This window comes from Coprococcus sp. TF11-13 (genome assembly GCF_003481085.1).
GTDB classification, from domain to species: Bacteria; Bacillota; Clostridia; order Lachnospirales; family Lachnospiraceae; genus Coprococcus; species Coprococcus aceti.
Window position 1 is genome coordinate 230,687 of the sequence record NZ_QUKK01000002.1, and the last position, 57,671, is coordinate 288,357.

Sequence of the window (57,671 nt, forward strand, 5' to 3'; positions counted from 1 at the left end):
CGTGGTATAGCAGGTGTGCTGATAATTGGAGCGGTGAGTCTTGGGGTGAAATCTTACAATAACTATATTGTATGGATATGGTTGTTGCAGATTATAGAAGTGATGATATTAAAATTATCATCTCTGATAAAAAGAAATAAAAAGGGGGTGACAATGCGTGACGCAGAAGAGGGTTAGAAATATGCTGTCGGACATACTTGAGAATATGGCAGAAGATGTGATTAGACTGACAGGATGTTTCGGTGCATGGGGAGAGATAGAACTCCCAGAGTGTCTCAGGAATATCGATTCACAGAAAGAGACAAAGTAAAATATCCTGAAGAGTTGAGCTTCAGGATATTAGAAATATCAAGACAATCATTTGCTGGAAAAATCTTGATAAACGGATTGTACTATCAGACACAGAAAAGTACAATAGCAAAATTGTTAAAAGTGGCAAAATTGGAGTAAAGACCGCAGATAATTAATTAGGAGGGACAAAAGGTTATGAAGAAGTCAATGAAATCAAAGCTTGCGATGTTCGCTGTTGCAGGAGCGATGGCAGTGTCAGGAGCAGCGGGAATTGCTGCACCTGCTAAGGCTGAGAATGTACATACAAATAATGCAGGTACAGTGGTTACATGCAAAGAATCATATTCTAATACAGATAACGAGCTGTTTACTTTTAGCAACAATAACAGCGGATATGGTTATAGTTCGTACAGACGTAAATATAATAAGACAAAGGTTTATGTATATCCAACAGTAGGACCAAAGCTCAGTTACACAGTAATGGGCTCGCATTCATCAAAAGGGACAAACCCAATAGTAAAATCTGATACGCATATTATTCCGCTTGGAATTGAGGCGAGTATCACAAACATGGTAAACGAGAAAGGCTATGCCTATGCAGGCTTGAGGATGCACAGGACAGTCAAAGCACAGACTGATTCAAAGGGCTGGTGGAGTCCGGATTCCACAAGAAATTACACTATTTATGACTGATTAAAGCAGTGACATAAGACGGATGGCAAAGGCAGAGTTGGGAGGAGTAGAAGTGAAGAAGAAAAGATATCTTGTGATGACAGTGGCAGCAGTGCTGATCATGGCAGCAGTGGCAGCTTCGGCGTATGTGCTCCAGAAAAAACGGGAAACCCCAGAGGACAGAGCGTTAAGGAAGTCGTCTGAGGCGGCATCTGAAGAGACAGACAGCGAAGCTTCGGGAAACAAGACCGGAGAGAAAATAAGTGAAAAAGAAGGTGTGGGTGATAACGTGCTGATGTCAGGAGCGGTGAAGATAGAGCTGCTGTCGGCTGATGTATACACAGGTGACGAGATAACAACAGAGGATAAATATCCGGTTGAATATTTTCGCAGTGAGACTCTGCCGGAGCCTGAGTCGGAGGAGGAGATAACAGACTGGGATGCTCTGTATGAGGAGGCTCCGGGATACAAGGAATTTCAGGAGTCGGCAGGGGATGCGTATACTCCTGAGGAGTGTGAGGAGATAACTGCACAGTATCAGGATGTGATAGATAAGCATACGCAGACTGTGGTAAAGACCAATAAGCTGTATTTTATTAAGTGCAGACTGACGAATACCGGGGATGCGGTTGTGAAGAATGTGTTCCCATACGACATTGTGGAGAGGATTCCCGGTGAGAGTGAGGTTTCGTTCGTAGAAGGAATGGTATACTTTGACAAATCAGTCCACACAGAGGGCGATGACAGAGCCAGTTGGTACTATCTATACAGACTGGAAGGACACGAGACAATGGAATGTACGATTGGACTTGTTGTGCCACAGGAGCCGGAGGATGGCGTGAAATATTATTATGGACAGGTGATCACAGGATATTTTACGTACAATCCGGCGGATCTTCCGGATTTTGTGGATCTGGATGCACTCCCAAAGCCGGAAGCGGATGACAAGCCATGAGGTGGGAATCAGATTTTGTGGAGGTATATGCATGAGGAGAGGTGTTCTGATGGCATTGGGTGTTGTGAGCTTGTGTGCAGTCACCTTGTGGTGCGGAAGAATATTCAGCGTTAACAGGGCGTACAGTGATGACACCAGAGTTGTAGAAGCGGCTGAGAATGTATCGGTGGATGGATTGCTTATAAAATGCAGGGAGACCCGCATATACAGTATAGATGAGTATAAAGCACGTTTTAATGTGGACAGTGTGGATGTGCTGAGCCCGGAGGATCGGTTTATCTGTACACGCCTGAATGTAGATAATACAACTGAAGAACCGATCGATTGGGATACTGTGATGGCGGCGACTGAGTGTGGCTTTGAGTCACAGACATGGTGCAGTTCGGTGAATTTGTATTCTGGCCGGGAACTGAATACGTTTACAAGTAATGATCTGGAGCCCGGAATGAATCAGGATATATGGTATGTGACAAGTCTGGCGCGGGTGTCATTTAGCAGGGATACGTGGGATAACCTGGAGCGGGAGAGCTTCTATTATGTACTCACCCTTGAACCTGATAAGCTGATGATCAGACTGGATATTGAATGAAGTGGTGTTGAGATATGAGAGTATTAAGATTTGAAATGACCAGAGCGTTCAGAAATAAGTGGCTTGCAGTAAGCGTAGCTCTGGGAACGTTGATTGGGCTGGCGGACATATGGCTTAATGTCAGCCAGTATGGATTTAACAGAGGCAGGGCTTTGATCCAGACATGGATCGGGACAGACTATCAGTTTGCATACAACAGCTTGTTTTACGTACTGCTGCCACTGATTGCGTGTTTTCCGTATGCGGGGTCGTGTTATCAGGATCAAAAAACCGGATATGAAAGCAGTATATGTATTAAGACGTCCCGCTTAAGCTATATGATTGCAAAGGAAGCGGCTGTGGCGGCTTCGGGAGCGGCAGCCGTGGCGTGCCCGCTGCTCATAGCCATGTTCATTGCTGCGGGGATATATCCGGATAAAAGACCGGAAAAACTGACATTTTTGTATGCAGGAATTATAGACTGCCACATGTTCCCGAGAATATTTGCAGAGCATCCTGTGTGCTATGCGCTGCTGTTTACGCTGCTCGATGCAGTGTTTGGAGGGATAACAGGTCTTGTGGCTATGTGCTTTGCGAGGTGGTGCGGGAGCAGATTTTCAACGATAATGGCTCCGTTCGCATTGTATGTATTTACCGGTGTGATGTTTGAGGGACGTGGGATTGGAACCTGGTCAGCCATGCAGATGGTCAATCCACTGCAGAATGTGGTTACATACAGGTACCAGATGGTGACGATGTATGCTGCGGTGAGTGCAGCGGCACTCGTTCTTATATACATATGGCACAGAAGAAGGGATATTCTATGAAAGAAGGAAATACAGATAAAAAAGGAATGTATGTGGTGGACAGATATGAGGTGATGCGGGAATGAGGACTCTGAGACTTCTCGGAAGAGATATGGAAAATGGAATATTAAGGAGATGTGTTCTTTTTATACTGCCGTTACTGTTTGCGGTGTCGCAGACACGTGAGCTCCACGCATATCTTATCGAGCTTGCAGATGGGAATATCCTGTTGACCAACGGAACATTTGCGGACTATCTTCTGTTTGCGATGAAGGGGATGGAGGTGTATTACTTTGATCCAAGGAGCGTATTTTACATACCGATATACTGGTTTGCGTTCCAGATAGGCCTGGCCTATTTCCTGGCATATTATTCCAGTGATGATTTCGCCGCAAATGCGAGAGTGGTGTGCCTTGCGTCCGGAAGCAGAAGAAGCTGGTGGGTCAGCAAGCTCATATACTGTACGGTGGCTGTGGTAATGTATTTTGCTGTATGTGTGCTGACGATATATTTAATGGCGGCGGCATATGGGGCAGATATGACCATGGATATGACGGCGGCGCTGACAACACGGCTGTATCCTCCGCAGACATACAATCTTAGTGCCGCAGATCTGCTTCTGATAACATTATTTATACCGATGCTGGTAACGCTGGGGATAAGCCAGCTTCAGGTACTGGCGGGTTTTATAATCACGCCGGTCATCAGCTTTGCAGCGGTGTGTGGAGTGTATGTTCTGTCGGCATACTATACTGTATGGTATCTGTCGGGAAATTATACGATGTGGCAGAGAGTGTCATATGTAGTGGCAGATGGGGTTAATCCCATGAGTGGAGTGGTGCTTGCGGCTGGTATGCTGATCACTGCATTTGCAGGAGGAATCGTGTATTTTGATAATAAGGATATAATCTGATAGGAGAATACATATGAGCGAGATAAGGATAGAAAATCTGAATAAGAAGATAAAGGGTTCAGTCATACTTGATGATATCAGTCTGACCATGACTCCGGGCAGGATATATGGACTCCGTGGAAAGAATGGCTGTGGCAAGACAATGCTTATGAGAGCTATATGTGGTCTGCTCATACCTGATGGAGGACACATATATATAGATGATGAGGAGCTCCACAGGGACATAAAGTTTCCACGGAGTATAGGTGCTCTGATAGAGAATCCGTCATTTCTGCCTCAGTACACAGGCTTCAGGAACCTCAGGCTTCTGGCAAAGCTCATGGGAGGGATCAGTGATGACGATGTCAGATATGCCATAGAGAGGACAGGTCTTGATCCGGATGATAAGAGGGTATACAGAAAGTATTCCCTTGGAATGAAGCAGAAGCTTGGCATAGCAAATGCAATCATGGGAGAGCCGGATGTCATAGTGCTGGATGAACCTATCAACGCACTTGATGAAGAGTCTGTAGAGAACATAAAGAAGGAGCTGCTGAAGCTGCGTGATGGAGGAAGTCTTATAATCACTGCCTGCCACGACAGGGAGGAGCTGGAATATCTGTGCGATGAGATATATGAGATGAAGGATGGAAGGATAGTACAATAAATGAACATAAAAAAACATCTGCTGCGAACTCCTGTATACCTGGGATCGCAGGGCAGATGTTTATTTTTTTGTAAGAAGAATTATAAGTGTTTTCAAAAACTGCTATATGGGTTATAATACTTTCGATTAAGCCTTTACAGGTTCAGGATAATCAACACCGAAGGTCTCGACTGTTACAGTCTTCATCTTCTGTTCCTGACGAGGCTTGTCATTGTAGTCAGTTGGCACATTTGCAATCTTGTCTACGATGTCAAGTCCCTCGATAACCTTACCGAAGGCAGCGTAAGCACCGTCCAGATGAGGAGATGTCTTATGCATGATAAAGAACTGTGAACCTGCTGAGTCAGGCATCATGGAACGGGCCATTGACAGCACTCCGGGAGTGTGGGCCAGATCGTTCTTGAATCCGTTCTGTGAGAATTCACCTTTGATTGAGTATCCAGGACCGCCGATGCCGATTCCCTGAGGGTCTCCACCCTGTATCATGAAGCCTTTTATTACACGATGGAAGATTATTCCGTCATAGAAGCCTTTCTTGATCAGTGAGATGAAGTTGTTTACAGTGTTTGGAGCAATGTCAGGATAGAGTTCTGCTTTCATGACATCGCCATTTTCCATAGTGATAGTAACTATTGGATTTGCCATGTATATCATTCCTTTCTTGGTATAAGATAGGGTAATGATAACATCAGTTAACAGAACAGGCAAATGAAATTTGCAGATACAGAAGGAGAAAGAGATGGATTGGAGAAACATAGCAAGACCCGTTATTATAATAGCGCTGGCGGTATGTCTGGTGCTGTTCGGGGTATACAAGGTTAAGGAGACGTATACCGGATTTATGCAGGAATATGAGGGCACCTACAGTGCCGGCGGCGGAGAGAAGATCGAGGTTACCATACCTGAGGATACATCTGTCAAGGAGGCAGCATCTATACTTAAAGATGCGGGGCTTATAAAGTATAAGCTTGCATTCCAGCTCAGAATGACCGGCTCGCAGTACAGCCACAGTCTTCAGCCGGGTACTTACACACTCACAACAGGTATGTCGACATTGGATATGATAAAGACTCTGTGTTACGTGGAGTCGACCAGAGAGGTAAAATATACACTGACAGTTCCTGAGGGATTTACGGTTGAACAGATCGCTGACAGATGCGAGGAGCTGGGCTTCTGCTCTGCAAAGGAGTTTCTTGAGGCGTGCAAGTCGGGAGAGTTTGAGTATCCGTTTGAGATACCTTCATCGGAAGTCAAGTACGCATTACAGGGCTTCCTGTTCCCTGCTACTTACGACATATATGCAGATATGACTCCAAAGGAGCTCATACAGGACATGATAGACAAGTTTAACAGCATTTACACAGATGACTTCAGGAAGAAGGCAGAGGAGCTTGGATATACAGATTTTGAGGTTCTCACCATGGCTTCCATAGTTGAGAAGGAGTGTAAGCTGGATTCAGACAGAGCGATGGTTGCGGGAGTATTTATCAACAGATTGAATGATGACATGCCTCTTCAGGTAGATCCATCTGTTCTCTATGTTGTGACTGACGGTCAGTACAATCAGGCAGAACTGTCATATGATGATCTGGAGGTTGATTCACCGTACAATACCTACAAGTACACAGGACTTCCTGTCGGCCCTATATGTAATCCGGGCGAGGCATCCATAGAGGGTGTCCTGAATGCGGTTAAGCATGATTACTACTACTACCTGACATCAGATGAGAGCCAGGGAGCATGTATCTTTAATAAGACATACGAGGGACATCTTGCTGACATAGAAAAGGCTGATGCAGCCAAGGCGGAAAAGGAAGCTGCAGAGGGTGATGGATCAGAAGATGGCTCCGATGAAAGCACTGATTCAGAGTAAAAAAATATAGACAAAATTATATAGCGAAAATTATCTAAAAGGGTATAAACTGCTTGCGATATATAGACTTTTTATATATAATAAAGGAGTATGTACCCTTTTGGGTTTTTATGCATCTAGTTATGCGCTTATGGAGGTGCGATAGGAGGAATATTTGATGAGGAAAATAAGTTTCAAGGTAAGAAATATCGGCTCTGAGAAATATTTGTCATATATTCTGAATGATGATTGTGAGTTTGACGAGGAGTTATTGGATTATCTGGAGGAGAACCGGATTCCTGAGCTCATTGATATCATTTATGAAGAGGATGATGAGAACGATTATCTTACATATAACGTTACAGGCAGGACAACGGTTGACGCACTCCTTTCGAATACGGTAAATGCTGAGAAGATATTGGGGATAATCAGAGGGGTAGCTTCTGGTATAGTTAATTTACGTGATCTTGGAATACCGGCATCATATGTGGTTCTTCACAAGGAGTTTACATATGTTAATCCGGTTACATACGATGTTGGAATGTTATGTGTTCCAGTTGAGTCAGAAGCCAATATCAATGCCGAATTCAGGATGTTCGCAAAGGACTTGCTGACGAGCGTTATTTATGATGACAGTGAGGATTGCAACTATGTGGCAAAGCTTCTCAATCTGTTGAATGCGGATAAGTTCACAGTGAGAAACTTCTATGCACAGCTCACAGAGCTTATGGAGTCTGCAGGAATGCAGGTGGAGGAGAACTTCGTTGATATAGGCTCAGATATGTCGGTTTCACAGTCTTCGGTTGACACGGCGGCATCTGATACAAGTATGGATGATCTGCCTGAGTTTGAGGACGTGTCATTTGGCGATGATGAGGAAGACGAGCTTGATGAGGTAGAGGAGATCAGTGACGAGGCGGCCGCAGCGAATGCGATATTCAAGGATCTTGATCTTGATTCGGATGAGACGAAGAAAGAGAATGTATCAAGCGAGATAGATATGTCGGTATTTGATGACAGCGTTCTTGAGGAGCTCGAGTTAGATGAGAGCCTTGATGAGGAAGAAGAGGATGACGAGGAGGGCATGACAGAGGCTCTCACATCAGATATGGCAGTACATGAGCCATCAGGACTTACAGAGGTTGCAAAGGCTGCCGATGGAGTTACGGAGGTTGAGCTTGACAAGAAGGATGAGCAGAAGCCGGTTCTGATATCTACGGACGAGCTTATGGATAATCCACCTGTTGTTAAGAATATCAAGATCAACCGTGCGAAGATCATACAGAAGGCGGTTGCTGAGACAGAGGAAGCTCAGATAGATAACCCTACAGAACAGATAGTTGCACCACAGTTCATGGACGGTGACCAGCCGGAGCCTGAGACGAATATGGATCCGGTGAAGGAGAAGGCAGAGGAGCCTGAGCAGAAGGGCACAGGAAGCACTGTTGAGCTGACCGGAGGAATGAACGTAGTTAAGGATACCGAACCTGAGAAGGCAGCGGTTAACAGGAACGCTCCAAAGGCTATGCCATATATAGTCCGTGTCAACACAGGCGAGCGAGTTATGGTCAACAAGGCTGTGTTCAAGATAGGAAAGGCGGCAAGAGGTGTTGATTACCATGTCGGTGGTAATGGTGCCATCAGCAAGGTACATGTCATCATCTACCAGAGAGAGGATGGATGTTATCTGAAGGATAACAAGGCGACAAATGGCACATATCTCAACGGAGCGCGCCTGGATGAGAATGCAGAGCAGAAGCTTTCAAACGATGCCATGATAAGCATCGGTGGAGAGGACTTTATCTTCAAATTAAGTTAATATACACCACCCACGATGTGGGACAAGAGCAGGTAGCAATACCTGCTTTTGGTGTTTGAATGAAGAAATAATTTTTGACGGAAAATATGCGGATTTAGACGAAAGGGATTGAAAAAATGAACAGAGAAAAGGTTGTTGTAGTTCCGGCGGGGGAAACTTACAGAGTGAGTTACAGTCTGGATATCAGTGATGTGATAGATGCTAAAGTGTATGATATGAGCAGAAGCGGATCTATGCCTGAGATGGCACCGTGTGACATGCAGGAGAATGCCGGAGTCAGGGTGTTCAATTATCAGATCGATGACAAGAAGCCTCTTGCGGAGATACTGAGACAGGAGATGAACAAGAAGGAGATACTCACACTTCTGTACAACATTCTGCATGCACTGGAGATGTTTGGTAAGAATATGGTTTCGCTCAGCTATGTTGCAAGGGACGAGCAGTGTGTATTTGTATCGCCTGAGACATACGATGTCTGCTTTATTGTCGCTCCGGTACAGAAGGAAGTGACAGATCTCAATGAGGTCAGAGCATTTGTGAAGTCGGTGATAGTTGATGCGAGATACTCAGAGAATGACAATGACAATTACGTAGCACGCCTTATAAACTGTGCGAATATGAGAGGTACATTTTCAAACTCGGACATGAAGAACGAGGTTAAGGCGATGCTTGCAGAAGCAGGCATAGACGCTGCTGAGATAGACAGAATGAAGGAGCTTTCCACAAATACTCCAAAGGGTGGCAACAGCCACATACTTCGAGGTGAGTCACCTAAGGTGAGCAGACTCGAGGTTATGAGAAATAATGCGAGAATGAATGGATATGCACAGCCGATGGGACCAAACGGCCAGATGCCAAACGGAATGCCATCGATGGGCATGCCACCGATGGGACCGAACGGCCCGATGGGATCAAACGGCCAGATGCCAAACGGAATGCCACCGATGGGAATGCCACCGATGGGACCGAACGGCCCGATGGGATCAAATGGTCAGATGCCGAATGGCCAGGTTCCGAACGGAATGCCACCGATGGGCATGCCGCCAATGGGACCGAATGGCCAGGCACCGAACGGAATGCCACCGATGGGCATGTCACCAATGGGACCGAATGGCCAGGTGCCAAACGGAATGCCACCGATGGGCATGCCGCCAATGGGACCGAATGGCCAGGCACCAAACGGAATGCCACCGATGGGCATGCCGCCAATGGGACCGAATGGCCCAATACCAAACGGTCCAATGGGATCAAATGGAATGCCACCGGTAGGCGTGCCGCCGATGGAGGAGCCGGTTAAGCCTGAGATGGCTGGAGCACAGCCGCAGGGGGATAAACCGGAGAATGTTGAGACGGTTGAAGCAGAAGCACAGGATGCCAAGCCGGAGATTGTAGAGCCTCCTGTTGAGGCAGAGCCGCAGGATGTCAAGCCAGAGGCAGTAGAGCCGGCTGAGACAGAAGCACAGGATGTCAAGCCTGAGCCAGCAGAGCCGGTTGAAACACAGCCACAGGAGATAAAGCCAATACCTCCAATGCAGGGCAACCCATTTGGAGGAAGACCGATTCCGCCAATGCCACCAATGCCACAGGCACACCAGATGCCAGAGATGCCGCAGAACCCACAGATGCAGCCGGTACCGCCAATGCCACAGATGCAGCCGGTACCACCAATGCCACAGACACCGCCGATGCCACAGGCACAGCCAGTGCAGGGCAATCCATTTGATGGAGCACCGGCACCATATTTCCTTAGGGTGAAGACGGGCGAGAGAATAAGCTTGGACAAGGCAGAGTTCAAGATCGGACATAAGGCAAGACTTGTGGACTATGCGATTACTGACAATTCAGCTATAAGCAGAGTTCATTGTGTTATCACCAAGAGAAATGGCGTGTGCTTCATCAGCGATAACAAGTCTACAAATGGTACATTTGTGAACGGAGAGGAATTGAAGGCGGGCGAAGAAAAGTTCCTGACGAACAATGCGATCGTTATACTCGGGGACGAGGAGCTTGTCTATCACATTAGATAGAATATCCGCAACGAGAGTTGAGACATAAATATTGGGAGGAATGTATATGGGGTTTAGCGCAGTATACAATACAGACGTAGGAATAAAGAAAAAGACAAATCAGGATTCGCTGGCGATCAAGATAGCGGATACTCCAAATGGACAGGTCGTGTTCTCCCTCGTATGTGATGGCATGGGAGGTCTGGCAAAGGGAGAGGTTGCCAGCAAGGAAGTCATAACAGCTTTCTGCAACTGGTTTGACACACAGTTTGTTGAGATGGTTGACAACAACAGCTTTAGTGAAGAGCTGCTGAGATACCAGTGGATAAGACTTGCCGTGGAGCAGAATGAGAAGATTAAGGCGTATGGCGAGCAGAATGGATTTATGCTTGGTACGACCATTTCTGCGATCCTCATATACAGAGAAATGTACTACATTCTCCATGTTGGAGACAGCCGAGTGTATGAGATCACTTCAGGGATAAGGCAGCTCACCGCAGATCAGACGCTTGTTGCAAGGGAGATCGCAGCGGGAAGACTTACACCGGAGCAGGCGGAGACGGACAGCAGACGAAGCGTGCTTCTCCAGTGTATCGGAGCTTCACCTGTGGTGGAACCGGATTTCGTAGTTGGGCAGGCAGCTCCCGGAGCGCATTACATGCTGTGTTCTGATGGATTCAGACATAAGATAACGCCTCAGGAGATGATAGAGAGACTTGGCCCGGGAACATGCGTCGACGAGGCGAAGATGAAGGAGGGCTGTGAGTTCCTCACAGAGCTTGTGAAGTACAGAAAAGAAACGGATAATGTAACAGTAGTGCTTATTAAATCGGAGTAATGGGGATCGATATATGACAGAGTTAGGAACGGTATTAGACGGAAAATACGAAATACTTAAAAAAGTCGGTCAGGGTGGTATGTCAATAGTTTATCTTGCCATGGATAACCGACTTAATAAACAGTGGGCTGTAAAGGAGATCAAGAATGATGGCTCCAAGAGTACAGCCACACTCTTAAAGGGATTGGAGCGAGAAGCAAATATCCTCAAGGATGTGGATCATCCGGTACTGCCACGAATCGTTGATATCATCAATGAGAATGGCACGATCTACGTTGTCATGGACTTCGTAGAAGGACGTCCACTCAGCGATGTGCTCAAGGCGGAGGGAGCACAGCCACAGGAAAAGGTAATCGAATGGGGCAGGGCGCTTGCCAGTGCACTTGACTACCTGCATTCCATGAATCCGCCGATCATATACAGAGATATGAAGCCTTCAAATGTCATGCTGAAGCCGGATGGCTCGGTAAAGCTTATCGACTTTGGAACGGCTAAGGAATACATAGTGGAGAACAATGCGGATACCACGGCTCTTGGAACAAGAGGCTATGCGGCACCGGAGCAGTTCGGTGATGCGCAGGGACATGGAATCTACAACACGGATGCAAGAACAGATATTTACAATCTGGGAGCAACGCTCTATCACCTTGTTACCGGCAAGAATCCATGTGAGCCTCCTTACGAGATAAAGCCTATCAGACAGTGGAATCCGATGCTCTCATCAGGATTTGAGAGAATTATACAGACGTGCTGTCAGCCGAGTCCTGAGGACAGATATCAGTCTTGTTCAGAACTGCTGTATGCGCTGGATCACTACAACGAGCTCGACGATGCATACAAGGCAAAGGCAAAGCATAAGATAGCAGCGTTCTCAGTGGTTGCGGGATTATCGATACTCTCAGCGTGCTGTGCTGTGATAGGCGGAGTAAAGAAAGGCCAGCTCAAGGATCTTGATTACAACAACAAGGTCAACGAGGCGAGGGATGCAGTCGACGAGGGCGATTACAACAAGGCATTTGAGTGCTATAAGGCGGCTGTCGACATAGACCCAACCGCATCGGATGCCTATATAGGCTATATGGAGACATATGCTTACTATTATACAGAGGACGATGGAAACACTTCGGCCAACACCGAGACGGCGGCAGAAAAGGGAATAAGACTTGCGCTTAAGAACAAGGACGAGATAAAGGACGACGTAAAGTTCAAGATAGCCATGTTGTATTACGACGAGGTCAAGGACTACAGTGCGGCCAAGAAATATTTCAATATGGTTGATGAGAGCAAGAACTTCCCGGATCAGGCAAAGCAGGCAAAGTATTACGCTGCGATATGTGACAGTAAGATAAACAAGTCAGCAAGCTTTGATACGAACAAGGAAAATATATTTGCATTCCAGGATTACAACAGTGACAACATAGATGACACCAATCCTGACAAATACACCAATTACCTCAACATAGCTTACATATATCTTGGCGAGATATCCAATGATCCGGAGCTTGCGAACAGAATAGAGGTGCTGATGGATGAGGCGATGAAGAACCTGGACGACAACGCAGAGGTGCTGAACAGCCAGTTCCCGGCGGATAGAGGCGTAAAATACTACAATGGCCAGTATTCAGGAGTTATGTACTCGGTATATACAGAACTTGCCGAGAATGCGGATGATGCGGGCCAGCAGTTACATTATTACAACTCTGCGGCGAACAGTGCAGCGCTTTATCTGAACAGTCTGGATATAGAGGGCGAGAATGCGACAGAGACATCCAAGAAAGCATATTCAGAATACTCGGTGAACGAGGCTGAGACTTATATCAAGATGGCAGAGAACAGCGGCGATGACAGCTACTATGATGAGGCAGAGAGAATATATGGCAACGCTGAGACTACACTTGGAACCGATGACAACGCAGCGGTCGTGTACGTAAGCCATCTGAGTTATCTGGTCGATAGATATTCGAATAAATTTGGAAGCGATTCGGCAGCATGGAATGCCAGTGCCACAAGGGCTGTGAGGAAAGTGTACGAGAACGGTAACAAAGTTCCGGCACTTGCAAATGGTCTTAAGCAGGGATGGCAGTCGTTATCCAATGACCTGACAGTTAAGAGCATAGTAAATGGCAGTTCAAGGTCAACGAGCGAGTAAGGGAGGAGTGAAAGGTTATGGCAACAGTTTATAATGTAATGTTATATGGCGGCCTGGCACTTGCGATCGTATTCGCTATTGTGGCGGTGGTACTGTTCTTTGTGTTAAAGATACCGAAGGCGGTGGGAATTGCCACAGGCTCAACAGCCCGTAAGAAGATCGATGAGATCAAGGAGAAGGGCTATGAGAGTGTACAGGGAGGCGGTGCCTCCAAACAGGAGGCGATCAAGAACCATACATCCAGAATTTCGGTAAGGGATGTAAAGTCAACTGCAGCCGAAAAACATTCTGAGAAGGGAATGGCAAATTACGAGAAAGCGATAGCTGATCTCGGGAAAAAGAGACTGGAGGATGAAGGCGAGACTGCAACTGATATTCTCCGCGATGATGCCGAGGAGGCAACAGATATTCTGAGGGAAGACGAAGAGAATCTTGACATCAATGGCAGCAGCTTTGAGGAGGCGACAGACATCCTCAGAGAAGATGCGGATGAGGAAGCAACGGATGTACTCAGAAATGACGAGGCAGACGAGGAAGCAACGGACATACTCAGAAGCGATGACGCAGACGAGGAAGCAACGGACGTACTCAGAAGTGATGAGGCAGACGAGGAAGCAACGGACATACTCAGAAGCGATGACGCAGACGAGGAAGCAACGGACGTACTTAGAAGCGATGACGCAGATGATTCCACAGCCGTTCTTCAGGGAGGACGCGCAGCGAGCTCGGTAAGAATGATAAAGAATGTAATTATAGTACATTCCGATGAAGAGATATAGGAGGAGAGGGACATGAAAAAGGTTATGCAGAATAAATCACTTTTGCATCGACTGATCGCGCTTACGATGGCGGTAGTTATGACACTCACTCTTGTGGCGATCGATTCACATTTTCATTTGTTTGCGGAGGAGGAAGATACACAGACCATAGATGTAACGGCCATTGTAAAGGGCGATAAGGCGGATATGGTGTATGGCTTCAAGGATTTTGACAAGGCAATAAAGTTCAAGATCAAGTCCGACAAAGTTGACGGAATCGACAGCAGCAAGTTGGGAGTGGCTGTTTACAAAGGAGCTACAGCGGACGATAAGATCGCTACAGCCACAGATGCAGCAGGAAAGCTTGTCACATTTGATAATGTGTATGAGCTGAAGAATGACACAGCAGTACAGAAGATAGCTATTTACTATTATACAGGTACTGATGAGAGCGGTGATTTCGAGCTGCTTGGAACCATAAAGGTTGCCGTGGATAAGCAGGCACCTACAATATCGGTTGAGGCTGATGATAACTACAATCTTCACAACAAGGTGAGCGATGGCTATTATCTCCTGAACCTCACAAGCAGTGATGCCGACAGAACATTTGTGATAGACGCCAAGGATACCACAGATGCAGCAGAGGAAAATGCCACAGGAATAGACTATGTGGAGTATTCATCAGACAATGGAAAGACCTGGAGCAAGACTGAGAGCACATCCCAGTTTGTTGCACCTGATAAGAGTGGAACATACAAGTTCAGAGCGGTCGATGTTGCAGGAAACAAGTCAGAGGAGACCAGTGTTATCGTCAAGAAGCTCAACGAAGCTCCTGTCATAACAAGTGTTACCCCTGAGATCATACAGAAGAACGGAGTGGATTACAGATTCCCTCAGCTCAAGGTAGATGATGCTTATAAGTTCACTGTACAGGTGAAGAAGGTTACAGCCGGCAGTGATAACACTGAGATAGATGACGTGAGCCTGTACTACAAGCTTACGGGTGCAGCTTCAGCAGTGGAGTGCACAGGCAAAAAGGCTGTGTCCGGCGGATATGAATATGAATTCGAGATAAGTGCACAGTGGTTCAAGAAGGACAATGCAGACAATGCAAAGAAGCTTGTCATTTACGCCAAGGAGAACGAGTTTGGCAATAACTCAGTCGGCGCAGATGAGGATGGCGACATTGTATTTGTAAAGGAAGGAAAGCCTGAACTCACAGTTACAGGCGGTTCCACAAGCTATGTGAAATCCACAAAGCTGACAGTGAAGGCAACTGGAGAGTATTCTTACATAGACACCGTGTCATACAGCGTGGATGGCAAGAAGGAAACGATCCTTGAAAAAGGAAACAGGTTCACATACAGCAGCGATGTCCGTGTGAGCGGTGGAGATGTACAGGATTCAACAAAGTCAGACATATATCTGGCTGATGGAGAGCATACCATCACATTTGCGGCAAAGGACTTCGCCGGAATAGATGGCAGGATAGAGACTGTAGTCAAGGTGGATAATACAGCACCTGTTGTAAAGGTTACGGACAACGCCGGAACAGACAGGACAAACAATGATCAGCAGTACACGGTCACAGACGCAAAGGAAGCTGTTCTTAATATAAAGTACAGCGATGCCACATCAGGTGTTGCATCGGCGGTCGCTTCACTCAAGAAGGCAGATGCAAATGGATCATATACATCAGTCAAGAACTGGTATTCAACATCTACAGGTGACAATGGCCTGCAGAGCGGAAAAGAGATAAGCATAGATGGTTCAGGAAGTTATGTCCTGACAGTTGTGGTAACTGACGAGGCTGGAAATAAGACAGAGACGAACACATATGTGTATGTCAATGTGGATGGCCTTTCAGGAGAGAAGTTATCTGCGAACGGTACAGATGCTGACAACGGCGCTATATTCTGGAGGAATGATGATACTCTGACTGTAGAGGGTGCAGTATCAGGCTTCCAGCTTGCAGCAGATGACGCAAAGCTGGTGATCACCAGAACATCATTTGCAGGAAAGAAGGATAAGGCAGTTGAGGTAAAGGGTACAGTTGCCGCTGCATATGACAAGAATACGGTCAACATATCCTACGAGCTTCCAGATGAGGGTGTGTACGAGATCTCACTCATGGCGAGAATACACGATCCGAACAATGCTGACACGAAGTTCAAAGAAGTACAGAGCATAAAGGTTTACTATGATAAGACTGCACCGGCAAATGTGAAGCTGGAGTGTGCAAACCAGAAATACAAATCAGGATCGACATTCTATTACAGATCAAAGAGTGACGTGAAGATCAAGGTCTCTGGTTCCGATAACGATGACAGCAATGGCAAGGTTACATATACAGTAGGCAGAAGCAGCACAGCCGGATCACAGGACATTACAGGAAGCATTAATGTATCAGGAAATGATATAGAAAAGACACTGGATGCAAAGGCCCTTGGCATAACAGATGAAAATACAGAGTACACGATGACTGTTAAGCTGAAGGACAGAGCAGGAAACGAGAGCAAGGCCAGTCAGGAGATACACCTGATAGTTGATACCGTCAAGCCATCAGTGTCAATAGATGGAACTGCCGGCGGAAAGCTGATAAATTACTGGAATAACAGCAATGTGACCATAACAGCAAGGGGAACTGACAATTACTTCGTGGAGAAGTTCGTTGTGACAGGAACACGCGATGGCAAGAGCATAAGCAAGTATGAGCTGGATGCGGATTACACTGCAAATGCAGAAAAGACCACAATATTCAGAGAGCCTGGACTTTATAATATCACGATCGTTGCTGTCGATGAGGTTGGCAATGAGTCGGGTAAGGCAACAACTTCATTTGTAATAGATAAGAAGAGCCCTGAGATATCAGTTGTGTCCGGTGGAAGCAGCAGATTCCTTAACAGGAGCAGAACTATTACATTTGGCATAGAAGACGATTATGGAATGGATACACAGAATGCGACGCTTAAGGTGTACTACAAGACCTACAGTGATTCAAACTGGTCAGAGACCACAGTTCCGTTCCAGACAGCAGATGGCAAGACCACTGCAGCATATAAGATGACAGCCAAGGGCGGCAAGGCAACTGTATATTATTTCACAGTTGAGGGAGCCGATAATTCCGGCAATGCACTGAAGCCGGCAGCAGACGAGGCGTTCGGTGTTCAGGAGGGCACAAGTGCTCTCAAGACAAAGAATTATTACGTCGACACCACAGAGCCACTTGTGTATGTGGACGATGATCCTGAGTACAGACTGGATAATAACAATTACTTCAAGACTTCAATATCATTCAGAGTTGGTGTGGAGGAACAGTTCAAGTCGCTTCAGAACACTATTATCACAGAGAATGATGGAAATGTAGCAGTGGATGAGAATCCGCAATACTTCTATATAAAGAGTAACGGCGGAACATGGGGCAAGAAGTACACATATGATAAGGAAGGTGAGTATGATCTCACCATGACCGTTACCGACAAGTGTGGAAATGAAGGAACAACAGGAACCCATTTCTACATAGACAAGCACAAGCCTGAGATACAGCTTGGAAATGTCAACACTATAAACAACAGCGATGTGACAGTCCCTGTAACACTTACAGATAACATGAGAGGTGGAAAGTACACCATTCATGTAGTCAGAGCAAATGAGGGTGGATCTGTTGTAGAGAACAGAGATATCAGAAAGAATGTTACCTGGGGAACAAAGGGCGATGGAGTCAGCACAGTCAGAGAGGTACTCAGCGGTGTGACATTTGACGCCCAGGGTGATTACACAGTCACCGTGTCCGCAGAGGATAAGGCGGGCAACAAGGCTGTGACCAGAACAGTGAAGTTCAGAATCGATAAGACTGCACCGGTTATATCGATTTCAGGAATGAACGACAGACAGACAACGGCGGTAAATGCAACCATCAGCATAGATGAGGCATTCTCATTTGCATATGAGAACAACAATCTTGCCGCAGATGCATTTAACGTGACAATAACCAGAAAGACGGACGGAACAGCGGCATCGAATATCGCTACGCTGGGAACAAGCAGCTTCTCAGGAAGCAATCCACATACCGCAACTTACAACTTTACAGAGGATGGCGAGTACACGATCACAGCAAATGCAAGAGATCTTGCAGGAAATGTGGCAGCCAGCCAGACCAAGACCTTCAAGGTTGACTCAAAGGCACCTGTTGTAAAGGTGAGCGCAGTGGATAAGAACAACAAGGAAGTAAAGAATTACGACCCAATAGGAAGTATGGATTCTTCCGCACCGAACTATGTTGATATGTCACTGAGCGTTCAGGAGTCATTCTTCTCGACAGATGATGTGAAGATAACCGTGAAGAAGGACAGCAAGGATGTGTCATCATCATACTTTACAAATTACAGCAATTCTTCAGAACTCAGCACAGGAAGCCAGAGATTCTCTGAGGATGGTGTATACGAGGTGTCAATAACAGCGCAGGATGAACTGGGAAATAAGGCTGATGATTACAGCCTGGTATTCACAGTCGATAACACACCACCTGAGCTCAAGGCTACATCGACACTTGCCGGATTCATGAGCAAGAGCATTGCAAGCGATGACGGAACACTGCTTCTCAATGCATCAGATTTTGCTGATATACGAGACAAGGGCTACGAAGCACTGTGGGATGTAAGTGATACTTCAGACTTCTCGGTTGACGCCAAGATAGACGGAGTAAATCTTATCGATTTCTCAGATATGACAGACGGATATCACAAGATAACACTTACAGTAACTGACAAGGTTGGACACACGGCAACACAGGAATTTGATTATACGTATGATGGTACTGCACCACGAATCATCATAACAGGTGTTGAGGATGGAGAGACTCTCAGAGAGCCATTCAACATGACGATAGGTCTTGAGAATGAGGAAGACGAGATCACATCCATCGTTATAAATGGCAATACCATAGATCCTGCAAGCTATCAGGCAGATAACAAGTATGAGATGCAGGTAGACCAGTATGATACATACACGGTTGAGGTAACAGCCCAGGATAAGGCCGGTAATATAGCGACAACATATGACAGAGAGACCGGAGAGGTATTCACCTTCAAGCTCAGCGAAAAGATGTCACCGGTTGTGCTGATCATAATAATAATCGCAGCGATCCTGCTTCTTGCACTGCTTGCATTCATCATCATAGCTGGCAGAAGAAGAAAGAAAAACGCCGCTGCTTAATGTAGGAGAAAGTGCTATGTACAGGGCAGTTGTATTTGATATGGACGGCGTGTTGGTAGACACGGAGAAGATATACAGGAAGTGCTGGAAGGAAAACGGCATGAGCATAGGGATTCCTGAGGCACAGATGGAAAATGTATGTGACCGGGTGGCTGGAGGCAACAAGACCTCCAACGCCCGGGTGTTTAAGGAAATAATGGGCGAAGATTTTGATTATCTTGCGTTCAGACAGAGAACAATGGATCTGTTCGATGAACATGTGGAAAAGTATGGAATAGACATAAAGCCACATGTCGAGGACACGCTGAGATTCTTAAAAGAACACGGCGTGAAGATGGCACTTGCAACCTCCACTGCGAGGACGAGGGCGCAGCAGAGACTTGATAGCGTTGGAATAGCCGGATACTTCGATGAAAAGGTATGCGGAGACGAGATCACCCACGGAAAGCCGGAGCCTGATATATATCTGAAGGCCTGCGGTAAGCTGGGCGTAAACCCGGACGAAGCGGTGGCCGTTGAGGACTCTGTGAATGGTATCATATCTGCCAGCCGGGCAGGGCTATGTACGGTCATGGTGGTGGATCTGATAAAACCAAATGGTATCACGCGCGAGCGTGCATACAAAACCTTTTATGATATAGAAGATATATGCAGCCTGTTTGAGTAAACAGGCTGTATTTTTATTAATAAAATGAGGAGGAACATCATAATAATGTAAAGAGTAAAGAATATGGTGGTAGTATGTCTGCAAGTCAGAAATTTATGGGAGTTGTAAAGGGATTGATCCTGTCCTATCTGCTCACGATAATCATGCTGTTTATAACGGCGGTGGTCGTATACAAAGTGGGGATAAGCGATAAGGTGCTCGGTATACTGGTTGTTGTGATATACATAGTGGCCACATTTGCCGGGGGCTTTGTTACGGGCAGAAAAGTCAGGGAGAAGCGTTTCCTGTGGGGGATGGTGTATGGCCTGACTTACATATCGGTCGCATTGACCGTGTCGGTGCTGTTTACAGGTTCAGGTGACAGAGAGGGAATAGCAGTTATAACCAAGTGTATTATGTGCGTTGCAGGCGGGATGCTGGGGGCTATGCTCAGTTAAAAAAAACTTTTACTTTATATATCTTTGTGTTATAATCCCGATATATGACATAAAAAGAGAGGTGTATCCAGAATGAAGAGAATTAAAACACTCACAAACAGGACTATGAAGAATACAATGGTCAAGGGTGGATGTGGCGAGTGCCAGACATCATGCCAGTCAGCTTGTAAGACATCATGCACAGTTGGTAATCAGAGCTGTGAGAATGTTAACAACAAGTAATTTGTAACAGGTTTGTATTTGATCAGCTAAAGGGGACCGTCGTTTATGATGACAGTCCTCTTTAGTGCGTGTATAAGGGTGCCGTGTGTGGCGCCTTGAATTAGAATTTCACGGATAGATCCGATGGAATATATTGAAGGAGAATTATGGTTCATCAGTACAAGAACAATGGTTATAATATAGTGCTTGATGTCTGTAGTGGTTCTGTACATGTCGTAGACGATCTTGTCTATGATATTATTTCTTTATATGAGGAGAATGATAAAGAGCAGATTATAAAGGCACTGTCACAGTATGACAGCGCAGAAGTTTCCGAGGCTTATGACGAGGTAGCCCAACTGGTAGAGGACGGAACATTATTTACAGATGACGTATACAAAGATTATATTATAGATTTCAAGAAGAGAAAGACAGTTGTCAAGGCGTTGTGTCTGCATATCGCCCATGACTGTAACCTTGCCTGCAGATACTGCTTTGCCGGTGAGGGAGAATATAAGGGAGACAGGGCGCTTATGTCACTTGAGGTGGCAAAGAAATCCCTGGATTTTCTGGTTGCGAATTCCGGTTTAAGAAGAAATCTCGAGGTGGATTTCTTTGGCGGTGAGCCGCTTATGAACTGGGATGTAGTCAAGAAGACCGTGGAATACGGAAGAAGCCTTGAGGAGAAGTATGACAAGAAGTTCAGATTCACACTTACTACCAACGGAGTGCTTCTGAATGACGAGATCATGGAATTTGCCAACAGAGAGATGGCGAACGTGGTGCTCAGCATAGACGGAAGAAAGGAAGTCCACGATTACATGAGACCTACCAGGAATGGCAAGGGAAGCTATGACGTGATACTCTCCAAGTTCCAGGAATTTGCCAAGAAGAGGGCAGGCAAGAGCTACTATGTGAGAGGTACTTACACTCACAACAATCTTGACTTCTCAGAGGATGTACTTCACATGGCAGATCTGGGATTTGACCAGATATCCGTTGAGCCTGTTGTATCACTTCCGGACGAGCCATATGCTATAAAGGAAGAGGATATACCGGTACTGCTTGAGCAGTACGACATCCTGGCAAAGGAGATGATCAAGAGACACAAGGAGGGAAGAGGCTTCAATTTCTTCCACTTCATGATAGATCTTGAGGGCGGACCTTGTGTAGCCAAGAGACTTTCCGGTTGTGGTTCAGGTACAGAGTACATGGCAGTTACCCCTTGGGGAGACCTGTATCCTTGTCATCAGTTCGTTGGTGAGGACGATTTCTGTATAGGAAATGTATTTGATGGAATCAAGAATCAGGATATAGTCAATGAATTCAAGCTGTGCAATGTATATGCCAAGGATAAGTGTAAGGACTGCTTTGCAAGATTCTATTGCAGCGGTGGCTGTGCGGCCAACTCATACAAGTTCCACGGCAATATACTTGATGCATATGACATAGGTTGTGAGCTTCAGAAGAAGCGTATAGAATGTGCAATCATGCTGAAGGCGGCTATGGCCGATGAGGCAGAAGAGGAATAAAAAGGGTAAAAGGAGAAGACGATGAAGAAGACAAAGAGAAACGCTGTGCTCGTCATCATTGCCTTTCTGCTTATACTGGGTGTTGCTATATATACAGCAATATTCGGTGTTGCAGACAGAGGTAAAGTCGAGTACATCAAGCTTGGACTTGACCTTAAGGGTGGTCTGAGTGTAACTTACGAGATTCAGGAGGATGATTACAGCGACAAGGATCTCGAGGATACCAAGTATAAGATTGAGCAGCGTGTAGAGGCCTACACCAATGAGTACTCAGTCTATGAAGATGGAGACAAGAAGATTACGGCAGAGATCCCTGGTGTAACAAATGCAGATGAGATACTTAATGCCCTGAATATTGAGGGAAAGCTTGAGTTCCTTGATCCGGACAATTATACAAAGTGGTCAAAGGGACAGGAGTATGAGGCTGCTCTTACAGGAGATGACATCAAGAATGCCACAGCCGGAATTGACTCAGATAACGGCAATGACAATGTGGTACAGCTTGCATTTACCGATGAGGGAGCTCAGAAGTTCGCTGATGTTACCGCGGCAAATGTTGGGAATATAGTATACATTATATATGACAACAAGGTCGTAAGTGCACCAACAGTACAGTCAGCCATAACAGGCGGAAGCGCAGAAATCAACAAGATCGGAAGCTACGAGGAGGCCGAGCAGCTTGCTACTACTATCCGTATCGGTGCACTTCCTCTTACACTTAAGCAGGTTCGTTCCAATATAGTAGGAGCTACACTTGGTTCAGATGCTATCAGCACAAGCCTTAAGGCAGGTGCGATCGGTATTGCACTTGTGTTCCTTATCATGATCATTGTATTCAGGATTCCAGGTCTTGTAGCTTCATTTGCCCTGGCATTCTACACAATACTTGATCTGCTGGTCATCAATCTGTTCAACGTTACACTGACACTTCCTGGTATAGCCGGTGTTATACTGTCAGTAGGTATGGCGGTCGATGCCAACGTAATCATATTCACGCGTATCAAAGAGGAGCTGGCGGATGGCAAGTCCGTAAAGCAGGCTGTAAAGGGTGGTTTCCACAATGCCCTGTCAGCCATCATAGATGGTAACGTTACAACACTTATAGCAGCTCTTGTACTTGGAATATTCGGAACAGGTACTATCAAGGGATTTGCGATCACACTGGCTATCGGTGTTGTTCTGTCAGTATTCACAGCTCTGGCAGTCAGCCAGTCACTGCTCACAGCGCTTGTAAATCTCGGCGTTACAGATGCCAAGTATTTCGGCGTTGCAAGAGAGCCAAAGAAGACAAACTTCGTGAAGGCAGGTAAGTTCTGTATGCTCGGATCACTCATTGTGATCATCGCATGCTTCTGTATGATGCCTGTTAATAATAAGTCAAAGGGTTCACCACTTAACTTCAGTGTTGAGTTTGCAGGCGGTACAAGCCTTACAGTAGGTTTTGACAAAGAGTACTCACTTAGCGAGGCTGAGAAAGATATAGTTCCTGTCATTGCAGAGGCTGCCGGTATCGGTGAGGCAGGAATATCAGTTCAGACAGTATCCGGAACAAATGAGATCGTGTTCAAGATGCCAGAACTTTCAGATGACGGAACAGATGATTCACAGATGTCCAAGGTGCGCAACGCACTCACAGACAAGCTTGGCGCAGATGTCAAGGAGGCAAATGTAATAAGTGGATCGGTCAGCAGCGAGATGTCTAAGAACGCTATATTCTCAGTTATCCTTGCAGCTATTCTGATGCTTATATACATTGCTATCAGATTCCATGATGTGAAGTTTGGTGCAAGTGCAGTTATCGCACTTCTCCACGATGTTGCGATGGTATTCTGTCTGTATATTATACTGAGACTTACAGTTGGTAACACATGTATCGCATGTCTGCTTACCATAGTGGGTTACTCGATCAATGCGACGATCATCATATTCGACCGTGTAAGAGAGAATATAGGTGTTATGAAGCCTAAGAAGGCCACATACAAGGATATAGTCAACCTGAGTATCAACCAGACCTTCAGCAGAACAATATATACATCACTCACAACATTTGTTACAATATTCGTTCTGTATATCATGGGAGTGGCATCCATCAAGGAGTTCGCTCTCACACTTATGGCTGGTGTAGTTATCGGTGCTTACTCTTCAGTATGTATCACAGGTCCACTCTGGTACTACATGAAGACAAAGCTTGGTAAGACAGAAAAAGATGCTTAATAGAATAAAGTTATCGGACGGATGTCAGATGACAGATGATAACAGGCTTCCATGGCAGAGATGCTGTGGAAGCCTGTTGTATTATTGGGAGATGGAAGAGATATGAATTGTAAAGCAGTGGTGTTTGATATGGATGGAGTCATCCTCGATTCAGAACAATTGGTTGTCAAGAGCTGGCAGAAGACAGCGGACAAATATGGCATAGAGGACATAGAGAGCTTCTGTATGGCTGCCCTTGGACTCAACCGTGAGGCGGCGAAGAAGCTGTTCGTGCAGATGTACAAAGGAAGATGTGATGAAGGACAGGATACATTGGATGAGGAGAGATATGAGAGCCTCAAGGTTGAGATGGCGGCGGAATTCCACCGGGCAGCGGCAGAGGGAGAGCTTGTGCTGAAGCCGGGAGTTACAGACATGCTGAAGATGCTCAGGGATAATGGCATACCATGTGCCCTTGCCACATCCACCAGAAAAGAGGTAGTCACCATGGAGCTCATCAACCTCGGGGTGATAGATTACTTCGACAAGCTTGTATGTGGAGACATGGTAGATCGGAGCAAACCCGCACCGGATATATTCCTGAAGGCCTGTGAAGAACTTGGAGTTGAGTCGGAGAGTGCATGGGCGGTGGAGGACTCATACAACGGAGTCAGAGCAGCATATGCGGCAGGGATGAAGATTGCTATGATCCCGGACCTCGTGCAGCCGGATGATGAGATGAGGGATAAGGCAGATTTTATATTTAAGAATATGAATGAGTTTCAAGAGTATATTCTTGAGTCCATCAGAGCATGACAGATGGATCCGACGAATAAAAAAGAACTCCTGATGCAGAGCGGCAAAGCCTCTGTAACAGGAGTTCTTTTAGTTAGTTTTTAGGGGTTTAAGGGGACTGGTGAGGTCCCATATATAATATGTAAGTCCCGGCAAAGGACTGACATATTTTGATCTAATGGGTCAGTTAGATCAATGACTCGTAGAGCTTGGTGATATCCTCCACGCTAGTCTCCTTTGGATTGCCCGGGCGACATGCGTCATCGTAGGCTGACTGTGCCAGGAATGGAATATCCTCTGGCTTTACAATGTCTTTAAGGTCTGTAGGAATGCCTACATCGATTGACAACTGGCGTACTGCGTCAACTGCAGCTTTTCTGTATTCTTCCTGGGTCATGTCGTCTACGCCCTTGACGCCCATGGCTCTTGCTATCTCACGATACTTTTCTCCTGTTGCTTCTGCATTGTATTCCATTACAGTAGGCAGGATAATCGCGTTGGCAACACCGTGAGGTGTGTCATACAGAGCTCCCAGTGGATGAGCCATGGAATGAACGATTCCAAGACCTACATTTGAGAAGCCCATGCCTGCAACATACTGGCCCAGCGCCATATCAGCACGGCCCTCAGGCGTATTGGCAACAGCCCCTCTGAGTGAACGGCTGATGATCTCGATTGCCTTGAGGTGGAACATGTCTGACAGCTCCCATGCGGCTGCGGTGATGTAACCCTCGATTGCGTGTGTCAGTGCATCCATACCTGTGGCTGCTGTGAGTCCCTTTGGCATGGAGCTCATCATCTCAGGATCGACAAATGCCACAACAGGAATGTCCTTAGGATCAACACATACCATCTTGCGGTTCTTCTCAACATCTGTGATGACGTAGTTGATAGTTACCTCTGCTGCGGTTCCGGCTGTAGTTGGAACTGCAAATATAGGAACTGATTTATTCTTTGTAGGTGCAACACCCTCCAGGCTTCTGATGTCTGCAAAATCAGGGTTGGCAATAACTATGCCGATACCCTTGGCAGTGTCCATGGATGATCCGCCGCCTATGGCGATGATGTAATCTGCCTCAGCAGCCTTAAATGCGGCCACACCCTGCTGCACGTTCTCTATAGTAGGGTTTGGCTTGATGTTGGAATAGATCTCGTATGCAAGTCCTGCACCGTCCAGAACATCGGTGACCTTCTTGGTCACACCGAACTTGATCAGATCAGGATCTGAGCACACAAGAGCCTTGGCGAAGCCTCTGCCGACTGCCTCTGTGGCGATCTCAGCGATGGCACCCGCTCCGTGGTAAGAGGTTTCATTGAGTACGAATCTGTTTGCCATAAAAATATCTCCTCCTTTGCACTGCGCATTTGTGATAGAACTTTCAGATACTGCCATCAAAATGCACAAAAGATATATTCAAAATGTATATTTATTATAACATTTATACAATAAAAAGCAAATAGACATAACAGGTGAAATGTCAACATTTACAGGCAAAATGGCGGCATTTACACTGGTAATACCATAATGCGTCTGCTAAAATATGTGGATGGATACAGCAGGGATGCGGATATGTTCCTGCGATAAAATGATACGGAGAACAGAAGATGACATTGACACCGGAGCAGAAGGATATAATAGATAAATATGTGAAGAAGCCAGAGTGGAGAGTGGCGGGCAAAAGAGCGGACTTTAATGCCATAGGCGAGAGGTTCGGTGTGAGTCCTGTTGTGGCGAGGGTTATCACGAACAGAGGAGTCACCGGGGAGAAAGCCATAGCTATGTACCTTGATGGCGGCTGGGATTCCATGCACGATCCGGCACTGATGAAGGATATGGTGGAAGCCGGTGAGATAATAAAGGAAAAGCTTAGCGATAACAGGAGGATAAGGATAATCTCGGACTACGACGTGGACGGGGTTACCTCCAATTATATATTGCTTCTCGGCCTTCGGAGAACATGGACGGCGCTGCACGGAAGCTGCGCTGATGACTGCACCGTGGTGGATTACGACATTCCACATCGAGTGCATGATGGATACGGAATAAATAAAAGACTTATAGATGCCGCCATAGCGGATGGTGTTGATACTATCATAACCTGCGACAATGGAATAGCGGCGATAGAACAGGTGAGATATGCGAAGGAGCGCGGGCTTACGGTCATCGTCACGGATCACCATCAGATCCCATTTGAGGAGAGTGATGGCGGCGAGCGGGTATATATGCTGCCCCAGGCGGATGCGGTCATAGACAATCAGAGGCAGGACTGTGAATATCCATTCAAGGGGCTGTGCGGGGCCGGCGTTGCGTTCAAGCTCATCCAGTACATGTACAGGATATGCGGGATAGCCGAGAGCGAGGTAAATGAATTCATGGAGATCCTGGGGCTGGCTACCAACTGTGACATGATGGATCTGGTGGATGAGAACAGACTCTATGTAAAATATGCCCTTGAAAGTCTGAAGGACAGCCGCAATCCGGGTCTGAATGCCCTCATGATGCTCAGCGGCAGAAATGAGAAGAAGATATCAACGTATGATCTGGGATTTCTGATAGGGCCGTGCATCAATGCGGCGGGAAGACTGGGGGATGCGAAACAGAGCCTTGAGTTCTTGCTTGAGAGAGATCCAAATGTCGCCGAGGCAAAGGCTAGGGAACTGCTGGCTGTCAACAATGAGAGAAAGAGCATGACGGAGGCCGGAGCCCGGCATATAACAGATATGCTTGAGACAGCCACTGTGAACGGAGAGTTCGGACAGGCGGCTACCCTTGCGGACAAGGTACTTGTGGTGTATATACCGGCTGTACATGAGAGCGTTGTGGGAATAATCGCCAGCAGGCTCAAGGAGGCATACACAAGACCTGTGATGGTGTTCACGGACGCAGAGACGCCGGGGATACTGAAAGGATCGGGAAGATCCATAGACAGCTACAACATGTTCGAGGAGCTGAACCGGTTCCGGGAGATGTTCACTGCATTTGGCGGACATGCCATGGCGGCGGGCTTTTCCATAGAGAAGGAGAGGCTTGACGAGCTGAGGCGGAAGCTCAATGAAGCGGCGGTGCTGACGGATGAAGATATAACACCTAAGCTGATGATAGATGTGGCCATGCCGCTGGCGTACAACAGCATAGAGCTGACGGAACAGATCGAGAGGCTTGAACCATACGGAAAGGGTAACAGGAAACCGCTGTTTGCACAGGCGGCAGTACCGGTGCGAAGGGCGCAGATACTTGGAAGAAACAAAAATCTTCTGAAGCTCCAGCTTGATACCGGGTACGGAAGGTGCGTGGATGCCATAGATTTTGATCCGGATACATTTGTGAATAACATAAAACAGTGGTTTGGAGAGGATGAATGTGTTAAAATGTTAAATGGTCAGCCGAACGCCGTAGTGATAGATGTCGCATACTATCCGACCATCAATGAATATATGGGAAGACGTTCACTCCAGATGAAGATGGAGGCTTATAACAAGGGAATATAAGCTGACTTTGATGAGAATACTATTAAGTACATTTGTAATATATATCATACAGGAGGACGTAAGATGAGTGAGGTAGAAAAGTATATCAAGAGTATTCCTGATTTTCCACAGCCGGGAATCATATTCAGGGATGTGACAAGTGTAACAGAGAATCCTGAGGGCATGAAGCTGGCCATCGATGAGATGGACAAGCTGCTGGAGGGAGTAGATTACGATGTCATCGCCGGAGCAGAGTCCAGAGGATTTATATTTGGAGCACCGCTGGCATACAAGAACGGCAAGGGACTTGTTCTCGTGAGAAAGAAGGGCAAGCTTCCGAGAGAGACCGTGGAGATGTCTTACGATCTTGAGTATGGACAGGCTACTATAGAGATACATAAGGATTCCATCAAGCCGGGTGAGAAGGTCGTGCTGGTGGATGATCTTATTGCAACAGGTGGAACCATAGAGGCTGCGGCTAAGCTTATAGAGAGCCTTGGCGGAATCGTGGTCAAGATGGTATTCCTCATAGAGCTGACAGACTTGAAGGGAAGAGAGAGACTTTCCAAATATGACGTGGCTTCAGTAGTACAGTTTGAGGGCGAATGATCAGGGCAGAATAAAACAGGAAGTGTGGTGAGCATATGGGAGAGACATTGGATAAGACACAGGACAATATAATAGCTCAGGAGACAAAGAGGGCTGCGGAAGCAGGTGTTATCACCTCGGAGCAGGCCACGAAGGATGGAATAGCAGCCATCGAGAAGGCTCTTGCGTCTGGCAAGAATGTTCCTCAGAATGAACTTATAAAGCTGGAGGAGCAGGCGAATAAGCAGATGAAGGCGAAGAGAGAGATAGATCTGTCCACACCGGCAGATTTTACACCGCCGGAGGAATTGTATAAGGAGCTTATCTCAAGGATACTCACATATCACCCATCTGCCGACATCACTATGATAGAGAAGGCATATAAGGTGGCGGACGCTGCCCACAAGGGACAGCTCAGAAAGTCCGGGGAGCCTTATATCATGCACCCTCTGAATGTGGCCATAATCCTGGCAGAGCTTGAGCTCGACAAGGAGACGATAGTGGCAGGGATACTCCACGATGTCGTTGAGGATACAGTCATGACATCTGAGGAGATAGCAGCGGAGTTCTCCGAGGAGGTTGCTTTCCTTGTGGATGGAGTTACGAAGCTGACACAGCTCAAGATGACCACGGACAAGATAGAGGTTCAGGCGGAGAATCTGCGTAAGATGTTCCTCTCCATGGCGAAGGATATCAGAGTCATACTGATAAAGCTGGCGGACAGACTCCACAATCTGAGAACCCTCCAGTATCAGTCACCGGAGAAGCAGATAGAGAAGGCCAGAGAGACCATGGATATATATGCGCCTATCGCACACAGACTTGGTATCAGCAAGATCAAGGTCGAGCTGGATGACCTGTCCATGATGTACCTCATGCCGGATGTGTACAAGGATCTCAAGGCGCAGATAGATGAGAAGCTTACCGAGAGGGATGCTTATATCAAGAGGGTCGTTGCCGATGTCAAGAAGCATATCGATAATGCCGGACTTGAGGCTGAGATAGACGGAAGAGTAAAGCATTTCTTCAGTATATATAAGAAGATGAAGAACCAGAACAAGACTCTGGATCAGATATACGATATATTTGCGGTACGTATCAAGGTGAATACGGTCAGGGACTGTTACTCAGCACTGGGTATCATTCATGAGATGTACAAGCCTATTCCGGGAAGATTCAAGGACTACATAGCCATGCCTAAGTCCAACATGTACCAGTCCCTTCACACCACACTGATCGGACCTGAGGGACAGCCATTTGAGATACAGATAAGAACCTACGAGATGCACAGAACGGCTGAGTATGGTATCGCTGCGCACTGGAAGTACAAGGAGAACATAACCGGTACGGTCATGCAGAAGGAGGAGGAAAAGCTCTCCTGGCTCCGTCAGATCCTTGAGTGGCAGAGGGATACCGATGACAACAAGGAGTTCATGAGCTTTGTCAAGACTGACCTTGATCTCTTTGCTGAACAGGTATACTGCTTTACTCCTGCCGGAGATGTTAAGAACCTTCCTAGCGGATCCACACCTATAGATTTTGCTTATGCCATTCACACGGCGGTGGGCAACAAGATGGTCGGTGCAAGGATCAACGGACGACAGGTTCCTATAGATACCAAGCTCAACAACGGAGATCGTGTGGAGATCATAACCTCACAGAACTCCACAGGACCAAGCCGTGACTGGCTGAATATAGTCAAGAGTACACAGGCGAGGACAAAGATCAACCAGTGGTTTAAGCATCAGCTCAAGGATGAGAATATCAGCCGCGGAAGAGAGCTCATACTGAACTACTGCAAATCAAAGGGAATAGACTACTCCATGTACTCAAAGCCTGAGTATCAGGAGAAGATATACAAGAAGTACAATTTCCAGGATTGGGATTCCATAGTTGCCGCCGTTGGACATGGCGGAATCAAGGAAGGTCAGATAGTAAACCGTCTGATTGATGAGTACAACAAGGAGCACAAGCCACAGACTGCCACGAACGCTGAGGTTCTGGACGAGTATTCGGTGAAGAAGAACCATGGCAACCATATCGGCAAGGGTGGAATAATCGTAAACGGCATAGATGACGTTGCCGTGAGATTCTCCAAGTGCTGTTCACCTGTTCCGGGGGATGAGATCATAGGATTTATCACCAGAGGACGAGGTGTGTCCATACACCGTACCGACTGTGTAAATGTGTTGTGCATGAGCGAGGCGGACAGAGCCAGAGTCATCGAGGCCGAGTGGAAGGATGACGCTGTTGCATCGAACACATACATGACCGAGATAAATATATATGCGGATGACAGAAACGGCATATTATTTGACATAACCAAGATCCTCAGCGAGGCAAATATAAACGTAAACAGTATCAACAGCCGTACAAGCAAGCAGGGCAAGGCTACGATCACGATCTCATTTGCAATCAAGTCGAAGGAACAGTTGAATACGATAATTGCCAAGATAAGGAATGTTGATAATATAATTGATATAGAGAGAACTACGGGCTGATGGCCGGAAAGGTTTATATGGCGGAATTAAAAGTTATCAGAAGTGAGCTGGGAGGATTCCAGACGAATTGTTATATAGTGGCAAATGAGCAGACCGGGGAGGCGATAGTCATTGATCCTTCATGGAATGCGAATTATATATACAACACACTGAAGAAGAATGAGTATACCTGCGTTGGCATTTATCTCACACACGGTCATGTGGATCACATGGCGGCGATGGGAGATCTGAAGAAGCTCACAGGCGCGGATACATATGCTTCGGAGGACGAGAAGGAAGTTCTCGGCAACAGCAGGGTGAACCTGTCGGCGATGATGACCAGTGTATTTGAAAAGGTGATAGAGACTGAGACGGATCACTATCTGAGCGACGGCAGTGTGAAGAAGCTGCTTGGCACTGAGATGAGATGCATCAGTGTGTCGGGACATACCAGAGGCGGAATGTGCTATTACTTCGAGTCAGAGAATATACTGTTCTCAGGGGATACGCTGTTCAAATACAGTGTGGGAAGATCGGATTTCCCTACAGGTGATGAGCATGCGCTGCTCGAGAACATAAGAGAGAAGCTGTTTGTGCTTCCTGATGATACCGTGGTGTACCCTGGACACGGGGAGACAACACTTATAAGAAAAGAGAAGAAGATGAATCCGTTCTTCTGATGGGCGGATCATGGTGGAAATATGATATTACTGATACAGAATATAGAAGATTACAACAATGATCTCCGGGTGAGTCTCCAGGCCTTCTACGGCGGTGAAAGAATAGTGGTTCCGGAGATATTTGACAAAAAGCCGGAGCTTAAGGCGGAGATAGACAAGGCGCTTGTGGCGGATATAGATGACAATAGAATAAATATAGAGCTGTATTCTGTAGCAGACGGAGGAGAGCGGACTTTGGCGTGCAGCACACAGATCCCTGTGGATGGCGACTGCCGGGATAAGAGTGCCGTGAGGAATCCGTTAAAGCTGGCGATATACAACATGCTTTCGGAGTATACAGACCGCAGACTTCCGTGGGGCTCCCTGACGGGTATCAGACCTACGAAGATAGCTGTGTCTTATATGGAAGCCGGTATGACCTCAGAGGATATAATAGGAAACTACCAGGAGATATATGGAACCTCCCGTGAGAAAGCCGAGCTGGCAGTGGCGGTGGCTGACAGGGAGAAAAAAATCATAGACTCTGTGGCGGAGGAGGACGAATACTGTCTGTATATAGGCATACCGTTCTGTCCGACAAGATGTTTGTACTGTTCATTTACCTCATATCCGATCGCGGTATATAAGAATAAGGTGGATGAATATCTGGACGCAGTCGAGAAAGAGATGGCATACGTTGCGGAGGCATATTCCGGAAAACGGCTCATATCAATATATGTGGGAGGTGGAACGCCGTCATCCATATCTGCGGAGCATATGGACAGACTCTGCAGCATGATAGAGAAGTCATTTGACCTGTCACAGGTGAGGGAATTCACCATAGAAGCGGGCAGACCGGACAGTACCACATTTGACAAGCTTGAGGTCATGAAGCGCCACGGAGTGACGCGTATAAGCATAAATCCACAGACCATGAACGAGGAGACATTAAGGACCATAGGCAGGGCACATACGCCGGAGCAGACGGTCATAGCCATGGAGAATGCCCGGAGAGCGGGCTTTGACAACATCAACATGGATCTGATAGTGGGACTTCCGGGAGAGGACACGGACAGTGTGGAGAACACGCTGAGACAGGTGAAGGAGCTTTCCCCTGAAAGTCTGACGGTTCACACCCTTGCCATCAAGAGGGCGGCGAATCTGAACATAGAGATGGACAAATACCGTGACACCCTGAAGTCGGATATAGACAGCCAGCTTGGTGCTGTTACGAGGGCGGCGGCTGAGATGGGGCTTGATCCATACTATCTGTACAGACAGAAGAACATGACCGGCAATCTGGAGAACGTGGGTTACTCGAAGCCGGGGCTTGAGTGCCTGTACAATATACTCATCATGGAGGAGAGGACTGACATCATCGGTCTCGGTGCCGGAAGCTCATCGAAGCTTGTGGTGAGACCAGGACATGACGGAGTGACAGAGGGGACACGTATAGACAGAATAGAGAATTGTAAGAGTGTAGACGATTATATAGCTCGAATAGATGAGATGATCGAGCGTAAGAAAGCGGGATTTATATGGGATTAGCATTGGAGAAGGATGCAGAAGAATGCTATTCAGTTGATATGAATGATGCGGTGCGCCATGGAATGTGTGTGAGTATACTGGCATCTGAGCTGGCGAGGGAGCTGGGCTGCGATGAGGAATTCATACACAAGGTTGCCGTGGCGGGAATGCTGCACGATGTGGGCAAGCTGCAGGTGAGTCCTTACATATATGGACGGCGGCAGGGTGCGATGAAGATCGAGGAGATGAGATACGTCAGGCTGCATGCCAAGCTTGGCGCGGAGATACTTAAGCGTGAGGGCTACGATCAGGACATAGTGGATATGGTGCACTATCACCATGAGAACTATGACGGCTCGGGATATCCGTACAGGATGCGGGGCGAGGAGATACCACTCGGCGCAAGACTTATCAGAGTGTGCGATGTGTTCAGTGCACTGGTCAGCGACAGACCATACAGGAAGGCATTTGACGCGGATACGGCATTTGGAATGGTGATAGATGAGGTGAGACACTTCGACATGAGGGCGTTCCTGGCGTTCCAGCGGCTGATCAACACCACAGACATCATGAGCAGGGTGGATCAGGTGCTTCACGGCGATATTCCAGGTCTTGACGAAAAATGAAAAAAGTGTATAGTGACATAAGGAAAGTTTTTAATTTTAGGAGGATAGCGTAAGATGGCAGAATCTATGCAGGGGCTTAAGAGAAGCCACAGATGTACAGAGGTTAGCAGTGCCAACATAGGTGAGAAAGTTACCGTGATGGGCTGGGTTCAGAAGAGCAGAAATAAAGGTGGAATAATCTTTGTAGATCTTCGAGATAGAAGTGGAATATTACAGGTTATATTTGAGGAGTCACAGTGTGGCGCAGAGTGCTTCGAGAAGGCAGGAAAGCTCCGTTCAGAGTTCGTTGCAGCCATCGAGGGAACAGTGTGCAAGCGTGCGGGTGCAGTGAATGAGAACCTTGCAACAGGAGACATCGAGGTCGTTGCAAGCAGCCTCCGTATACTGTCAGAGGCAGAGACACCTCCATTCCCTATAGAGGAGAACAGCAAGACCAAGGAGGAGATAAGGCTCAAGTACAGATATCTCGACCTCAGACGTCCTGACCTCCAGAGAAATCTTATCATGAAGAGTAAGGTAGCCACCATCGCCAGACAGTTCATGGCAGATGAGGGATTCCTTGAGATAGAGACACCTATGCTGACCAAGTCAACACCAGAGGGAGCAAGAGATTACCTTGTGCCAAGCCGTGTACACCCTGGTACATTCTACGCTCTGCCACAGTCACCACAGCTCTTCAAGCAGCTTCTTATGTGCTCTGGTTACGACAGATATTTCCAGATCGCAAGATGCTTCCGTGACGAGGATCTCCGTGCAGACAGACAGCCGGAGTTCACCCAGATGGATATGGAGCTCTCATTTGTTGACGTTGACGATGTAATCGATGTAAATGAGCGTCTTCTTGCAAAGCTCTTCAAGGAGATACTTGATCTCGACATCCAGCTTCCAATTCAGAGAATGACATGGCAGGAGGCAATGGACAGATTTGGTTCAGATAAGCCTGACCTCAGATTTGGACTCGAGCTCAAGGATGTCAGCGATGTTGTCAAGGACTGTGAGTTCGGAGTATTCACAGGTGCCCTTGCAAATGGCGGAACAGTCCGCGGTATCAATGCCGAGGGACAGGGAAGCATGCCTAGAAAGAAGATAGATGCCCTTATCGAGTATGCAAAGACATACGGCGCAAAGGGACTTGCATATATAGTTATCAACGAGGATGGAAGCTACAAGTCATCATTTGCCAAGTTCATGACAGAGGAGCAGATGAACGCCCTTGTGGCAGCCATGGATGGAAAGCCTGGCGACCTGCTTCTGTTCGCAGCGGACAAGACAAAGATCGTATGGACAGTCCTCGGCGCACTGAGATGCCATCTGGCAGACCTCATGGGACTTGTGGACAAGAATGTATACAGATTCGTGTGGATCACAGAGTTCCCACTTCTTGAGTGGTCAGACGAGGAGAACAGATTCACAGCTATGCACCATCCATTTACCATGCCTATGGAGGAGGATCTTCAGTACATCGATTCTGATCCGGGCAGGGTTCGTGCAAAGGCTTATGATATAGTATTAAACGGAAATGAGATCGGTGGAGGTTCAGTCAGAATCCATCAGGATGACATTCAGGAGAAGATGTTCGAGTGCCTTGGCTTTACAAAGGCCGAGGCTCACGAGAGATTCGGATTCCTTCTGGATGCGTTCAAGTACGGAGTACCACCTCACGCAGGACTTGCCTATGGTCTTGACCGTCTGGTCATGCTCATGGCAAAGCAGGATTCTATCCGTGACGTAATCGCATTCCCTAAGGTAAAGGATGCATCATGTCTCATGACAAATGCGCCTGACTATGTAGACGACAAGCAGCTCGCTGAGCTTGGAATCGAGGTCACACCAGAGGCTGAGGCCGAGATCGAGGCTGAGAAGAGCGCACCTGCAGACGCAGAGTAGAATGACAGAATAATATACAGAAGGACGAGCTTCTGATACGGAGGCGGGATATCAAACAGGATATCCCGCCTCTTTTTTGCGTTTACAGACATAAAGAGCAAATGGGGTACATATACTATACCAAAGTGTGTTAAGTGGCTTAAAATGACAGCCAGACACCTTAAAAAGCAAATGGCGGAGGTGATACATGTGGAAAATGAAAAAGAGTTTCTAAGAGGGAGAATGTGGGGCAGACTTACCTTCCTGCTGGTGGTTGCACTGGAGCTCATGATATTCTGCGTTGGATGTGCAAGGTTTGAGGTGTCGGACAGTGGTGAGCCGCTGCTCTATGACGTGTGCGATGAGACCATGCTGCCGGATGAACTGGTTACCATCATAGACAAAAAGAAGGAAAACCCATTTAATCTCGTATATTCAAACAGCACATATACATATATAGTCATCGCTGCGGGCATGCAGGAGAGGGATGACGTTGGGGTGACTCTGGAGGAGATGTACAAGGACGACAATGCCATTTACATCAAGGGAGTTTTAAGACAGGTGGCGACTCCGACGGATGGCGTGAAGGGAGACAATGTATCATTTCCTTATATGGTGGTCAGGATAGTGAAGATGGATCTTCCGGTTGTATTCAAGTAAAACGGTATATCATAAAAAATAAGGTGGGGAAAATATGGAGCTTACTAAGAACAGGATCACAACGACGAATCTTAAGGCGGCAAAATATGTTGAGTTTACCGTGGATGACGATTTCAATGTCCCTGATGTGAAGGGGGATATAGACAGACAGATAGCCAGCAAAGGACAGGTGACGATAGAAAACATAGACGTCATGGAGGGCAAGGCGCGCATCACAGGAACTGTGAGCTACGCCATCCTATACCAGACGGACCGGGAGGGGTATTCATTTGAGAGCCATGACGGAGAGCTGCCATTTGAGGAGACGATAAATGCAGATGAACTGTCGCTGGGAGATAAGGTTTCCGTACAGGGTGTGCTGGAGGATCTGTACGTGACCGTGATAAATTCCAGAAAATACGAGGTGAGAGGGCTTGTGGGCGTGAAGCTCTGGGCGTGCCAGCAGATCACCGCAGAGGGCGCCGTGGGCATAGCAAACGGCTCTGGTATAGAGTGCATGACGGAGAAGGTAAGCTTTACAAATCTTGCGGCGTCTTCCAGAGACATAATGAAGATAAAGGAGGACATAGAGATCCCGGCAAATAAGCCGAATATCGGACGTGTGCTGTGGGATCAGGTGAACTTCTCAGAGATAGAGAGCCGTGCCACGGACATGGGGGTACATATAAGCGGCAAGATGGACATATTTGTCATATACAAGCCGGATGACGAGGTGGCTCCGGTACAGTATGTCAGCGCCACGAGGGAGTTCCAGGACACTGTGAACTGCGATGGAATAGACGAGGATATGATACTGGACGATATGATAACCGCATCCCGCGGTTCGGTGTCCGTGCGTGCAAATGACGGCGGTGAGGACAGGATACTCCAGGTGGAGAGCAGCCTCAATGTGGACATCAAGGTGTACGAGGACGTGGAGGCAGACCTTCTCAAGGATATGTTCTCATATTCTGCGCAGGTCGATCCCGTCAGGAGCAGATTCAGCTACGAGAACCTTCTCATGAGAAACAATGCAAAGACGAGGGTCGTGAAGAAGGAGAGGCTCAAGAGCAGCCAGCCGTCCATTCTCCAGATCGTAAATGTGACGGGCAGTGTGGATATAGACGATGTCAGGCCGGCGGATGACGCCGTGGTCGTCGAGGGTGCTGTGAAGGCGGCAGTTCTTTATGTGTCATCGGATGACAGCAGACCTCTGTGTCAGATGGAGGTGGTAGCTCCATTTTCATACAGGGTGGAGACTGTTCCGCTCAGAACTCAGGATTCCATCAGGATTACCCCTGCACTCAATCAGATCACGGCGGCGCTGCCGGGCAATGACGAGGTGGAGATAAAAGCCATAGTGGATATGGGAATGACCATATTTACCCGGAAAGAGATAGAGCTTATCGATGACATGACGGTGGCTCCGGTCGATATGAAGAAGAAAGCGGTGGCGCCAGGTATAGTGGGCTATGTTGTGCGTGACGGTGACAGCATATGGTCGATCGCAAAACAGTATTATTCCAGTCTTGATTCCATAAGAAAGCTCAACAGACTTGAGGGGGATGACGTGAAAGCCGGTGACAGGCTGATAGTGGTCAAACGTGCGGGAAAGAATTAGCTGTTGCCCTTCCAGTGTATATCGTATTTTCCCGGTGATCTGGGATCCTGGTCGGTGACAGCAGCTTCTCTGTAATATTTTTTGTATGGAACAGGGTTGTTGGTGATTCCAAGAATGTAATCGGATGACACGTTATATAACTCGGTGAGATAGATAAGGTGATGGATAGGCAGCGCGCTTGCGCCCCTTTCATAACGTGCGTACATGGTCTGTGAGGTGTTCAGATAGCGGGCAACATATTGTTGTGTAAAGTCATGATCTTCCCGCAGTCCACGGATTCTTTCTATATACTTTTTATCCTTGCTAAATTCCATATACTGCATTCGATCACCCGCAAAAATGATAACATACGGGTTTGTGACCCTTTTAATTTTAGTAAATATGTTTACTAAACGAGATGGTAACAAAAAAGTGCAATCATAGCCGACAGCTATAATTGCACTTAAATTTGTGTATTTCCATTAATCAGGCTTATTTTGCCTGTTCATTGGCCTCTTTGTCGTCCTTCTCAGGGAGAAGTCTCTTGAACAGTGGAACGAGCTGTGCGGCGATGACAGCCTTAACGAGGTCGAGTGGAATGAATGCCACGAAACCTGATAAGAATGCAACCTTCCATGTGAGGTTACCGTTGAACTTCCACCAGATCATTCCCACGATATCAATGATCACGACTCCTATGATCGCAACGATGGTATACTTAAGTCTCTTGTACTTTTTGCCTTTGATGAGACCGACTATGATTGATGCAATGATGAATGAGAAGGTGTATCCACCGAATACTCCGAACAGATATCCAAGGCCTGCGCCTCCGCCGATGAATACAGGAACGCCGATGGCACCCATGATCATCCAAAGTGCTATTATGATCGTTGAGTCTCTGAGCTCAAATACGAGAGCTATCAGAATTATCATAAAGTTGAGTAATGTGATGTGTGCTGCGTTAGGGAGCGGTGTTGGAATGCTCAGGTAAGCGGATGCACACAGAATTGCAGTGAACATGGCCATCATGACCAGCTCTACAGTGGTAAATGCTTTTTTCATTTGTAATAATCCTCCAGTGATTGTAATGCCCGTGTACAGCTTATTCACAACAAATCCAGGTAGCTTCGACGGGCTGATGACGAATACTGCCTGGATTTGTTAACCTATACACAAGGGCTATGGTTGACATTATATATACACACGGGAGAAATGTCAACCATAAATTTTGAGCGCAGGTTAACATTTGCAAAACACACGTTATTGTGTAAAATACTTAATATAGAATTCGAACAATATACAGAGTGTATACACAGGAGGCGGGATATGATAAAGGTCGGAATCACGGAGATCGATATTGGATACGAGGATAAGGAGTATGCCAGGGAGCACTGTCTTGAGGTCATGCAGGAGGCATATGAGAATGGCGTTGAGCTCTTGGTGTTTCCTGAGATGACGCTGACGGGATTTACCATGATGCCCGCGCGCATGTGGGAGGCGTACAGGGATGGTGAGATACCGGAGAGCGTTTCGTTTTTCATGGAGAACAGCAGGAAATACGATATGGCCATGGCATTTGGTTATATAGAAGCTTTTATGGCTGATGGAAGCGGTGAGTTTGATGAGAGCAGAAGGAAGGTATTTGAAAATAAGCTGGCGATTGTCAGTGGAGATCGGGTGATCATGGATTATACCAAGATACATCCTTTTTCGTTCAGCGGTGAGGACAGGGTGTACCGGGCAGGCAGCCGCATTTGTCAGGCGAATGTCAAGGATCTGAGGCTGGGCGGATACATATGCTATGATCTCAGATTCCCGGAGATATTTTCGGCGGCCAGGGATTCTTACGATGCCATACTTGTGATAGCTAACTGGCCTGAGGAGAGAGTCGCCCAGTGGGAAGCACTGCTCAGGGCGAGGGCGATAGAAAATCAGGCGTATGTGATAGGCGTGAACAGAGTGGGTATGGGAAAAAGGGAAAGATATGTTCCTAGCTCACATATATATGATATATTTGGAAATGAACTGGCTGAGAGGGTGAGCGACAGACTGCTCGTTGCGGAGCTTGATCCTGCGGTCATAGCAGGTGCCAGAAAGACATTCCCGCAGGGCAGGGACAGGAAAAATGAATTTTACATGTCAATATTATAGAATTATTTGACTGGTGTATAAAACTGGTGTTCTCTTTGGTGCTTGTAATATTTTGTCAGATGGTTTACAATAGATAGAGGCAATGAGGAGGTAAAACTTATATGAATAAGGACGATTGCATTTTTTGTAAGATAGCCAACGGTGAGATTCCATCAGCGACAGTTTATGAGGATAGTATCTGCAGAGTAATACTTGATGTGAATCCTGCTAACAAGGGCCATGCGCTTATTATCCCGAAAGAACATTTTGACAATATATACAGCATGGATGCTGAGACAGCAGCCAAGATATTTACTATAGCTACAGAGGTGGCAAAGGCACAGAAGGCTGAGCTGAATCCGGACGGACTGAACATCCTTCAGAACAACGGTGAGGCAGCAGGTCAGACTGTATTCCACTTCCATATGCACCTTGTTCCAAGATACATCAAGGACAACGTGACTATGACATGGGTACCCGGTAAGGCTGATACAGAGGAGCTGTCAGCATTGTCTAAGGCTCTCAGAAAAAGAATCTAGACGATTGAAGATAGATATATAAGGTTTTGTGAGAAGAGCAGCACATGATGAACATAAGTCATGTGCTGTTTTTTCTGTTACGGTGTTACTGATAGAAAGAGCAGGCGGTAGGAAAGGACTGTATATGGAGTATAATGAAGAAACTGAGGAAAGAGGGCTGAGGCGGCTGTCGTCAAATGCGCTCAAGCTGACAGCCTGTGTGTGTATGGCCGTAGATCACATAGGCATAGTATTCATGGATAACAACTACATAATGCGCGCTGTGGGGCGTCTGGCATTTCCTGTATTTGCATTCCTGCTTGTACAGGGGCTTCTGCGTACATCCGACGTGAGGAGGTATCTTCTGAGACTTGGAATATTTGCGGTGGTGTCAGAGATACCATTTGATCTGGCAATGCACGATACGATCTGGTATCCGGGGGCTCAGAACATATTATTCACCCTGACAGCCGGACTGTTTGCCATATACGCCATGGATAGCCGGGGGTCAATCGGAAGATGGAAGGTCGAGATCGCACTGGCCGCAGCACTTCTGGCGGAGTTCCTGAGATTCGACTACGGCATGGCGGGAGTGGGAATCATAGTCATGTTCTATCTGATCGAGAAGGAGCGGAGTGGAGCGGATGCTTATACTCTGGCATATTTCAATAAGAAGCAGAACATTGAGATCGTGGTGCTCAGTTCGCTGGTATACATTCTCTGCCTGGGCATGAATCAGCTATACGCTCTGTTGGCGATGATACCTGTGAATATGTACAGCGGAGAGAGAGGAAGGATGAAGCTCAAGTATTTTTTCTACCTGTTCTATCCCCTGCATTTGCTGCTTATATGGTTTATATGGAAAATAATTCATTAAGCATCATTTCCCCCAAAAATATGTTGACTAATAACTCTCAATGATATAGAGTAATGATTGCATTTATAGATATTAGAAAAACGCTCTTATTCAGAATGGTGGAGTCAGAAGGGACGAAGAAGCCATGGCAACCCCGATGTCAGATTCGGAAGGTGCCGACCTGAGCGACGCAGATATGTAGGTGATACAAGATCTGTGCTCGAACAATGAGAGGCTTGACAGACACGATCAAACCGCTCATACGAAGCGGTTTTTCTTATGTACAAAAAGGAAAGGAAGTAGTATGGAAAGAAGATTATTTACATCGGAATCAGTAACAGAAGGACATCCTGACAAAATCTGTGACCAGATATCAGATGCAGTGCTTGACGCGCTGATGGAGCAGGATCCAATGAGCCGTGTGGCATGTGAGACATCCATCACGACAGGTCTTGTGCTTGTCATGGGAGAGATCACAACCAACGCTTATGTGGATATTCAGAAGATCGTTCGTGAGACGATCAGAGAGATCGGATACGACAGAGCAAAGTACGGATTTGACTGCGATACATGCGGCGTTATCACAGCCATAGACGAGCAGTCATCAGATATTGCCATGGGAGTTGACAAGGCACTCGAGGCAAAGGAGCATCTCATGAGCGAGGATGATATCGAGGCGATCGGTGCCGGAGATCAGGGTATGATGTTCGGATTTGCAACAAATGAGACACCTGAGTACATGCCATATCCAATAGCACTTGCCCACAAGCTTGCAAGAAAGCTCACAGAGGTAAGAAAGAACGGAACACTCCCATACTTAAGACCGGACGGTAAGACACAGGTAACAGTTGAGTACGATGAGAATGACAAGCCTGTAAGACTTGATGCAGTCGTTCTCTCAACACAGCACGGAGAGGAAGTCAGCCAGGAGCAGATCCACGCTGACGTTAAGAAGTATATATTCGACGAGGTTCTTCCACAGGAGCTCATCGATGAGAATACCAAGTTCTTCATCAATCCAACAGGAAGATTCGTAATAGGTGGACCAAATGGTGACAGTGGTCTCACAGGACGTAAGATCATCGTTGACACATACGGCGGATATGCCCGTCACGGCGGCGGAGCCTTCTCAGGCAAGGATTGTACCAAGGTAGACCGTTCAGCGGCTTATGCGGCCCGCTACGTGGCTAAAAACATAGTTGCAGCAGGTCTGGCTGACAAGTGTGAGATACAGCTCTCATACGCTATCGGTGTTGCAAGACCTACATCCATCATGGTAGACACATTTGGCACAGGAAAGCTTTCAGATGAGAAGCTTGTTGAGATCATTAGAGAGCACTTTGACTTAAGACCAGCAGGTATCATCAAGATGCTTGACCTCAGAAGACCTATCTACAAGCAGACAGCAGCTTACGGACACTTCGGAAGAACAGATCTTGATCTCCCATGGGAGAAGCTGGACAAGGTGGATGTGCTGAAAGCATACTTATAAGCAGATTAAAAAAATTCAGACAAATATAAAAGCACATGTATCAGATTGAAACTGATACATGTGCTTTTTGTATATCACGTTATTCCGTGAGTATTAATCTTTGTATTTCTTTGCGGATTCAAGTGCCGCATCTATCTCGTCGAGGGATGCCTGGATCTTGCTCTCCGTATCCTCTTTGACGTCAAATGCTGAATCTATAGGCTCGCTGTCATCGGCGACATCCTCAAATGCAGTGTCGTCATAGTCGTCAGTGTGGATGACATCGTCCTCATCAGGAGATACCTGATTGTCGTAATCGGAGTCTGCGTAACTCTCGTGGATAACCTCGTCGTCCCCAGGGAAGAGCGCCTTGTTGTTGATGGTGGGCACCTCGCTATTGTCGTGGTGAGGCATTCTGACGTGTTCAGCGGCTTTTGCGGAAGGCTCGGCAGCTTCTGATGTTTCATTTGCTGTGCTTTCCTTCTCCTCGTTGTCCTTCTTCAGCTTGTCTATCTGAGCCTCGTAATCAGCGATGAGACCCTTGAGTGAGACAGCAAGGATGATGATGACAACGACCAGTATCACAAGAACTATGATGGCTATGAGCATTATTACGAACTTGTGCTTGTCTATGAAGCTGGACAGCGAATCCGTCTCCTCGATGAGATCCGTTGCGTCAAGGAAAGTTCCTTCATTTGGATTGAAGAAATACCAGCCCTGGTGTCCGTCGTTTGTTGCTGCGTAGAGGAGAACGGTGTTGGAACTGCTTCCCTTCATATAAGCTCTGATGTCCGTGTCGTTCAGGTTGATCTTCACTGGAAGATATCCGGTTGGCACTGAGACTGAATTAGGCTTTGGAATGATGTTATAAGTGTTGTTGTTTGAGTGAACGCTTACAAGGGTATCTGCAGGTGCGGATGCGTTCTGATCTGCCTCTGTGAGTGTTCCTACCTCATCCTCAGTAACAACAGGCTTGGTCTCGCTGTCGATCAATGCAAGAGGTGTTGCAGGCTCGGCTTCTGAACCGGTATCGCTGACAGTAGATGAAGCTGCTTCGGTGGAAGCGGCGGCTGACTTGTCGCTGATGGTTACCGAGTTGTATGACGGTGTCATGTCTATCGACTCTTCTGTGTCGGAGATGACCTCAACTGCTGATGTCTCTATGCTGGCAGTTCCGCTCGCAATGGCGGTAAATGTAAATGTTGCTGTCATTGCATCTCCAGGCTTTACATTTGCCTGGGAGTAGCTTACGGTGCCCTCAGATTCCACGGTGCCGCCGCTCACAGCCTTGAGCAATGTGGAATCATATGTGATATTGTAGCTGTAGCTTGATAAAGCCTGATCGGCTGCGTTTATACTTACCTTGATCTCCACGGTATCGCCAACAACGACCGTGGTGGATGGAACCTCAACACTAAATGCGACTGTAGCGGCATAAGTGGTATGAAGCATGAAAAGCATCATAGTCAACACACATGCAACTTCTGTCATAAACGTTCTAAAGCTAAATCTTGTAGTCCTCATAATATTCATATACGGTTATCCACCGAGTCCTCCTTATCCTCTGTTAATTATTATGGTGTAAGTACGTGTAGCTTTACTCTGGGATTTACATACTATCTTAAATGTATTCTTTCCTGATTTCAGGGTTTTTGTTCCCGTTCCGCTCACTGCGGAGTAGCTGCTTACAGGTGAAGCGTTTATTGTCGCACTTGATACAGATGAGCGCACATTTACCGTGTACTGTGTAGTGCTGTTTATTGCAAATGTAGGTGACAGCTTCTGGCCGCTTACAGAGAGTGTTTTCAGGTAGTTGTTCTGGTTGCCCGGATTAGCCGCAGGCATCTTCATTGCTGTGCTTGGCATATTCTTGTAAACAGGTATGGCAAATGTTATGGCTTTGTTGAGTGCTCCTGAAGACTTGTAGGCATCATATACCTTCCATGCCTCTGTTGTAGGGGCCTGTACATTTCCCATGTACTGATGCCAGTACAGGCAGTCTGTGTAGGTTACGTTGAACTTCTGAGTATACAGAGTGTTCTGACCCTTGTTGATGTAGGACTCTCCGATATACATCGCACCGCCGATTATTGATTTGGCAGGTGTTGTCCATGGCCTGTTGTACGATGTGCCCGATGAAGCCCATCTCAGACCGTTTGTTATAGCGTTGCCTGATGCACTCTCAAATGCACCGATATTGTAGAAGTTATATATGCCGGGATATGTGGCATTCTTACCGTTTGTTCCCGAGGTTATCGAGCCTCCGACCTCCTGCTTGATACGTGAAGCAATGTGGTAAGGGCTGACGCCGGATTTCTGTGCTGCGGTGATTATCATGGATGAATATGTGGTGGTCGAACCGGTTGGGTGCGCATTGTGCATAAACGAACCAGATAATATAGCCTCAACTCCTGACTTTGTCTGTGATGAGTCGTATGACAGCTTTTCAAATGCGAACATGGAGCTTGCGGATGACATATATGTTCTCGGATCGAGGTAATACTTTACAAGATCGTCCGAGGCTGCAAACCATGTTGAACCATCATATGATGAGTAGGAGTCTGTCTTGTAGTTGTATCCAACGGTCTGTGATCTCCAGCCGTAGTTAGGACTGGAAGATGTACAGTTTACAAGGTTGTTGACACGTCCCTGTACGTTGACCTCGTTCTTGACCACGTCGTTCCAGTTAAGGTTGGTGTGTACCGCCTTGAATATCCAGTTTGGATGCTCCGCATGGAGCTTTCTGAGAAGCACCTTGTAGCTCTCAGGGAAGTTCTGGGCGGATAACTGCTTTTCAAATGCTGCATCCGATGTCTGGTTACCGTCAGGTTCCTTGTATGTTCCCATTGTGATGAGCGATGAGGAGATAAATCCTGTATACTTCTTGCTGCTGTATGTGAGGTTGACCTTGTACCATGACTTGTTGGATGTATCAGTCACGGAGAGTGCCTGTCCCTTCATGAGCATGATCGCGCTTCCGTTGTAGGTTATAGGTGTACCCGCTGCCGTCTTGCGGAAGTATACATAGTCTTCATTCACATAACCGCTCTTGGCTGCCTGAGCCGCTGTGGTAGGCTGCTGCGTAGTAGCCTTGGTCGTGGCCTTTGTTGTGGCTGAAGTGGAGTCGATCACGATGAACTTGGAATATACATAACCGGTGTAGCGCTTCTTCTTATATGTAAGCTTGACCTTGTACCATGTCTTGTTGGAAGTGCTCAGTACGGTCATGCTCTGACCGCCCATGAGCATGATCGGCGATCCGTTATACTTCAGCGGCGTGCCGTTTGGCGTTTTTCGGAAATATACATAGTTTTCATTTTTTCGAAGGTGAGCCTTCTTGGAGGTTGTCCTTGTCACCTTGATAAATGCGGAGTACACATAACCGGTGTAGCGCTTCTTCTTATATGTAAGCTTGACCTTGTACCATGTCTTGTTGGAAGTGCTCAGTACGGTCATCTTCTGACCCTTCCTGAGGAGTATGGCCGAGCCGTTATATTTTATAGGCGTGCCGTTTGGTGATTTGCGGAAATACACGTAGTCAGACGTGAGAGTTCCCGTGGTCGCGGCTTCTGCGTGATTGTTTCCCACATACAGTCCGGTCACCGCGATGCAGACGACCGCCCAAATAAGCATTACGATAGAAATAGTAGTCCGGGTTCGTTTATTATTGATATCCATAGTAACCTCCATTTTTCATAAAACAAATCTATATATAAAATAGTATTTATGACAAAATTACATCAGTCTAAGTTTACCATAATTATTGCAAATGAGCACCATTTTTGTGAAAAAAGTTATAAAAAAGTAATAAAATTGCAACAAAAAAGCTTTTGCCGGTCAGACAAGTGCTGACCGGCAAAAGCTTTTCGCCTTATGTCGTATATATTAACCTACTTTGAGCTTGAATTTCTGGATCTCTTTGTCCGTCTCTACCTTCTCGATTAGAGCACCAAGTCCGCGAAGCTTTTCGTCGAACTTCTCGTAGCCTCTCTGGATATACTTGATATCACATACAGTAGAGAAGTCGTTGGCCACAAGTGCCGCAATTACAAGTGCTGCGCCTGCTCTCAGGTCAGGTGCTGCAACATTTGCACCGGTGAATGTCTCCACACCATCGAGAATAGCGGTGTTGCCCTCGACTCTGATGTGTGCGCCCATTCTTGAAAGCTCTGCGACATACTTGAATCTGTTCTCAAATATGCTCTCGGTGACGATGCTTGTTCCGTTGGACAGTGCAAGTGTAACCGCCATCTGTGGCTGCATATCTGTCGGGAATCCCGGATATGGCAGAGTCTTGATGTTGGTAGCCTTGAGTCTCTTGTTGCACATTACTCTCACTGAATCATCGTACTCGATGACAGTGGCACCTATATCTGTAAGCTTTGAGGTTATAGCCTCAAGATGCTTAGGAATTACGTTCTTGATGAGGACGTTGCCTCTGGTGGCTGCTGCTGCAACCATGAAGGTTCCTGCCTCGATCTGATCCGGAATGATGGAATATGTAGTTCCGTGAAGTGACTTTACGCCACGGATACGGATGACATCAGTTCCGGCACCCTTGATGTTAGCACCCATACTGTTGAGGAAATTGGCAACATCAACGATATGTGGCTCCTTGGCTGCGTTCTCTATGGTAGTCTTGCCGTTTGCCATTACGGCGGCCATCATGACATTGATGGTGGCACCTACTGAGATCACATCCATGTAAATGTGGCTTCCGATCAGCTCATCAGCCTCAACGGATATCATACCGTTTGCTATATCAACGTGGGCTCCAAGTGCTTCAAAACCTTTTATGTGCAGATCTATCGGACGGGCTCCGATGTCGCATCCGCCTGGAAGAGCGACCTGTGAATGGTTATATTTGCCAAGCAGTGCGCCGAGCAGATAGTAGGATGCTCTGATCTTTCTGATATATTCGTCGTCGACACAGAGATTGGTATTCGGATTGATGGTTCCACCACATATAGCAACCGTGTGCTCGTCTATGTAACGGACCCTTGCGCCGATACCCTGAATGGCCTGAAGAAGGACTCTTGTATCTCTGACGTTCGGTACGTTTTCTATTGTGACTTCCTGGTCGGTCATGACTGCAGCGGCAAGTATTCCAAGTGCGGCATTCTTAGCACCCGCAATGGTAACTTCGCCCTCCAGAGGACGACCTCCCTTGATAACATACTGTTCCATATTTCACCTCTTAGATAATTCTCGGATTATCGCAACTTTATAGATTATAGCACATAAAACTGAAAAGTAAACAGTTACTTGTCTGCTTCACAGTATATACATCTGTAAATTCGCTTTTCTCTGTCTGTGAGTTTGAATATATGGGTTATTCCCTGCTCTGTGGTCGTAATGCATCTTGGATTGGTACATTTCTTTATTCCAACCAGTCTCTCAGGCAGTTCAATCTTACGTTTTTCAACGAGCTTGCCGTCCTTGATGATGTTGACGGATATATCCGGGTCGATATACCCCAGAACATCAAGGTTTATGTCGATATCCTGATCTATCTTAAGAATGTCCTTTCTTCCCATCTTCTCGCTTTTAACATTCTTGATTATAGCAACGGAGCAATCCAGCTTATCAAGATGAAGATCGTTGTATATCTGCAGGGCTTTGCCTGCTGTTATATGGTCAAGTACAATACCATTCTGAATACTGTCAATATTCATGATCATTCCTCCTATGCCTTAAAATCCTTGTCGAGTCCGAGAAGGTCCATGATGAGTGCCATTCGGACATATTTGCCGTTGAGTGCTTGTCGGAAATAACATGCTCTCGGATCGTCATCCACCTCAACAGATATCTCATTTACACGAGGAAGCGGGTGAAGGATCGACAGGTCAGGCCTAGCGAGAGCCAGCTTTGACTTGTCAAGAATATAGGTATCTTTCAGTCTTATGTAGTCCGCCTCGTTGAAGAAACGTTCTTTCTGGACTCTTGTCATATAGAGAACGTCCAGAGATCCGATAGCATCCTCAAGAGAGGAAATCTCCTCATATGGTATATTATTCTTTTCGATGACTTCTGTTCTTATATAATCAGGTAATTTTAATTCATCCGGTGATATGAGAATAAATTTTATGCCTTCGTATCGTGACATGGCCTTTATAAGTGAATGAACCGTACGACCAAACATAAGATCCCCGCAGAAACCTATGGTCATATTGTTTAGTCTGCCCTTCTCTCTCTTTATTGTGAGAAGATCGGCCAATGTCTGCGTAGGGTGATTGTGACCGCCGTCACCAGCATTAATAATAGGAACATCTGATTTCATGGAAGCCAGCATCGGGGCACCCTCTTTATAATGTCTCATAGCTATAATATCGGCATAACAGCTGACGATCTTGACGGTATCGCCCACACTCTCACCTTTTGTTGAAGATGAGGAGCTCGCAGATGAAAATCCGAGAACGTTTCCGCCAAGTTCCATCATGGCAGCCTCGAAGCTAAGTCTTGTGCGTGTGCTTGGTTCAAAGAACAGAGTTGCAAGCTTCTTGCCCTTGCACACCTCACTGTATTTTTCTTTGTTATCGATGATGTCCTGCGCCAGAGTGAGCAGATGATCGATCTCCTCAACTGACAGATCCATCGGGTCTATTAAATGTCTCATTTGACATGATCCTCCTTAGGTTATCAGAATGAATATTTTAAGAATTAAGAAGGGTATACATAACAGCCTTCTCAGCGTGACGTCTGTTCTCAGCCTCATCCAAAATGTGGTTGAGGTTCTTGTCGATAACGCCCTGTGAGATCTCAAATCCCTGGTGCATAGGCATGTCGTGGAATACTATAGCCTTGCTTCCCTCTGTGAACTCCTCGTTGAGCTGGTAAGGCATCATCTTTGCGAGAGTCTCCTCCTTCTGCTGCTTGTATGCAGGGTTGTTGAAGAACTCCATGTCTACCCATGTATCTGTGTAGAGGATATCCATGTCCTTGGCGTACTTCTTGGCCTCCTCCATGCTCATGGTAGGATCGAGCTCAACATAGTGACCTGTAGCCTTTGCTGCCTCAAAGAAGTCATCGCCGCATACGGTGTTGTTCACAAGTGGCGTGAGTCCGTAGATAGTTCCCTTCTTCATCTTTGCAAAGAACTCAACAAGTGAGTTGAATACATTATTCTTGGCACCGATGTACATAAGTTTTACATCGAGGCTGCCAAACTTCTCTATGATAGTGAGGGCATCTGCCAGAATCTGGCATGGATGATAAGAACTGTCACATCCGTTGATAAATGGAACAGTAACATTGTCACCGAACAGCTCAACAGTCTCGTTCTTTACAAGACGAGCCATGATGATATCTACATTTCTGCAGACATACTTAATCTCTGATACAGGCTCACCGAGTGTAAAGTTGGAATCCTTCCAGAGCTGGTTGTAATATGTACCGCCGAGCTCAGTTATACCTGTTGTAAATGAAAGGAATGTTCTTGTGGAAGTTTTCTCAAAAAGAGTGTAGAGCTTCTTGCCATCAAGAGCATGAGCGTACTTCTCAGGGTTCTTCTTCATATCAAGTGCCAGATTGAGAATATCCATCAGCTCATCAGCTGTGAAATTCTTGAAGTTAAGCATGTTTTTCATAACAAATGTCCTCTTTTCTCTATAATTATAAATTACTTGCAATACGGACAAACATAATCTGTGGATCCTGGCAATATATTTAGGATACGGGTGTTGATATATGTCTGCCTGAAATTTTATTATATAGCACATGGTTTCAAAAGTAAAACAGTTTACGACATCACATAAATTATGAATGTAAATATTTGAAGATTTATGCCTGATTATAAAAAAATATAGATAATAAAGCAAAAAACAGCTTAATTTTTTGATTTTTATTGACAAAGATGTGCATATATGGTTTTATTATTTTATAAAATTTTTATAAAAAATTTATAATTAAATCAAAGGGAGGACATTTTATGATCAAGCAGAGAAACATTGCTTTGTGCATAGTATTTTCAATCATTACATTTGGAATATATGCACTGTATTGGTTCGTTTGCCTTACAAATGATGCTAATCAGGAATCTGGACAGACAGATGCAACAAGCGGTGGGGTAGCATTGTTGCTTACTATCGTTACATGTAATATCTATGGATGGTTCTGGGCATACAAGATGGGCGAGAAGATTGATGCCATAAAGACAAAGAATGGTCAGCCAGCAGGAAACTCAAGCATACTTTTCCTTCTGCTCCAGTTATGTGGACTTGGAATTGTATCATATGCTATTATGCAGGATACCATCAATAAAAATGCGTAATGAATCAAATTGCATACAAATATACATTGAAAAATGTATAGATGCAGTTGCATACAGACAAAATGTATGAGAAAATAGTCCCGTAGGCTGAGTTGTGTCTGCGGGGCTATTCTATTATTTTTATTGCAGTTATGTAGTGGTTATATAGGAACAGTATAATTGCAGTCATACACAAGTCATACATATGTAATTAAGGATCTAAATTTAAGGAGGATTATCAATTATGATCAAACAGAGGAATATTGGAATATGTATTCTGCTTTCAATTGTGACATGCGGAATATATGGATTGTATTGGTTTGTTGTGCTGACAGACGATATCAATCAGGAGTCAGGAGAGACAGATGCAACAAGTGGTGGAATGTCGCTTTTGCTCACTATCGTTACATGTAACATCTATGGATGGTTCTGGGCATATAAGATGGGTGAGAAAGTTGATATCATAAAGAATAAGAACGGTGTACCATCAAGCAACTCAGGCATCTTATACGTCCTTCTTCAGGTATTTGGACTTGGAATTATTGCATATGCGCTTATGCAGGACACTGCAAACAAATATGCAGAGGCTATACCTCAGATGAATACAGGATATGGTCAGCAGACCTACAGTCAGCAGCCATATGGTCAGCAGGGATATGGTCAGAATACATACGGCCAGCAGCAGTATAACCAGAATGCGTATGGTCAGCAGGGATATGATCAGAACGCATACAACCAGAATGCGTATGGTCAGCAGCAGTATAATCAGAATGCATACGGACAGCAGCCATATGGTCAGCAGGGATATGACCAGAATGCATATAACCAGCAGGCATACGGACAGCAGCCATACAGCCAGCAGGGATATGATCAGAATGCATACAATCAGCAGGGATATGGCCAGCAGGCCGGTTTAGACCAGAATACATTTGGCCAGCAGTCAGATCAGAATATTAACACATCAGCAGATGCTTCAGGCAGTGATAACAGCCAGCAGTAGTCGGCGGAGACAAAGAAATACAGAGCATGGATCAGATACAGAAATCAAGAAGAAATGCGATAATTAAAAGGGATGCCATCCTCGTGGGGATAGGCATCCTCTATTATATATTCATAAGAGTGACAGGACTTGCCATACCATGTATATTCAGAAAGATAACCGGATTTTTATGCCCAGGATGCGGGATAACACGGGCTATCCTTGCGGCCGTAAGGCTGGATCTTGCAAAGGCATTTGCTTATAATCAATTTATGTTTATAGCTCTTCCGGCGTTGGCATACATAATTGTAAAAAACGATTATGTATTCGTAAGATATGGAAACAGAAAATTATCGCGATTTGACAATATACTTATATTTATATGTATTGCCGGGGCGGTGATGTTTGCCGTTCTCAGGAATGTGATGCGCTTTTGAGAGAGAGACGATGACAAGTTTATTGGCAGCGTTATAGAATGACCATCGTAACAGACTTATTTAATATCCCATCTTCTTGACAATAAATAATAAAAGGGCATATAATTTACAATTACCGAGGAGTTTTTCGGTAAAGTTGCACAAGCATTTCATTTGTGCTTGTAGTATTTTTTCAGGGAGGGTTTTTGAAATGGCAAAAAAACCGTATTATATTACAACCGCCATTGCATATGCATCAGGTAAACCTCATATAGGCAACACCTACGAGATCGTGTTGGCTGACAGCATTGCAAGGTACAAGAGATTCGCAGGTTATGATGTAAGATTCATGACAGGAACAGATGAGCATGGACAGAAGATCGAGAACAAGGCTTTTGAGAACATGCAGACCCCAAAGGAATTCGTTGATGAGACATCAGGTGAGATCAAGAGAATATGGGATCTCATGAATACTTCATATGACAAGTTTATCCGTACAACAGATGATTACCATGAGAAGCAGGTACAGAAGATATTTAAGAAGCTGTACGATCAGGGTGATATATATAAGGGACATTATGTAGGAAAATACTGTACACCATGTGAGTCGTTCTTTACAGATGGACAGCTCATAGATGGCAAGTGCCCGGACTGTGGAAGACCTGTTCAGGAGGCCAAGGAGGAGGCATACTTCTTCAAGATGAGCAAGTATCAGGACAAGCTCATGAAGCATATAGAGCAGCATCCTGAGTTTATACAGCCTGAGTCAAGACGTAACGAGATGGTCAACAACTTCTTAAAGCCGGGACTTCAGGATCTGTGTGTTTCAAGAACATCATTCAAGTGGGGAATTCCGGTAGACTTTGATCCAAAACATGTTGTATATGTATGGGTTGATGCGCTTTCAAACTACATAACTGGACTTGGATATGACGTAGATGGAAAGAGCGATGAGAAGTTTTATAAATACTGGCCGGCAGATCTTCACTTGATCGGCAAGGATATCCTGAGATTCCATACCATTTACTGGCCTATCATGCTGATGGCACTCGGACTTCCGCTTCCAAAGCAGGTATTTGGACATCCTTGGCTCCTCCAGAGTGATGGCAAGATGAGTAAGTCGAAGGGCAACGTAATGTACGCTGACGATATGGTCAATATATTTGGCGTGGATGCTGTCAGATTCTTTGTTCTTCACGAGATGCCATTTGAGAATGATGGAGTTATCTCATGGGAGCTCATGGTTGAGAGACTCAACTCAGAGCTTGCAAATACACTTGGAAATCTGGTCAATAGAACCATATCGATGTCAAACAAGTATTTCGGTGGCATTGTGACAAATACCAACGTCACAGAGCCTGTCGATGAGGATCTTAAGAAGGTCGTTATGGACTGCAGATACAAGGTTGCAGAGTGCATGGATAAGCTCAAGGTTGCAGATGCGATCACAGAGATATTTGCACTGTTCAAGAGATGCAACAAGTACATAGATGAGACAATGCCTTGGGCACTCGCAAAGGAGGAGGACAAGAAGGACAGACTGAACACAGTTCTGTACAACCTTGTCGAGAGCATCGTTATAGGTGCAACACTCCTTGAGCCATATATGCCTGAGACAACTGAGAAGATCATGGCACAGCTCAATACCGAGAAGAGAAAGGTCACAGAGCTTGGAAAGTTTGGTCTGTACAAGTCAGGAACAAAGGTAACAGAGCAGCCTGAGATCCTATTCGCACGTCTTGACGTGAAGGAAGTTATGGCTAAGGTTGCCGAGTTCGCTCCAGTGGAGAAGGAGTCCATGTACGAGCAGGCCAAGAAGCAGAAGGAAGAGAAGGAGAATTCTGCTGAGACCAAGAAGATCAAGATCGCAGAGGCAAAGGTTCAGGCACTCAAGGCCAATCCTGATGTAGTTGACAAGCAGGAGATAAGCATTGAGGAGTTCCAGAAGATGCAGCTCATGATCGGCGAGATCGTTTCCTGTGAGGAGGTTCCAAACTCCAGAAAGCTTCTCTGTTCACAGGTAAGCTTTGGCAAGAACAATGTGAAGCAGATTGTGTCCGGAATCAAGGGTACATATTCCGCTGAGGATATGGTTGGCAAGAAGGTTGTGGCTATAGTAAACCTCAAGCCATGCAAGCTTGCCGGAGTCGTATCAGAGGGTATGCTTCTGTGCGCAGAGGATCCTGAGGGTAATCTGTCACTCCTGACCACCGAGAAGGACTTCCCAGGTGGATGCTTTATAAGCTGAGATATAAAATAGTGGATATAATGAGGGAAGCATCACAGGCCGGGCACACGGCCGGGATCCGTGGTGTTTCCCTGTTTTTATTTATAAAGCTGAAGTAAATTTTATGTTACAAAGATTATACGCAGAGGCCTTTCTGCATTGATTTATTAGATGTTTCATGATAGAATTTTGTTAGGTGCACGGACAGGAGGAGTGTGCCTTTGGAAAGATTTAGAAATCTTAGCGCCATGACCCCTGGGCTTTGGCTTTCAGGGATAACGAGGTTGAAGGTTATCGAATATTCGGCGGATGCCTTCACGCAGAGTCTGGATGCGCACATGATATCCAAATATGGGGGTAACTCCAAAACAAAGAATCATGACCGGACACCCATAGCTGTTATGTATGGTGGCTTCACCTTTTTTTAGTGCGCCATATTATAATATTATCAGTATACAGCGTGGTTATAAGCCGAAAGGAGATTAATTTAATATGTGTGGAATCATAGGATATGTAGGAAAGAAACCAGCCAAGGACATTCTTATTGACGGACTGGCAAAGCTCGAGTACAGGGGATATGACAGTGCGGGAATAGCACTGCTTAATGATGATGATACACTGACGATCAAGAAGAAAGCCGGCAGAGTGGAAGACCTCAGGGAGATGTGCAGCGACGACAGTCCTGTGTACAGATCAACCTGTGGAATAGGCCATACGAGATGGGCTACTCACGGCGGAGTTACGGATGTGAATGCACATCCACATAAGTGCGGTGATGTTGCACTTATACATAATGGCATTATAGAGAATTATAATGACATTATCAGGGAATACGGACTGGCTGATAAGCTGGTATCCGAGACGGACACAGAGGTAGTAGCAGCACTTCTGGACACACTGTACGATGGCAATCCCATCGAGACTATCAGAAAGGCTGTTAAGGCTATAGCCGGTTCATTTGCACTCTGCATTATGTTTGCAGACAGACCGGGCAAGATATACGCAGTGAGAAATGTAAGTCCGATGATCGCTTCATACACAGATGAGGGATCGATCATTGCATCAGACCTCACAGCGATAATATCATTTTCAAAGGAATACTTTGTTGTGCCGGAGTATCATATACTGACACTCTCAAGCACAGGCATCAAAGTAGAGGACATGAAGGGGAACATGGTAGAGCCGGAGATGCTCAAGATAACATGGGACATAACGGCAGCTCAGAAGGGTGGATATCCGCACTTTATGCTGAAGGAGATCTATGAGCAGCCAGAGGCACTGAGAAACACGATAACTCCTCGTATAGTGAATGAGCTTCCTGATTTCACTGAGGACGGCATCGATGATGAGGTGTTTAAGAATCTTGAGAACATCACAGTGGTTGCATGCGGAACAGCTATGCACGCCGGAATAGTCGGCAAGGCCATGATTGAGAAGGAGTTAAAGATTCCTGTTAATGTTGAGATAGCATCAGAATTCAGATACAAGGAACCACTCATAAATGAAAAGACTCTCGTAATAGTTACATCACAGTCAGGAGAGACTATTGACACACTCGAGGCACTCAGACTTGCCAAGAGATGTGGATCAAAGGTTCTGTCCATAGTCAATGTAAAGGGATCGACCATCGCCAGAGAGAGCGATTACGTCCTTTATACACATGCCGGTCCTGAGATCGCAGTTGCAAGTACCAAGGCATATTCGGTACAGATGGCTGCAATGTATCTCATTGGATGCAGACTTGGCTATGTCAAGGGTATATACTCTGAGGACAGGGCAAAGAAATTCATCAGACAGCTTCAGGGCGTTATCCCGGTGATAGAGGAGACACTCAAGCAGGCAGATGAAGTAAAGACAGTTGCAAACTATATAAAGATGGCTCCGGATGCATTCTTCATAGGAAGAGGACTGGATTATACACTGTCACTGGAAGGTGCACTGAAGCTGAAAGAGATTTCTTATGTTCACGCTGAGGCTTATGCGGCAGGGGAGTTAAAACATGGAACAATAGCACTCATAACTGAGAACGTTCCGGTCATAGCCTTGGCTACACAGGAATCT

General features: G+C 46.2%; 50 protein-coding genes and 1 riboswitch (2 of these 51 running past the window's edge). Of the genes, 40 read left to right on the forward strand and 10 right to left on the reverse strand.

All coding sequences use genetic code 11. The features are described from left to right. The 8 genes from DXD11_RS05610 to DXD11_RS05640 all read left to right on the forward strand — a co-directional run. Positions 1-177: the end of an accessory gene regulator B family protein gene (locus tag DXD11_RS05610; protein ID WP_243147829.1), read on the forward strand. Its footprint begins 390 nt before the window's first position; the window shows 177 of its 567 coding nt (coding positions 391-567); its start codon lies beyond the left edge, outside the window; its stop codon occupies positions 175-177. Continuing rightward, positions 158-310, forward strand: coding sequence for a hypothetical protein (locus DXD11_RS14200; protein ID WP_156332998.1), 153 nt, complete (start codon positions 158-160; stop codon positions 308-310). Before DXD11_RS05610 ends, DXD11_RS14200 begins: the two co-directional genes overlap by 20 nt. Before the next feature lie 176 nt (positions 311-486). After that, entirely contained in the window at positions 487-984 is a 498-nt protein-coding gene (locus DXD11_RS05615) for a hypothetical protein (RefSeq protein WP_015534352.1), read from the forward strand. Between the two features lie 52 nt (positions 985-1,036). Continuing rightward, complete coding sequence (locus DXD11_RS05620; RefSeq protein WP_238051178.1) at positions 1,037-1,918, forward strand: hypothetical protein; 882 nt, start codon at positions 1,037-1,039, stop codon at positions 1,916-1,918. A 31-nt stretch (positions 1,919-1,949) separates the two neighbouring features. Beyond that, complete coding sequence (locus tag DXD11_RS05625; RefSeq protein ID WP_015534350.1) at positions 1,950-2,507, forward strand: hypothetical protein; 558 nt, start codon at positions 1,950-1,952, stop codon at positions 2,505-2,507. 14 nt (positions 2,508-2,521) lie between these two features. Then, entirely contained in the window at positions 2,522-3,313 is a 792-nt protein-coding gene (locus tag DXD11_RS05630; protein ID WP_015534349.1) for a hypothetical protein, read from the forward strand. 61 nt (positions 3,314-3,374) lie between these two features. Then, positions 3,375-4,205, forward strand: a complete 831-nt coding sequence (locus DXD11_RS05635; protein ID WP_117549805.1) for a hypothetical protein — start codon at positions 3,375-3,377, stop codon at positions 4,203-4,205. 13 nt (positions 4,206-4,218) lie between these two features. Then, the gene (locus tag DXD11_RS05640) at positions 4,219-4,851 is read left to right on the forward strand and encodes an ABC transporter ATP-binding protein (RefSeq protein ID WP_117875331.1); all 633 of its coding nucleotides are present in this window, start codon (positions 4,219-4,221) and stop codon (positions 4,849-4,851) included. Positions 4,852-4,977: 126 nt separating this feature from the next. On the opposite strand, the gene DXD11_RS05645 is transcribed toward DXD11_RS05640, so the two are convergent. After that, positions 4,978-5,496: a peptidylprolyl isomerase gene (locus DXD11_RS05645; RefSeq protein ID WP_015534342.1), complete on the reverse strand. Its 519-nt coding sequence runs from the start codon at positions 5,494-5,496 to the stop codon at positions 4,978-4,980. A 94-nt stretch (positions 5,497-5,590) separates the two neighbouring features. Between DXD11_RS05645 and mltG the strand changes: the two genes are divergently transcribed. The 13 genes from mltG (at position 5,591) to DXD11_RS05710 (ending at position 25,333) form a co-directional block, all read left to right on the forward strand. Further along, positions 5,591-6,724, forward strand: a complete 1,134-nt coding sequence (gene mltG / locus DXD11_RS05650) for an endolytic transglycosylase MltG (RefSeq protein ID WP_055146128.1) — start codon at positions 5,591-5,593, stop codon at positions 6,722-6,724. Positions 6,725-6,881: 157 nt separating this feature from the next. Further along, positions 6,882-8,522 (forward strand): DUF6382 domain-containing protein, encoded by a 1,641-nt coding sequence (locus tag DXD11_RS05655; RefSeq protein WP_015534341.1) that lies wholly within the window; start codon positions 6,882-6,884, stop codon positions 8,520-8,522. A 116-nt stretch (positions 8,523-8,638) separates the two neighbouring features. Continuing rightward, entirely contained in the window at positions 8,639-10,549 is a 1,911-nt protein-coding gene (locus DXD11_RS05660; RefSeq protein ID WP_118757948.1) for an FHA domain-containing protein, read from the forward strand. A gap of 46 nt (positions 10,550-10,595) precedes the next feature. Next, positions 10,596-11,366 (forward strand): PP2C family protein-serine/threonine phosphatase, encoded by a 771-nt coding sequence (locus DXD11_RS05665; protein WP_015534340.1) that lies wholly within the window; start codon positions 10,596-10,598, stop codon positions 11,364-11,366. Between the two features lie 13 nt (positions 11,367-11,379). Beyond that, positions 11,380-13,515, forward strand: coding sequence for a serine/threonine-protein kinase (locus tag DXD11_RS05670; RefSeq protein ID WP_118757949.1), 2,136 nt, complete (start codon positions 11,380-11,382; stop codon positions 13,513-13,515). Positions 13,516-13,532: 17 nt separating this feature from the next. After that, positions 13,533-14,294 carry a hypothetical protein gene (locus DXD11_RS05675; protein ID WP_118757950.1) on the forward strand — a complete coding sequence of 254 codons (762 nt, stop codon included), beginning with the start codon at positions 13,533-13,535 and terminating at the stop codon, positions 14,292-14,294. Positions 14,295-14,306: 12 nt separating this feature from the next. Then, complete coding sequence (locus DXD11_RS05680; protein WP_118757951.1) at positions 14,307-19,487, forward strand: Ig-like domain-containing protein; 5,181 nt, start codon at positions 14,307-14,309, stop codon at positions 19,485-19,487. A 16-nt stretch (positions 19,488-19,503) separates the two neighbouring features. Further along, the gene (locus tag DXD11_RS05685; RefSeq protein ID WP_055146139.1) at positions 19,504-20,154 is read left to right on the forward strand and encodes an HAD family hydrolase; all 651 of its coding nucleotides are present in this window, start codon (positions 19,504-19,506) and stop codon (positions 20,152-20,154) included. 74 nt (positions 20,155-20,228) lie between these two features. Continuing rightward, entirely contained in the window at positions 20,229-20,591 is a 363-nt protein-coding gene (locus tag DXD11_RS05690) for a TIGR04086 family membrane protein (protein ID WP_015534335.1), read from the forward strand. Between the two features lie 72 nt (positions 20,592-20,663). Continuing rightward, entirely contained in the window at positions 20,664-20,813 is a 150-nt protein-coding gene (scfA, locus tag DXD11_RS05695) for a six-cysteine ranthipeptide SCIFF (protein ID WP_015534334.1), read from the forward strand. Positions 20,814-20,959: 146 nt separating this feature from the next. Then, positions 20,960-22,324: a thioether cross-link-forming SCIFF peptide maturase gene (scfB, locus tag DXD11_RS05700; protein ID WP_118757952.1), complete on the forward strand. Its 1,365-nt coding sequence runs from the start codon at positions 20,960-20,962 to the stop codon at positions 22,322-22,324. A 21-nt stretch (positions 22,325-22,345) separates the two neighbouring features. Continuing rightward, positions 22,346-24,538, forward strand: a complete 2,193-nt coding sequence (secD, locus tag DXD11_RS05705) for a protein translocase subunit SecD (protein WP_118757953.1) — start codon at positions 22,346-22,348, stop codon at positions 24,536-24,538. A gap of 102 nt (positions 24,539-24,640) precedes the next feature. Next, positions 24,641-25,333 (forward strand): HAD family hydrolase, encoded by a 693-nt coding sequence (locus DXD11_RS05710; RefSeq protein WP_242992639.1) that lies wholly within the window; start codon positions 24,641-24,643, stop codon positions 25,331-25,333. Between the two features lie 166 nt (positions 25,334-25,499). Here DXD11_RS05710 and fucO read toward each other — a convergent pair whose 3' ends face one another. After that, on the reverse strand, positions 25,500-26,648 hold the full coding sequence (fucO, locus tag DXD11_RS05715) for a lactaldehyde reductase (protein WP_015534330.1): 1,149 nt from the start codon (positions 26,646-26,648) through the stop codon (positions 25,500-25,502). Between the two features lie 269 nt (positions 26,649-26,917). Here fucO and recJ point away from each other — a divergent pair, with 269 nt between their 5' ends. The 9 genes from recJ to DXD11_RS05760 all read left to right on the forward strand — a co-directional run bounded on the left by recJ (position 26,918) and on the right by DXD11_RS05760 (position 38,786). Then, complete coding sequence (gene recJ, locus DXD11_RS05720) at positions 26,918-28,801, forward strand: single-stranded-DNA-specific exonuclease RecJ (protein WP_117549786.1); 1,884 nt, start codon at positions 26,918-26,920, stop codon at positions 28,799-28,801. Positions 28,802-28,864: 63 nt separating this feature from the next. After that, a complete protein-coding gene (locus tag DXD11_RS05725) occupies positions 28,865-29,389 on the forward strand; it encodes an adenine phosphoribosyltransferase (RefSeq protein ID WP_117549784.1) in 525 nt (174 codons plus the stop codon). A gap of 35 nt (positions 29,390-29,424) precedes the next feature. Next, complete coding sequence (locus tag DXD11_RS05730; protein ID WP_199688729.1) at positions 29,425-31,869, forward strand: RelA/SpoT family protein; 2,445 nt, start codon at positions 29,425-29,427, stop codon at positions 31,867-31,869. A 17-nt stretch (positions 31,870-31,886) separates the two neighbouring features. Further along, complete coding sequence (locus tag DXD11_RS05735) at positions 31,887-32,528, forward strand: MBL fold metallo-hydrolase (RefSeq protein ID WP_070098441.1); 642 nt, start codon at positions 31,887-31,889, stop codon at positions 32,526-32,528. Positions 32,529-32,549: 21 nt separating this feature from the next. After that, positions 32,550-34,055 carry a coproporphyrinogen dehydrogenase HemZ gene (gene hemZ, locus DXD11_RS05740; RefSeq protein ID WP_118757954.1) on the forward strand — a complete coding sequence of 502 codons (1,506 nt, stop codon included), beginning with the start codon at positions 32,550-32,552 and terminating at the stop codon, positions 34,053-34,055. Next, complete coding sequence (locus tag DXD11_RS05745) at positions 34,046-34,660, forward strand: HD-GYP domain-containing protein (RefSeq protein WP_022217474.1); 615 nt, start codon at positions 34,046-34,048, stop codon at positions 34,658-34,660. The genes hemZ and DXD11_RS05745 overlap by 10 nt, the downstream gene beginning before the upstream one ends. Before the next feature lie 54 nt (positions 34,661-34,714). Further along, positions 34,715-36,547 carry an aspartate--tRNA ligase gene (gene aspS, locus DXD11_RS05750; protein ID WP_118757955.1) on the forward strand — a complete coding sequence of 611 codons (1,833 nt, stop codon included), beginning with the start codon at positions 34,715-34,717 and terminating at the stop codon, positions 36,545-36,547. 189 nt (positions 36,548-36,736) lie between these two features. Continuing rightward, on the forward strand, positions 36,737-37,186 hold the full coding sequence (locus tag DXD11_RS05755) for a protease complex subunit PrcB family protein (protein WP_238051193.1): 450 nt from the start codon (positions 36,737-36,739) through the stop codon (positions 37,184-37,186). Between the two features lie 34 nt (positions 37,187-37,220). Continuing rightward, positions 37,221-38,786, forward strand: coding sequence for a DUF3794 and LysM peptidoglycan-binding domain-containing protein (locus DXD11_RS05760; RefSeq protein WP_118757956.1), 1,566 nt, complete (start codon positions 37,221-37,223; stop codon positions 38,784-38,786). On the opposite strand, the gene DXD11_RS14475 is transcribed toward DXD11_RS05760, so the two are convergent. After that, positions 38,783-39,100: a helix-turn-helix domain-containing protein gene (locus DXD11_RS14475; RefSeq protein ID WP_330426612.1), complete on the reverse strand. Its 318-nt coding sequence runs from the start codon at positions 39,098-39,100 to the stop codon at positions 38,783-38,785. The two genes, DXD11_RS05760 and DXD11_RS14475, sit on opposite strands and share 4 nt — an antisense overlap. Before the next feature lie 157 nt (positions 39,101-39,257). After that, positions 39,258-39,827, reverse strand: a complete 570-nt coding sequence (locus DXD11_RS05770; RefSeq protein WP_118757958.1) for a biotin transporter BioY — start codon at positions 39,825-39,827, stop codon at positions 39,258-39,260. 264 nt (positions 39,828-40,091) lie between these two features. On the opposite strand from DXD11_RS05770, the gene DXD11_RS05775 reads away from it, so the two are divergent. From DXD11_RS05775 to metK, 4 genes are all read left to right on the forward strand, one after another. Continuing rightward, positions 40,092-40,916 (forward strand): nitrilase-related carbon-nitrogen hydrolase, encoded by an 825-nt coding sequence (locus tag DXD11_RS05775; RefSeq protein ID WP_118757959.1) that lies wholly within the window; start codon positions 40,092-40,094, stop codon positions 40,914-40,916. 101 nt (positions 40,917-41,017) lie between these two features. Continuing rightward, positions 41,018-41,434, forward strand: a complete 417-nt coding sequence (locus tag DXD11_RS05780) for an HIT family protein (RefSeq protein ID WP_118757960.1) — start codon at positions 41,018-41,020, stop codon at positions 41,432-41,434. Between the two features lie 124 nt (positions 41,435-41,558). Beyond that, complete coding sequence (locus tag DXD11_RS05785; RefSeq protein WP_118757961.1) at positions 41,559-42,290, forward strand: TraX family protein; 732 nt, start codon at positions 41,559-41,561, stop codon at positions 42,288-42,290. Between the two features lie 83 nt (positions 42,291-42,373). Then, positions 42,374-42,503: riboswitch (SAM riboswitch) on the forward strand. 70 nt (positions 42,504-42,573) lie between these two features. Next, complete coding sequence (metK, locus tag DXD11_RS05790; protein ID WP_022217499.1) at positions 42,574-43,761, forward strand: methionine adenosyltransferase; 1,188 nt, start codon at positions 42,574-42,576, stop codon at positions 43,759-43,761. 93 nt (positions 43,762-43,854) lie between these two features. Here metK and DXD11_RS05795 read toward each other — a convergent pair whose 3' ends face one another. The 6 genes from DXD11_RS05795 to DXD11_RS05820 form a co-directional block, all read right to left on the reverse strand. Then, the gene (locus DXD11_RS05795) at positions 43,855-45,273 is read right to left on the reverse strand and encodes a cohesin domain-containing protein (RefSeq protein WP_118757962.1); all 1,419 of its coding nucleotides are present in this window, start codon (positions 45,271-45,273) and stop codon (positions 43,855-43,857) included. 24 nt (positions 45,274-45,297) lie between these two features. Further along, the gene (locus tag DXD11_RS05800) at positions 45,298-47,418 is read right to left on the reverse strand and encodes a cadherin-like beta sandwich domain-containing protein (protein WP_243105814.1); all 2,121 of its coding nucleotides are present in this window, start codon (positions 47,416-47,418) and stop codon (positions 45,298-45,300) included. A 207-nt stretch (positions 47,419-47,625) separates the two neighbouring features. After that, the gene (locus tag DXD11_RS05805; protein ID WP_117549764.1) at positions 47,626-48,927 is read right to left on the reverse strand and encodes a UDP-N-acetylglucosamine 1-carboxyvinyltransferase; all 1,302 of its coding nucleotides are present in this window, start codon (positions 48,925-48,927) and stop codon (positions 47,626-47,628) included. Between the two features lie 74 nt (positions 48,928-49,001). Further along, on the reverse strand, positions 49,002-49,415 hold the full coding sequence (locus DXD11_RS05810) for an aspartate carbamoyltransferase regulatory subunit (RefSeq protein WP_015534312.1): 414 nt from the start codon (positions 49,413-49,415) through the stop codon (positions 49,002-49,004). A gap of 11 nt (positions 49,416-49,426) precedes the next feature. After that, the gene (pyrB, locus tag DXD11_RS05815) at positions 49,427-50,356 is read right to left on the reverse strand and encodes an aspartate carbamoyltransferase (protein WP_118017989.1); all 930 of its coding nucleotides are present in this window, start codon (positions 50,354-50,356) and stop codon (positions 49,427-49,429) included. Positions 50,357-50,393: 37 nt separating this feature from the next. Then, entirely contained in the window at positions 50,394-51,326 is a 933-nt protein-coding gene (locus tag DXD11_RS05820; protein WP_118017987.1) for an ornithine carbamoyltransferase, read from the reverse strand. Between the two features lie 341 nt (positions 51,327-51,667). Here DXD11_RS05820 and DXD11_RS05825 point away from each other — a divergent pair, with 341 nt between their 5' ends. From DXD11_RS05825 to glmS, 6 genes are all read left to right on the forward strand, one after another. Then, positions 51,668-52,009, forward strand: a complete 342-nt coding sequence (locus DXD11_RS05825) for a DUF4234 domain-containing protein (RefSeq protein WP_117549759.1) — start codon at positions 51,668-51,670, stop codon at positions 52,007-52,009. 223 nt (positions 52,010-52,232) lie between these two features. Then, positions 52,233-52,988 carry a DUF4234 domain-containing protein gene (locus DXD11_RS05830; protein WP_118757963.1) on the forward strand — a complete coding sequence of 252 codons (756 nt, stop codon included), beginning with the start codon at positions 52,233-52,235 and terminating at the stop codon, positions 52,986-52,988. 26 nt (positions 52,989-53,014) lie between these two features. Continuing rightward, on the forward strand, positions 53,015-53,404 hold the full coding sequence (locus DXD11_RS05835) for a DUF2752 domain-containing protein (protein ID WP_015534309.1): 390 nt from the start codon (positions 53,015-53,017) through the stop codon (positions 53,402-53,404). A 190-nt stretch (positions 53,405-53,594) separates the two neighbouring features. Continuing rightward, entirely contained in the window at positions 53,595-55,631 is a 2,037-nt protein-coding gene (metG, locus tag DXD11_RS05840) for a methionine--tRNA ligase (protein WP_055222442.1), read from the forward strand. A 200-nt stretch (positions 55,632-55,831) separates the two neighbouring features. Then, positions 55,832-56,038 (forward strand): hypothetical protein, encoded by a 207-nt coding sequence (locus tag DXD11_RS05845; RefSeq protein ID WP_117549755.1) that lies wholly within the window; start codon positions 55,832-55,834, stop codon positions 56,036-56,038. 64 nt (positions 56,039-56,102) lie between these two features. Beyond that, a protein-coding gene (glmS, locus tag DXD11_RS05850; protein WP_118757964.1) for a glutamine--fructose-6-phosphate transaminase (isomerizing) crosses the window boundary here: on the forward strand, positions 56,103-57,671 show its 5' portion. It continues 255 nt past the right edge of the window; 1,569 of the gene's 1,824 nt are visible here — the first part of the coding sequence; its start codon is at positions 56,103-56,105; its stop codon lies off the right edge, out of view.

Coding starts and splice junctions, on each gene's coding strand:
- DXD11_RS05615 (WP_015534352.1), top strand. CDS start 487: ATGAAGAAGTCAATGAAATCAAAGCTTGCGATGTTCGCTGTTGCAGGA.
- DXD11_RS05625 (WP_015534350.1), top strand. CDS start 1,950: ATGAGGAGAGGTGTTCTGATGGCATTGGGTGTTGTGAGCTTGTGTGCA.
- DXD11_RS05630 (WP_015534349.1), top strand. CDS start 2,522: ATGAGAGTATTAAGATTTGAAATGACCAGAGCGTTCAGAAATAAGTGG.
- DXD11_RS05635 (WP_117549805.1), top strand. CDS start 3,375: ATGAGGACTCTGAGACTTCTCGGAAGAGATATGGAAAATGGAATATTA.
- DXD11_RS05640 (WP_117875331.1), top strand. CDS start 4,219: ATGAGCGAGATAAGGATAGAAAATCTGAATAAGAAGATAAAGGGTTCA.
- DXD11_RS05645 (WP_015534342.1), bottom strand. CDS start 5,496: ATGGCAAATCCAATAGTTACTATCACTATGGAAAATGGCGATGTCATG.
- mltG (WP_055146128.1), top strand. CDS start 5,591: ATGGATTGGAGAAACATAGCAAGACCCGTTATTATAATAGCGCTGGCG.
- DXD11_RS05655 (WP_015534341.1), top strand. CDS start 6,882: ATGAGGAAAATAAGTTTCAAGGTAAGAAATATCGGCTCTGAGAAATAT.
- DXD11_RS05660 (WP_118757948.1), top strand. CDS start 8,639: ATGAACAGAGAAAAGGTTGTTGTAGTTCCGGCGGGGGAAACTTACAGA.
- DXD11_RS05665 (WP_015534340.1), top strand. CDS start 10,596: ATGGGGTTTAGCGCAGTATACAATACAGACGTAGGAATAAAGAAAAAG.
- DXD11_RS05670 (WP_118757949.1), top strand. CDS start 11,380: ATGACAGAGTTAGGAACGGTATTAGACGGAAAATACGAAATACTTAAA.
- DXD11_RS05675 (WP_118757950.1), top strand. CDS start 13,533: ATGGCAACAGTTTATAATGTAATGTTATATGGCGGCCTGGCACTTGCG.
- DXD11_RS05680 (WP_118757951.1), top strand. CDS start 14,307: ATGAAAAAGGTTATGCAGAATAAATCACTTTTGCATCGACTGATCGCG.
- DXD11_RS05685 (WP_055146139.1), top strand. CDS start 19,504: ATGTACAGGGCAGTTGTATTTGATATGGACGGCGTGTTGGTAGACACG.
- DXD11_RS05690 (WP_015534335.1), top strand. CDS start 20,229: ATGTCTGCAAGTCAGAAATTTATGGGAGTTGTAAAGGGATTGATCCTG.
- scfA (WP_015534334.1), top strand. CDS start 20,664: ATGAAGAGAATTAAAACACTCACAAACAGGACTATGAAGAATACAATG.
- scfB (WP_118757952.1), top strand. CDS start 20,960: ATGGTTCATCAGTACAAGAACAATGGTTATAATATAGTGCTTGATGTC.
- secD (WP_118757953.1), top strand. CDS start 22,346: ATGAAGAAGACAAAGAGAAACGCTGTGCTCGTCATCATTGCCTTTCTG.
- DXD11_RS05710 (WP_242992639.1), top strand. CDS start 24,641: ATGAATTGTAAAGCAGTGGTGTTTGATATGGATGGAGTCATCCTCGAT.
- fucO (WP_015534330.1), bottom strand. CDS start 26,648: ATGGCAAACAGATTCGTACTCAATGAAACCTCTTACCACGGAGCGGGT.
- recJ (WP_117549786.1), top strand. CDS start 26,918: ATGACATTGACACCGGAGCAGAAGGATATAATAGATAAATATGTGAAG.
- DXD11_RS05725 (WP_117549784.1), top strand. CDS start 28,865: ATGAGTGAGGTAGAAAAGTATATCAAGAGTATTCCTGATTTTCCACAG.
- DXD11_RS05730 (WP_199688729.1), top strand. CDS start 29,425: ATGGGAGAGACATTGGATAAGACACAGGACAATATAATAGCTCAGGAG.
- DXD11_RS05735 (WP_070098441.1), top strand. CDS start 31,887: ATGGCGGAATTAAAAGTTATCAGAAGTGAGCTGGGAGGATTCCAGACG.
- hemZ (WP_118757954.1), top strand. CDS start 32,550: ATGATATTACTGATACAGAATATAGAAGATTACAACAATGATCTCCGG.
- DXD11_RS05745 (WP_022217474.1), top strand. CDS start 34,046: ATGGGATTAGCATTGGAGAAGGATGCAGAAGAATGCTATTCAGTTGAT.
- aspS (WP_118757955.1), top strand. CDS start 34,715: ATGGCAGAATCTATGCAGGGGCTTAAGAGAAGCCACAGATGTACAGAG.
- DXD11_RS05760 (WP_118757956.1), top strand. CDS start 37,221: ATGGAGCTTACTAAGAACAGGATCACAACGACGAATCTTAAGGCGGCA.
- DXD11_RS14475 (WP_330426612.1), bottom strand. CDS start 39,100: ATGGAATTTAGCAAGGATAAAAAGTATATAGAAAGAATCCGTGGACTG.
- DXD11_RS05770 (WP_118757958.1), bottom strand. CDS start 39,827: ATGAAAAAAGCATTTACCACTGTAGAGCTGGTCATGATGGCCATGTTC.
- DXD11_RS05775 (WP_118757959.1), top strand. CDS start 40,092: ATGATAAAGGTCGGAATCACGGAGATCGATATTGGATACGAGGATAAG.
- DXD11_RS05780 (WP_118757960.1), top strand. CDS start 41,018: ATGAATAAGGACGATTGCATTTTTTGTAAGATAGCCAACGGTGAGATT.
- DXD11_RS05785 (WP_118757961.1), top strand. CDS start 41,559: ATGGAGTATAATGAAGAAACTGAGGAAAGAGGGCTGAGGCGGCTGTCG.
- metK (WP_022217499.1), top strand. CDS start 42,574: ATGGAAAGAAGATTATTTACATCGGAATCAGTAACAGAAGGACATCCT.
- DXD11_RS05795 (WP_118757962.1), bottom strand. CDS start 45,273: ATGAATATTATGAGGACTACAAGATTTAGCTTTAGAACGTTTATGACA.
- DXD11_RS05800 (WP_243105814.1), bottom strand. CDS start 47,418: ATGGATATCAATAATAAACGAACCCGGACTACTATTTCTATCGTAATG.
- DXD11_RS05805 (WP_117549764.1), bottom strand. CDS start 48,927: ATGGAACAGTATGTTATCAAGGGAGGTCGTCCTCTGGAGGGCGAAGTT.
- DXD11_RS05810 (WP_015534312.1), bottom strand. CDS start 49,415: ATGAATATTGACAGTATTCAGAATGGTATTGTACTTGACCATATAACA.
- pyrB (WP_118017989.1), bottom strand. CDS start 50,356: ATGAGACATTTAATAGACCCGATGGATCTGTCAGTTGAGGAGATCGAT.
- DXD11_RS05820 (WP_118017987.1), bottom strand. CDS start 51,326: ATGAAAAACATGCTTAACTTCAAGAATTTCACAGCTGATGAGCTGATG.
- DXD11_RS05825 (WP_117549759.1), top strand. CDS start 51,668: ATGATCAAGCAGAGAAACATTGCTTTGTGCATAGTATTTTCAATCATT.
- DXD11_RS05830 (WP_118757963.1), top strand. CDS start 52,233: ATGATCAAACAGAGGAATATTGGAATATGTATTCTGCTTTCAATTGTG.
- DXD11_RS05835 (WP_015534309.1), top strand. CDS start 53,015: ATGGATCAGATACAGAAATCAAGAAGAAATGCGATAATTAAAAGGGAT.
- metG (WP_055222442.1), top strand. CDS start 53,595: ATGGCAAAAAAACCGTATTATATTACAACCGCCATTGCATATGCATCA.